The sequence below is a fragment of the Paenibacillus sp. FSL R10-2788 genome, assembly GCF_038003885.1.
Classification (GTDB): domain Bacteria; phylum Bacillota; class Bacilli; order Paenibacillales; family Paenibacillaceae; genus Paenibacillus_AQ; species Paenibacillus_AQ odorifer.
Genome location: NZ_JBBOQA010000001.1, coordinates 3,805,750 through 3,863,420, shown reverse-complemented (window position 1 = coordinate 3,863,420; position 57,671 = coordinate 3,805,750). Strand labels below are relative to the sequence as shown.

The 57,671-nt window shown below is 44.0% G+C and carries 55 protein-coding genes (2 of these 55 only partly in view); 46 read left to right on the top strand and 9 right to left on the bottom strand.

All coding sequences use genetic code 11. The features are described from left to right. On the top strand, nucleotides 1-968 hold the 3' portion of the coding sequence (locus tag NSQ50_RS17135; protein ID WP_179087753.1) for a putative amidoligase domain-containing protein. Its footprint begins 343 nt before the window's first position; only the last 968 of its 1,311 coding nucleotides appear in the window; its start codon lies off the left edge, out of view; the stop codon is at nucleotides 966-968. A gap of 14 nt (nucleotides 969-982) precedes the next feature. Here NSQ50_RS17135 and NSQ50_RS17130 read toward each other — a convergent pair whose 3' ends face one another. Continuing rightward, entirely contained in the window at nucleotides 983-1,780 is a 798-nt protein-coding gene (locus NSQ50_RS17130) for a GNAT family N-acetyltransferase (RefSeq protein ID WP_076223837.1), read from the bottom strand. Between the two features lie 207 nt (nucleotides 1,781-1,987). Between NSQ50_RS17130 and mutS the strand changes: the two genes are divergently transcribed. From mutS to hfq, 5 genes are read left to right on the top strand one after another with little or no spacing between them, the layout of a single operon-like run. Continuing rightward, on the top strand, nucleotides 1,988-4,717 hold the full coding sequence (gene mutS, locus NSQ50_RS17125; RefSeq protein ID WP_036687747.1) for a DNA mismatch repair protein MutS: 2,730 nt from the start codon (nucleotides 1,988-1,990) through the stop codon (nucleotides 4,715-4,717). A 42-nt stretch (nucleotides 4,718-4,759) separates the two neighbouring features. Beyond that, the gene (mutL, locus tag NSQ50_RS17120; protein WP_036687745.1) at nucleotides 4,760-6,745 is read left to right on the top strand and encodes a DNA mismatch repair endonuclease MutL; all 1,986 of its coding nucleotides are present in this window, start codon (nucleotides 4,760-4,762) and stop codon (nucleotides 6,743-6,745) included. 45 nt (nucleotides 6,746-6,790) lie between these two features. Beyond that, complete coding sequence (locus NSQ50_RS17115) at nucleotides 6,791-7,570, top strand: class I SAM-dependent methyltransferase (RefSeq protein ID WP_036687743.1); 780 nt, start codon at nucleotides 6,791-6,793, stop codon at nucleotides 7,568-7,570. After that, the gene (miaA, locus tag NSQ50_RS17110) at nucleotides 7,560-8,540 is read left to right on the top strand and encodes a tRNA (adenosine(37)-N6)-dimethylallyltransferase MiaA (RefSeq protein ID WP_063829841.1); all 981 of its coding nucleotides are present in this window, start codon (nucleotides 7,560-7,562) and stop codon (nucleotides 8,538-8,540) included. The genes NSQ50_RS17115 and miaA overlap by 11 nt, the downstream gene beginning before the upstream one ends. Nucleotides 8,541-8,559: 19 nt before the next feature. Next, the gene (hfq, locus tag NSQ50_RS17105) at nucleotides 8,560-8,799 is read left to right on the top strand and encodes an RNA chaperone Hfq (RefSeq protein WP_036687741.1); all 240 of its coding nucleotides are present in this window, start codon (nucleotides 8,560-8,562) and stop codon (nucleotides 8,797-8,799) included. 168 nt (nucleotides 8,800-8,967) lie between these two features. Here the strand turns inward: hfq and NSQ50_RS17100 are convergent, their stop codons facing one another. After that, entirely contained in the window at nucleotides 8,968-9,123 is a 156-nt protein-coding gene (locus NSQ50_RS17100; protein WP_248548744.1) for a hypothetical protein, read from the bottom strand. 1 nt (nucleotide 9,124) lies between these two features. Here NSQ50_RS17100 and NSQ50_RS17095 point away from each other — a divergent pair, with 1 nt between their 5' ends. The 12 genes from NSQ50_RS17095 to NSQ50_RS17040 all read left to right on the top strand — a co-directional run bounded on the left by NSQ50_RS17095 (nucleotide 9,125) and on the right by NSQ50_RS17040 (nucleotide 22,516). Beyond that, nucleotides 9,125-11,500, top strand: a complete 2,376-nt coding sequence (locus NSQ50_RS17095) for a transglycosylase domain-containing protein (RefSeq protein WP_339279319.1) — start codon at nucleotides 9,125-9,127, stop codon at nucleotides 11,498-11,500. Nucleotides 11,501-11,686: 186 nt separating this feature from the next. Next, entirely contained in the window at nucleotides 11,687-12,241 is a 555-nt protein-coding gene (locus tag NSQ50_RS17090) for a DUF402 domain-containing protein (protein ID WP_036687739.1), read from the top strand. Nucleotides 12,242-12,243: 2 nt separating this feature from the next. Continuing rightward, complete coding sequence (locus NSQ50_RS17085; protein ID WP_036687738.1) at nucleotides 12,244-12,900, top strand: YdcF family protein; 657 nt, start codon at nucleotides 12,244-12,246, stop codon at nucleotides 12,898-12,900. Between the two features lie 317 nt (nucleotides 12,901-13,217). Next, nucleotides 13,218-14,192, top strand: a complete 975-nt coding sequence (locus NSQ50_RS17080) for an AAA family ATPase (RefSeq protein WP_036687736.1) — start codon at nucleotides 13,218-13,220, stop codon at nucleotides 14,190-14,192. 254 nt (nucleotides 14,193-14,446) lie between these two features. Continuing rightward, a complete protein-coding gene (gene hflX / locus NSQ50_RS17075) occupies nucleotides 14,447-15,736 on the top strand; it encodes a GTPase HflX (protein WP_036687733.1) in 1,290 nt (429 codons plus the stop codon). 133 nt (nucleotides 15,737-15,869) lie between these two features. Further along, the gene (locus tag NSQ50_RS17070; RefSeq protein ID WP_036687732.1) at nucleotides 15,870-17,144 is read left to right on the top strand and encodes a methionine gamma-lyase family protein; all 1,275 of its coding nucleotides are present in this window, start codon (nucleotides 15,870-15,872) and stop codon (nucleotides 17,142-17,144) included. A 62-nt stretch (nucleotides 17,145-17,206) separates the two neighbouring features. Then, nucleotides 17,207-17,617 (top strand): MerR family transcriptional regulator, encoded by a 411-nt coding sequence (locus tag NSQ50_RS17065; RefSeq protein WP_019910684.1) that lies wholly within the window; start codon nucleotides 17,207-17,209, stop codon nucleotides 17,615-17,617. A 33-nt stretch (nucleotides 17,618-17,650) separates the two neighbouring features. Next, nucleotides 17,651-18,979 carry a type I glutamate--ammonia ligase gene (glnA, locus tag NSQ50_RS17060; RefSeq protein WP_036687730.1) on the top strand — a complete coding sequence of 443 codons (1,329 nt, stop codon included), beginning with the start codon at nucleotides 17,651-17,653 and terminating at the stop codon, nucleotides 18,977-18,979. Between the two features lie 911 nt (nucleotides 18,980-19,890). After that, nucleotides 19,891-20,580 carry a hypothetical protein gene (locus NSQ50_RS17055; RefSeq protein WP_052097089.1) on the top strand — a complete coding sequence of 230 codons (690 nt, stop codon included), beginning with the start codon at nucleotides 19,891-19,893 and terminating at the stop codon, nucleotides 20,578-20,580. Nucleotides 20,581-21,002: 422 nt separating this feature from the next. Beyond that, nucleotides 21,003-21,206, top strand: coding sequence for a DUF5316 domain-containing protein (locus NSQ50_RS17050; RefSeq protein ID WP_076098761.1), 204 nt, complete (start codon nucleotides 21,003-21,005; stop codon nucleotides 21,204-21,206). 35 nt (nucleotides 21,207-21,241) lie between these two features. After that, complete coding sequence (locus NSQ50_RS17045) at nucleotides 21,242-21,733, top strand: cupin domain-containing protein (protein WP_076223833.1); 492 nt, start codon at nucleotides 21,242-21,244, stop codon at nucleotides 21,731-21,733. Beyond that, nucleotides 21,734-22,516, top strand: coding sequence for an MBL fold metallo-hydrolase (locus NSQ50_RS17040; protein WP_076098762.1), 783 nt, complete (start codon nucleotides 21,734-21,736; stop codon nucleotides 22,514-22,516). It begins immediately after the preceding gene. Between the two features lie 49 nt (nucleotides 22,517-22,565). Here NSQ50_RS17040 and NSQ50_RS17035 read toward each other — a convergent pair whose 3' ends face one another. From NSQ50_RS17035 to lexA, 4 genes are all read right to left on the bottom strand, one after another. Beyond that, on the bottom strand, nucleotides 22,566-23,144 hold the full coding sequence (locus NSQ50_RS17035; RefSeq protein ID WP_076223831.1) for a hypothetical protein: 579 nt from the start codon (nucleotides 23,142-23,144) through the stop codon (nucleotides 22,566-22,568). Nucleotides 23,145-23,363: 219 nt separating this feature from the next. Then, nucleotides 23,364-23,744, bottom strand: coding sequence for a hypothetical protein (locus NSQ50_RS17030; protein WP_038571576.1), 381 nt, complete (start codon nucleotides 23,742-23,744; stop codon nucleotides 23,364-23,366). A gap of 152 nt (nucleotides 23,745-23,896) precedes the next feature. After that, entirely contained in the window at nucleotides 23,897-24,235 is a 339-nt protein-coding gene (locus NSQ50_RS17025; protein ID WP_036687722.1) for a L,D-transpeptidase, read from the bottom strand. 177 nt (nucleotides 24,236-24,412) lie between these two features. Further along, nucleotides 24,413-25,039, bottom strand: a complete 627-nt coding sequence (gene lexA / locus NSQ50_RS17020) for a transcriptional repressor LexA (RefSeq protein ID WP_036687720.1) — start codon at nucleotides 25,037-25,039, stop codon at nucleotides 24,413-24,415. Between the two features lie 251 nt (nucleotides 25,040-25,290). On the opposite strand from lexA, the gene NSQ50_RS17015 reads away from it, so the two are divergent. The 18 genes from NSQ50_RS17015 (at nucleotide 25,291) to NSQ50_RS16930 (ending at nucleotide 43,280) form a co-directional block, all read left to right on the top strand. Then, entirely contained in the window at nucleotides 25,291-25,704 is a 414-nt protein-coding gene (locus NSQ50_RS17015) for a LysM peptidoglycan-binding domain-containing protein (protein WP_036687719.1), read from the top strand. Nucleotides 25,705-25,813: 109 nt separating this feature from the next. After that, the gene (locus tag NSQ50_RS17010; RefSeq protein WP_036687717.1) at nucleotides 25,814-26,023 is read left to right on the top strand and encodes a DUF896 domain-containing protein; all 210 of its coding nucleotides are present in this window, start codon (nucleotides 25,814-25,816) and stop codon (nucleotides 26,021-26,023) included. 49 nt (nucleotides 26,024-26,072) lie between these two features. Next, nucleotides 26,073-26,594, top strand: coding sequence for a hypothetical protein (locus NSQ50_RS17005; protein WP_036687716.1), 522 nt, complete (start codon nucleotides 26,073-26,075; stop codon nucleotides 26,592-26,594). Nucleotides 26,595-26,628: 34 nt separating this feature from the next. Further along, the gene (locus NSQ50_RS17000) at nucleotides 26,629-27,414 is read left to right on the top strand and encodes an HAD family hydrolase (RefSeq protein ID WP_036687714.1); all 786 of its coding nucleotides are present in this window, start codon (nucleotides 26,629-26,631) and stop codon (nucleotides 27,412-27,414) included. A gap of 263 nt (nucleotides 27,415-27,677) precedes the next feature. After that, complete coding sequence (locus NSQ50_RS16995; RefSeq protein WP_081386914.1) at nucleotides 27,678-28,103, top strand: FixH family protein; 426 nt, start codon at nucleotides 27,678-27,680, stop codon at nucleotides 28,101-28,103. A 179-nt stretch (nucleotides 28,104-28,282) separates the two neighbouring features. Then, complete coding sequence (gene metH / locus NSQ50_RS16990; protein WP_370510530.1) at nucleotides 28,283-31,660, top strand: methionine synthase; 3,378 nt, start codon at nucleotides 28,283-28,285, stop codon at nucleotides 31,658-31,660. A gap of 143 nt (nucleotides 31,661-31,803) precedes the next feature. Beyond that, nucleotides 31,804-32,742 carry a ribonuclease Z gene (gene rnz / locus NSQ50_RS16985; protein WP_076103946.1) on the top strand — a complete coding sequence of 313 codons (939 nt, stop codon included), beginning with the start codon at nucleotides 31,804-31,806 and terminating at the stop codon, nucleotides 32,740-32,742. 293 nt (nucleotides 32,743-33,035) lie between these two features. Beyond that, nucleotides 33,036-33,824, top strand: a complete 789-nt coding sequence (locus NSQ50_RS16980) for a TIGR01457 family HAD-type hydrolase (protein WP_038571566.1) — start codon at nucleotides 33,036-33,038, stop codon at nucleotides 33,822-33,824. A gap of 45 nt (nucleotides 33,825-33,869) precedes the next feature. After that, entirely contained in the window at nucleotides 33,870-34,685 is an 816-nt protein-coding gene (locus NSQ50_RS16975; RefSeq protein WP_036687706.1) for an Fpg/Nei family DNA glycosylase, read from the top strand. After that, nucleotides 34,675-35,538: a deoxyribonuclease IV gene (locus NSQ50_RS16970; protein ID WP_076141990.1), complete on the top strand. Its 864-nt coding sequence runs from the start codon at nucleotides 34,675-34,677 to the stop codon at nucleotides 35,536-35,538. Before NSQ50_RS16975 ends, NSQ50_RS16970 begins: the two co-directional genes overlap by 11 nt. Further along, entirely contained in the window at nucleotides 35,535-35,879 is a 345-nt protein-coding gene (locus NSQ50_RS16965; RefSeq protein WP_036687703.1) for a cyclic-phosphate processing receiver domain-containing protein, read from the top strand. Before NSQ50_RS16970 ends, NSQ50_RS16965 begins: the two co-directional genes overlap by 4 nt. Further along, nucleotides 35,876-36,199 (top strand): thioredoxin family protein, encoded by a 324-nt coding sequence (locus NSQ50_RS16960; protein WP_076141991.1) that lies wholly within the window; start codon nucleotides 35,876-35,878, stop codon nucleotides 36,197-36,199. The genes NSQ50_RS16965 and NSQ50_RS16960 overlap by 4 nt, the downstream gene beginning before the upstream one ends. Next, complete coding sequence (locus tag NSQ50_RS16955) at nucleotides 36,196-36,981, top strand: ABC transporter ATP-binding protein (RefSeq protein ID WP_282579836.1); 786 nt, start codon at nucleotides 36,196-36,198, stop codon at nucleotides 36,979-36,981. Before NSQ50_RS16960 ends, NSQ50_RS16955 begins: the two co-directional genes overlap by 4 nt. Next, nucleotides 36,978-38,045 (top strand): SAM-dependent methyltransferase, encoded by a 1,068-nt coding sequence (locus tag NSQ50_RS16950; RefSeq protein ID WP_036687700.1) that lies wholly within the window; start codon nucleotides 36,978-36,980, stop codon nucleotides 38,043-38,045. Before NSQ50_RS16955 ends, NSQ50_RS16950 begins: the two co-directional genes overlap by 4 nt. Before the next feature lie 123 nt (nucleotides 38,046-38,168). Continuing rightward, nucleotides 38,169-39,662 carry a serine/threonine-protein kinase gene (locus NSQ50_RS16945; RefSeq protein ID WP_081386913.1) on the top strand — a complete coding sequence of 498 codons (1,494 nt, stop codon included), beginning with the start codon at nucleotides 38,169-38,171 and terminating at the stop codon, nucleotides 39,660-39,662. A 114-nt stretch (nucleotides 39,663-39,776) separates the two neighbouring features. Continuing rightward, nucleotides 39,777-41,330 carry an ABC-F family ATP-binding cassette domain-containing protein gene (locus NSQ50_RS16940; RefSeq protein WP_036687697.1) on the top strand — a complete coding sequence of 518 codons (1,554 nt, stop codon included), beginning with the start codon at nucleotides 39,777-39,779 and terminating at the stop codon, nucleotides 41,328-41,330. Between the two features lie 73 nt (nucleotides 41,331-41,403). Then, on the top strand, nucleotides 41,404-42,444 hold the full coding sequence (locus NSQ50_RS16935; protein WP_076223829.1) for a ThiF family adenylyltransferase: 1,041 nt from the start codon (nucleotides 41,404-41,406) through the stop codon (nucleotides 42,442-42,444). Between the two features lie 116 nt (nucleotides 42,445-42,560). Next, a complete protein-coding gene (locus tag NSQ50_RS16930) occupies nucleotides 42,561-43,280 on the top strand; it encodes a response regulator transcription factor (protein ID WP_076103939.1) in 720 nt (239 codons plus the stop codon). 45 nt (nucleotides 43,281-43,325) lie between these two features. Here NSQ50_RS16930 and NSQ50_RS16925 read toward each other — a convergent pair whose 3' ends face one another. Together NSQ50_RS16925 and NSQ50_RS16920 are read right to left on the bottom strand one after the other, a co-directional pair. Continuing rightward, nucleotides 43,326-43,826: a C40 family peptidase gene (locus NSQ50_RS16925; RefSeq protein WP_036687694.1), complete on the bottom strand. Its 501-nt coding sequence runs from the start codon at nucleotides 43,824-43,826 to the stop codon at nucleotides 43,326-43,328. A gap of 295 nt (nucleotides 43,827-44,121) precedes the next feature. After that, nucleotides 44,122-44,763, bottom strand: coding sequence for a thiamine diphosphokinase (locus NSQ50_RS16920; RefSeq protein WP_036687693.1), 642 nt, complete (start codon nucleotides 44,761-44,763; stop codon nucleotides 44,122-44,124). Nucleotides 44,764-44,928: 165 nt separating this feature from the next. Here NSQ50_RS16920 and NSQ50_RS16915 point away from each other — a divergent pair, with 165 nt between their 5' ends. Continuing rightward, nucleotides 44,929-45,393 (top strand): low molecular weight protein-tyrosine-phosphatase, encoded by a 465-nt coding sequence (locus tag NSQ50_RS16915; RefSeq protein ID WP_076144776.1) that lies wholly within the window; start codon nucleotides 44,929-44,931, stop codon nucleotides 45,391-45,393. Between the two features lie 138 nt (nucleotides 45,394-45,531). Here NSQ50_RS16915 and NSQ50_RS16910 read toward each other — a convergent pair whose 3' ends face one another. Then, entirely contained in the window at nucleotides 45,532-46,263 is a 732-nt protein-coding gene (locus NSQ50_RS16910; protein WP_036687691.1) for an alpha/beta hydrolase, read from the bottom strand. 265 nt (nucleotides 46,264-46,528) lie between these two features. Here NSQ50_RS16910 and pdhA point away from each other — a divergent pair, with 265 nt between their 5' ends. From pdhA to NSQ50_RS16865, 9 genes are all read left to right on the top strand, one after another. Next, nucleotides 46,529-47,596: a pyruvate dehydrogenase (acetyl-transferring) E1 component subunit alpha gene (pdhA, locus tag NSQ50_RS16905; RefSeq protein ID WP_036687689.1), complete on the top strand. Its 1,068-nt coding sequence runs from the start codon at nucleotides 46,529-46,531 to the stop codon at nucleotides 47,594-47,596. 15 nt (nucleotides 47,597-47,611) lie between these two features. Further along, the gene (locus NSQ50_RS16900) at nucleotides 47,612-48,589 is read left to right on the top strand and encodes an alpha-ketoacid dehydrogenase subunit beta (protein WP_036687687.1); all 978 of its coding nucleotides are present in this window, start codon (nucleotides 47,612-47,614) and stop codon (nucleotides 48,587-48,589) included. Nucleotides 48,590-48,695: 106 nt separating this feature from the next. Beyond that, entirely contained in the window at nucleotides 48,696-50,342 is a 1,647-nt protein-coding gene (locus NSQ50_RS16895; protein WP_036687686.1) for a 2-oxo acid dehydrogenase subunit E2, read from the top strand. Between the two features lie 2 nt (nucleotides 50,343-50,344). Beyond that, on the top strand, nucleotides 50,345-51,757 hold the full coding sequence (gene lpdA, locus NSQ50_RS16890; RefSeq protein ID WP_036687684.1) for a dihydrolipoyl dehydrogenase: 1,413 nt from the start codon (nucleotides 50,345-50,347) through the stop codon (nucleotides 51,755-51,757). A gap of 151 nt (nucleotides 51,758-51,908) precedes the next feature. Next, nucleotides 51,909-52,883: a S66 family peptidase gene (locus tag NSQ50_RS16885; protein ID WP_036687682.1), complete on the top strand. Its 975-nt coding sequence runs from the start codon at nucleotides 51,909-51,911 to the stop codon at nucleotides 52,881-52,883. 141 nt (nucleotides 52,884-53,024) lie between these two features. After that, nucleotides 53,025-54,005 (top strand): thymidylate synthase, encoded by a 981-nt coding sequence (locus tag NSQ50_RS16880; protein WP_036687680.1) that lies wholly within the window; start codon nucleotides 53,025-53,027, stop codon nucleotides 54,003-54,005. Nucleotides 54,006-54,089: 84 nt separating this feature from the next. Then, nucleotides 54,090-54,581, top strand: a complete 492-nt coding sequence (locus NSQ50_RS16875) for a dihydrofolate reductase (protein WP_036687679.1) — start codon at nucleotides 54,090-54,092, stop codon at nucleotides 54,579-54,581. Nucleotides 54,582-54,816: 235 nt separating this feature from the next. Beyond that, on the top strand, nucleotides 54,817-56,304 hold the full coding sequence (locus NSQ50_RS16870; RefSeq protein WP_036687677.1) for a glutamate synthase subunit beta: 1,488 nt from the start codon (nucleotides 54,817-54,819) through the stop codon (nucleotides 56,302-56,304). Nucleotides 56,305-56,697: 393 nt separating this feature from the next. Further along, nucleotides 56,698-57,671, top strand: partial view of a proline--tRNA ligase gene (locus NSQ50_RS16865; protein WP_076141994.1) — the 5' portion only. The gene runs 739 nt beyond the window's last position; only the first 974 of its 1,713 coding nucleotides appear in the window; its start codon is at nucleotides 56,698-56,700; its stop codon lies off the right edge, out of view.

Genomic DNA, 57,671 nt, shown 5'->3' with positions numbered 1-57,671 from the left:
TCCGCACGCTGTACAGCTTGGGGCTGGATAGCGGTGAGGTACTGCTGAGGGCAATGGGGAACCGGAGGTATGTGGTGGAGGGAGTCACTCCACTAGTAAAGACCTCCGGGCAACGATTGCCCGAGCCTTATCGTTCCGCAGCGTTAGCGCTGGAACGAAAGCAGGCTCTGGAGCAGCCGGGCCGCAGCGGCTTGCTGATGGGTATGGACCCGGAGTTCATCATCCTCCGGGAATCCACCGGCCGCGTCGTGCCTGCGTCGCGGTACCTGCCCACGGACGGCGTCGCTGGCTGCGACGCCGGACCTCCGGGAACGCGCGGCGCGTTCCCGGTCGCCGAGCTGCGCCCTCAGCCGCGCGGGGAACCGCGCGCACTGCTGGCGCAGCTGATGTCCGCCGCGGCGCTGGCGGACCGGCTCATCGCCGACCGCTCGCTGCGCTGGCGGGCGGGAGGCATGCCGCTGACGGGCTGGGCCCTCGGCGGCCATCTGCACTTCAGCGGCGTGACGCTGACGGCGCCGCTGCTGCGCGCGCTCGATAACTATCTCGCGCTGCCCATGCTTCTGCTCGAAGACGTCCGCGCAGGGGCGCGTCGTCCCCGATACGGCGTGCTCGGCGATTTCCGGACTCAGCCGCATGGCGGCTTCGAGTACCGGACCTTGCCGAGCTTCCTGGTATCCCCGGTCATCGCTAAAGGCGCGGTCTATCTGGCTCACCTAATCGTGAGCCATTATGAGGACCTGACGCAACGCCCGCTCGACCGGGAAGACCTGCATATCGCCTACTACAGCGGCGATAAACCTCCGCTGCGCGCCGCAATCCCCCCATTGCTGGCGCAGCTGCGTTCCCTAGGCGGCTACGAGATTGCCGCCCCCTATATCGAGCCTTTATTCGAATATATTGCCGCTGAACGGACGTGGGATGAATCACGGGATATACGTGAGTTATGGTGCAACAAAGTAAAAGTATGATTTTACTATTGGGTCTACATGTTAACGAGGGTCCATGAACCGATATCTTGAAAGCCAAGTCGTTTATAAATAACTCCGGCATGCGGGTTGTCATAAAAGAGGCATAATGACTTTCCTTCATGGAGCAGGTCTGCACATAGCTGTGCCATTACGTGCGAAGCAAGGCCTTGCTCTCTGAATGCTTGATGTGTGGCAACCCCTACAATCATCGCTGACATGGAATTTTCCGCTGAAGTTGAAGCGGTGACAATGACCTTATCTTCCCGTTCTATATAATACGTGCGGCCGGTGTTGCTTTCCAGCGTTTTACGCAGGCTGGTTCTTGAACCATTCCGGCTGCTTTCAAATTCTTCAATGGTATCCGTGAGTGCGCAAATCGCTTCTACATCCTGAACCGTAGCTTTTTTAATAGGCTCAGCTGAAGAGAAGGACTCACTTATTTTATTGTTCATTTCTTTTAATTCAGCAAAATACAGCTGTTTTACTTGTTTGAAATTAATTTCCCCGTCAAAAGCCTTCACCACCTCTGAGGCTCCGGAGATCATATGTATGTCATTATCCTTTCGGATAATCTCAGCGAACCCCTCGACATCAAAAGGGCCATCTGCATAAGGAAGGTAACTTCTATAGAAGCGCAGCAGAACGGCTTTTATCCGCCCGTCGGCTGGATCAATCTCTCCCCATAAATCCATGAAATCCTGTTCAAACCCAAAATTCTCCACATCGCCAATGATAAATAAATTAAGCGCCGGCTCTTTCCGCAGCAATGCCATCAGCAGCTCTTGATCATCCTTCGTTAGCTTTCGTATCATATTGTATTCTCCTTTGATTTTTATATGGGCTGACGCTCTGTGTTAAGATTTTACAATATTTAAAAGCAGAAGAATATACCTCCTGTAAGTGTTTGTCTGATAAGTATTCTAGTCTTTCGTTGTACTAATGTGAGGTTTCAGGGTAACTTTGTCCATCAATTTTCTGTTATAATGGGGGACAGCATTAAATAGGCATGGAGGTTGACCATGGCACAATATACGCCGATGATAGAGCAATATTTAAAGGTAAAGGAAGGGGCTAAGGATGCCTTCCTATTTTTTAGACTGGGCGATTTCTATGAAATGTTCTTTGAAGATGCCATTTTGGCTTCCAAGGAGCTTGAGATTACGTTGACAGGCCGCGAAGGCGGAGGTGAGGAGAAAATCCCTATGTGTGGAGTGCCTTACCACGCCGCCGAGGGGTATATTCAACGCCTGATAGAAAAAGGATATAAAGTCGCCATTTGTGAGCAGTTAGAGGATGCTTCAGTCACTAAAGGCATGGTGAAGCGGGATATTGTACGCGTCGTGACACCAGGAACCGTGATGGATGGAAAAATCATTGCTGACAAGAGCAATAACTACCTCGTTTGCGTCACCGAAAGTGACGGAATGATGGCATTAGCTGCCTGCGATTTAACAACTGGTGAGCTGTATGTTACTTCGGTATTATCTGGAGCCGAATGGCTGCGTGATGAGATTGGCATTTATGAACCGGCTGAGATCATCGGAGACGCTGCACTTTTGGAGATCCTGCGAAGCGAAACGCCGCTGTTAGCCAAACCTGTAGTTTACACCCCTTGGGAGAAACGCGAGGAGGAGCTGGCACGTCGTCAGTTCGGTGAAGCGGCATGGGTACGTCTAGAGAAGGAACGTGGACAATGTCTGGCGCTTCTGATCTCTTATCTGAATGAGACCCAGCGGCGTTCGTTAGGGCAGCTTAGTCAGATTTCTCCTTATGAACCAGGCAATTATATGATTCTAGATCCATTTACACGCCGGAATCTTGAACTAACCGAGACGGTTCGTGAACGCTCCAAAAAAGGATCCCTGCTTTGGCTGCTGGATCGAACGGAAACCTCGATGGGCGCCCGTCTGTTGCGTCGCAGAATTGATAAGCCGCTATTGCAGCGAGCTCCGATCGAACGGCGCCTAGAGGCTGTCGATTATTTGTACAATCAGTTTATCGTTCGCGAGGACCTGCGTTTAGCGCTTAAAGAAATTTATGATTTGGAGCGTTTGGTGGGTCGTATTGCTTTTGGCAGCGCCAATGGACGTGATATGAATGCTCTGAAATTATCGCTGGCGCAAATTCCTGCATTGAAGGAATTATGTATGACCTCCGGTTCAGCTACTTTACGAGAGATCGGTGCAAGTATGGATGAATGCGCTGAGCTGCGAGAGGATATTGACCGCGCAATCGTCGAGGATGCCCCGGTGTCTGTGCGCGACGGTGGAATTATCCGTTCCGGTTATCATGAACGTTTGGACGAGCTTAGGGAAGCTAGCAGTAACGGTAAACGGTGGATCGCTGAACTGGAAGCTAAGGAAAGACAGGCCACTGGCATTAAGTCACTGAAGATCGGCTATAACAAAATCTTCGGTTATTTCATAGAGATCACCAAATCCAATCTGGCTGCACTGCCGGAAGGACGATATGAACGTAAGCAGACGCTTGCCAACGCAGAGCGTTTTGTCACACCTGAGCTTAAAGAGAAGGAAGCACTCATCCTTGAAGCTCAGGATAAAATGACGGATTTGGAATACAGCCTCTTTACCGAGCTGCGTGATCGCATCAGTGGGCAAATTCCCCGCCTGCAAAATCTTGCAGAAAAGGTTGCCGAGATTGATGTGTATCAATGCTTGGCGGCAGTTAGTGCCGAACATCGTTTTGTGAAGCCAGTCCTTTCGGATGGTTATGATCTTCGGCTTGAAGGGGGCCGTCATCCTGTTGTGGAGGCGGTGCTTAAAGATTCCGCGTTTATTGCAAATGGAAGCACGCTGAGTAAGGAAGAAGGTAACATTCTTCTAATTACAGGTCCTAATATGGCGGGCAAAAGCACCTACATGCGTCAGGTGGCGCTGATCTGCATCATGGCTCAGATTGGATGTTTTGTTCCAGCAAACAGTGCTGAAGTTCCGCTTATAGACCGGATCTTTACTCGTATTGGAGCAGCTGATGATTTGATCGGTGGTCAAAGTACATTTATGGTGGAAATGGCTGACATCCAGGTTATGACAGAGAAAGCAACAGCTCGCAGCTTGATTATTATTGATGAGCTGGGAAGAGGTACCTCGACCAGTGAAGGTATGGCCATCGCTCAGGCGGTTATTGAATATGTACATGATGTTATTTCTTGCAAAGCTCTAGTTTCGACGCATTTTCATGAATTGGCTCATTTGGAAGGGAGTCTTAAAGGACTTCGGAATTACTCTATGGCTGTTCAAGAGAGCGGCGATAAAGTAAACTTCCTGCGCAAGCTAGTTCCTGGAGCGGCTGACAGCAGCTATGGGATCTATTGTGCACGTCTTGCGGGTCTTCCTGAAGGGATTATTGACCGAGCTTATGGTCTCTTACAGAGCATTGAGCAGGCAGCCCATCCTGGTGGTACTGAACTTCATTACGGGGGAAGCCTCGAAAGACAGGCGGCTGTAAGAGAAGTTGCTAGCACATCTTCCGTGGCGCAAGCCGTAAGTGTCATCACTGAGGCACCTGTAGAAAATGAGGTTGTTCAGTTGTCTATCTTTGGTGAGGAAGAACCACGCAAGAACCGCAAAGGTAGTGCACATCAAGTAGCGGTAACTGAAATCCATGAGAATCCCGCGCTAAAAGAGTTCATTTCTTCTGTGCGTGACGCTGATCTTATGAATATGACGCCGCTGCAGGCGATGAGTCTGTTGAACGAGCTGAAGATGAAGGTTAAGGATCTGCAATAAAGATTTTATAATAATTGATTGCCTAAATAAGAGGTGAATGAAATGGCCAAAATTCATATATTGGACGAGCATATTGCCAACCAGATTGCTGCGGGTGAAGTAGTAGAGCGGCCAGCTTCTGTTGTAAAGGAGCTTGTCGAGAATGCGATTGACGCTGGCAGTACAAGAATTGAGGTATCGGTAGAAGAGGGGGGCTTGCAGAGCATCCGCGTTAAAGATAATGGCTCTGGGATTGATCCTGAAGATTGTGAGACCGCCTTTTACCGGCATGCTACAAGTAAAATTCTGAATGGCCGTGATCTATTTCAAATCACAAGCTTAGGCTTCCGCGGAGAGGCACTTCCCAGTATTGCCGCGGTATCCAAGGTATCGCTTCTAACTGCAACTGCCGATGACGGCAAAGGGCGCCTAGTAGACATTGAGGGTGGCAATCTCATACGAAATGAGGACGCTCCTTCCGGCCGGGGAAGTGATCTTGCCGTTCGTGAATTATTTTTTAATACGCCGGCAAGGCTGAAATATATGAAGAGTATTCAGACGGAGCTGGGCCATATCTCAGATGCCATGTACCGCATGGCGCTCGCTCATCCGGGGATCTCTTTTACCTTGCATCATAATGGCAATCAGCTGCTGCATACGCTCGGAAATGGTGATCTGCTGCAGGTCATCGCAGCTGTTTACGGAACCAATGCCGCCAAAGCAATGCTGCCGATTACGGCAGAAGACTTGGATTACCGGATTTCCGGATATATTAGTCGTCCAGAATGGACTCGTTCCAATCGAAATGCAATCACTACTATTGTCGGTGGACGTTATATTCGCAGTAATGGTCTGAACGCAGCAATCATGCGCGCTTATCATACCTTGCTTCCGATTAACCGTTATCCGCTATTAGTTCTTGAACTGGATATGCACCCCTCTTTGGTAGATGTCAATGTACATCCAGCAAAACTGGAGGTTCGATTTAGTAAAGAGAATGAGCTTTACACCTTTGTTGAGCAGGAGATCCGCAAAATACTGCTGGGGCAAAGTCTGATTCCACGTCCAAGCAAGGAAACAATCGGACCCAAGGGCAGCAGCTCCTTTATTCAGGAGCAATTTGCCTTTTCCAAAGGGGCCGTTCCACCGTCATCTTCGACTGGTGATGTGAAGGATACAGCTCCCACGGGATCTGCCAACTTCTTAAGTGGACTACAGTCATCGAGCCTTGACCGTAATACCCGTGATTTTAGCAAGGAAGGTCAGGCGGATCATCAGGTGGCTCGCGAGGTGGCTCCAGCTTACGGGTCAGGCTATCCGTCTTCATCTTCGCAGGGGCGCCAAACTAGTGCGAATACTAGTTATTCCAATAGCTATCGCCCGCAAGAAACCTCAATGTCGCAGAAGCAGCTCCCTTCGGTTGAGAAGCTATGGGCTCCACCACAACAAGAAGAGCCTGGACTTCCGGCCTTTCCTGAGCTTAATTATATAGGTCAGCATCATGGGACGTATATTATTGCTCAGAATGATGGAGGGCTTTATTTAATCGATCAGCATGCGGCACATGAACGAATTAATTACGAATACTTCTATGAGAAATTTGGTCGGCCGGAGGATGCCTCACAGGAGCTGCTACTGCCGATTACGCTGGAGTTCACGCCTTCTGAAAGTCGCCAGCTTAGTGAACGTCTACATTGGTTTCAGCAGGCCGGGGTATACCTTGAGCACTTTGGCGGACAAACCTTTCTCGTTCGTTCCTTGCCCTATTGGTTTCCTGAAGGGGATGAGAAGGCGGTCGTTGAAGAAATGGCGGAGTGGGTCTTAAGTGAGCGTATGATTGATCTTGCGAAGCTAAGAGAAAAGTCATCGATTCTGTGTTCATGTAAAGCCTCGATTAAGGCCAACCATAAACTAACAGAACAGGAAGTGGAAGCTCTGTTATCCCGACTTGCAGAGTGCAAGCAACCGTATACTTGCCCACATGGACGGCCGATTGTGATCTCTTTTTCATCCTATGATTTAGAGAAATTGTTCAAGCGGGTTATGTAATTATACATTTTTTTGAAATTTGTTGAGAGCAAGACTGGAGGCACCATGATTATAACTACGGGGTATAGCCCGATAATGGAAATAGTAGAACGCGCGCAAAGCCTTGCGGAGAGAACGGGTTGTAGTTATGCTTCACGTGAGAAACTCTCAATTACAAGGATGGTTGAACATTACGGAGATGAGGATATTCTGATTCTATCTCAGGACGCTGTTCGACTACACCGCTTAGGAATGGAGCCTATGGAGTTTCATCCAAGCATGGGCTTCGTTCGCGCTAAACGAATCCTAAAGGGTGAGATCGAGCCGATGCTTGTTGCTGCTCGAATGCTTCCCGGAGATAGCGTATTGGATTGTACAGCCGGATTAGGAGCCGACTCCTTACTGTTTGCTGTGCATGGTGGTGAGTCCTCGGAGGTTACCGCTTTGGAGAGCTCATTACCGCTGTACGCACTGCTCAGTGAAGGGATGTCTCATTACACCTCTGGGCAAGTAAAGGTCAATGAGGCTTTACGCAGAGTTAATGTCGTGCATAGTGAACATTTGGATTATTTACGGTCTCAACCAGATCGAAGTGTGGATATTGTCTACTTCGATCCTATGTTTCGCGTGCCTCTGACGGGTTCTGCCTCGATTTCCCCGCTGCGGCAATTCGCTAACCGTGCAGCCTTATCGACAGAGAGTGTAGCAGAGGCGGTTAGGGTCGCCCGTAAGACTGTTCTTTTAAAAGAAAAGGCTTTGAGTGGCGAATTTGAACGCCTAGGGTTTACTGAGCTGCTCCGAAGCAACTCCAAAACATCGTACGGGGTGATACACATTGACAACTAAAGAAAGGCATAAGGTTCTAGTGCTGTTAGGACCAACTGCCGTAGGCAAAACCCGGTTAAGTCTGGAGCTGGCAGCAGCTTATAACGCTGAGATTATTTCCGGCGATTCGATGCAGGTTTATTGTGGTATGGATATTGGTACAGCTAAGATTACACCCGCTGAAATGAAGGGAATTCCCCATCACCTGATCGATATTCATGATCCGCAGGATGCGTATTCTGCCGCTGAATTTCAAGAGCAGGGCACTAGACTTATCGAGGAGATAAGCGCTAGAGGGAAGCTTCCCTTTATCGTAGGGGGGACTGGACTGTATATTGAGTCTTTATGTTACGGCTTTCAGTTCTCGGAAGCAGTGGCTGATGAAGCTTTCCGTAAAGAGCAGGATCAATTTGCGGAAGAATATGGAGCGCTTGCACTGCATGCCAGACTCGAGGCGGTTGATCCAGTCAGCGCAGCCAAACTTCATCCTAACGACCGTCGCAGAATTATCCGTGCACTGGAAATTCAACACCAGACAAACACTACACTTTCCGCTTCTCATGCTGCTCAAAAGAAGGAATCACCCTATGACTTATGTCTCATAGGTTTGACAATGGACCGGAAAATACTATATAAACGTATTGAGGACCGAATTGATAGCATGCTGGCGGATGGTCTCGTTGCTGAGGTGAAGGGACTGCTAGATAACGGTTACAGCAGAAGCCTTGTGTCCATGCAGGGATTGGGTTACAAGGAAATTGCCGCTTACCTGGCGGGAGAACTGACGCTGGAAGAAGCTGTGATACTGCTTAAACGCGATACTCGCCGATTCGCCAAAAGACAGTTGTCATGGTTTCGCCACATGAAGGAAATCGAGTGGATCGATGTCGAAGGTGAACAAAACTTTTCTGAGAATTTCTCAAAAATACGTGGTATAATAGCAGGAAAGTTTCTCTCAGGTCTTGAATATACTTCTGAACAATCTAATTGAACCATTGGGGGTACGTCATATGAACAAGTCCATTAACATCCAAGATACATTCTTGAACCAACTACGCAAAGAAAATATCCCTGCTACGGTATATCTGACCAACGGTTTTCAAATCCGGGGAATAATTAAAGCATTCGACAATTTTACAATCGTCATTGACAGTGATGGACGCCAGCAAATGGTGTATAAACACGCAATTTCCACGTTCACACCACAGCGTAGTGTATCACTGATGCAAGACAGCAGTAGTGAAGAATAATATTTATCAAAAATGAATTGAAACCTTTCTTGTTTATAAATCGTTTGAATAGAGTGTGAGAGAGCAACCTGTGAAGGTTGTTCTTTTCATTCATGGCAGACCATTTATGTTTATTTCCGAAAGGGAGTCAGGAGGCATTATGTCTAGAGACGATACATCCAGGACGAATCACAATAGAGATAGAGGATCGTCCAGTTCCAAATCAAAACCAAAATCAAAACCAAAAAAGAAAAAGAAATTTTTGACGAAGAAGCGTGTGCTGTGGAGCTTGTTCTTCGCTACGGCATTAGCCATTTTTTGTGCATTAGGTGGATATCTGTTCATTATGCTAAATGGTCAAAAGCTTCTGCTTGAGAACCAAGATAAGCTAACAGTGAATGAAACTACTAAGGTATATGACCGCAATGCTAATTTAATCGGCGAATTATCACTGGAGAAAAGTGATCCAGTAGAGTATGAAGAAATTCCACCGTTATTGGTTAATGCTTTTGTAGCCACAGAGGATAAACGTTTCTTCGAACATTCTGGTGTGGATTTATGGTCGATTGGCCGGGCAGCAGTAAAGGATATCGCCGCACGAAGTATGGTAGAGGGCGGTAGTACCATTACTCAACAGCTCGCCAAAAACATCTTCCTGACACGGGACAAGACGTTTTTCCGTAAAGCAACTGAAGTGTCTATTGCCGTAGCCCTTGAGAATCAGAAATCTAAAGAAGAGATCATTACGATGTATCTGAACCGGATTAACTTCGGGGGTACAATTTACGGAATTAAAGCAGCATCAGTAAGATATTTTGGTAAAAGTGATTTGAGTCAGCTTAAGGTCTGGGAAATCGCGACATTGGCGGCAATGCCAAAAGGCCCGTCTCGTTACAACCCGCTGCGTAACCCAGATCTTTCGAAGGAACGGCGCGCAGTAGTGCTTCAGCTTATGTATGAGCAAGGGTACATAACGGAGCAGGAAAGAGACGAAGCAAAAGCCGTAGATTATAACTATAAGCCGCCAGAAAAGAAACAGCGTTATCAAGCATTTATTGATTTTGCAGTAGATGAGGCGGAAGAAAAATTTGGATTGTCAGAAGATGATCTGAATATCGGCGGATACAAAATTTACACTACCATGGATAAGCATGCTCAAGAAACGGTTGAAGATGCTTTTGCAGATAGTGATAATTTTGAAAAGAGTGTAGATGAAGAGCTGGTACAAGGCTCAATGACGATTGTGAATCAGGAGAATGGCAGCATTGTCGCACTCCTTGGCGGACGGAATTATGAGAAAAAAGGCTACAGTCGTGTAACTGGCAGCCGTCGTTCTCCAGGTTCTGCTTTCAAACCAATTGTCTCTTATGCTCCAGCGCTGGAATCTGGGAAATTCACCATGAATTCAACGCTAAGCAATGAGAAGCAATGTTTCGCGAACTATTGTCCAACCAACCTGCACGGATATTCTAAGAGCATCAACATGAGTGATGCCATTCAGAAATCAGAGAATATTCCTGCTGTTTGGCTGCTCAATGAAATTGGTGTGAATACCGGATTTAAATTTGCCAAGAAACTAGGCATTGGATTGGAAGACGAGGATAAGAACCTCTCGCTGGCTCTTGGAGGCATGAGCAAAGGAACCAATACGCTGGAAATGGCGCAAGCCTACAGCGCTTTTGCAAATGGCGGCGAACTAAGAGAGGCTTATTCCATTAAATCCATCTCTGACAGCAGTGGTGAGACGGTCTACAAAGCGAATACAACGCCTGAGCGTGTGATGAGTAAGGAAACGGCTTATCAAATGACTGAGATGATGCAGAAGGTCGTGGAGAGCGGTACGGGTAGAAAAGCTAGGATTGACCGTCCTGTGGCCGGTAAGACCGGTACGACGCAAAGTGGATATTCTGGAATCAGCTCGAACCGTGATGTGTGGTTTGTAGGCTACACGCCGGAATGGACAGCAGCAGTCTGGATGGGTTATGACAAGCCAAGTAAAAAGCATCTGCTTAAGAACAGCAGTCCGCTTGCCGCTGCTTTCTGGGGTAAGGTCATGGAGGAAGCGCTGAAGGATGTTCCTAAGAAATCCTTCCCGCAGATCGATAACGAGATTGCCCCTGAGCCTACAGAAACACCAGAAACAGCTCAGACCGTTACTGGACTATCAGCAGCATATGATCCTTCTACGATGACTGTAAATCTCAATTGGGAGGCAGTTCCTATTTCCGGAGTTGAGTATCGTATTTATCGTAGAGAGACATCGGAAGCTGAGTTTGGCTCACTGTTAAATACAGTGACTACCAGCGCAGGGGATTTTAGTGCACTGCCTGGTTTGGTTTACGAGTATTATGTAACTTCTTATGACCCTGCGCTGAAAGTGGAGAGCGAACCATCAAATGTGGTTAGTGTATCCGTGCAGGATGAAATGCCGACCCCTGAACCAACCATAGATCCTAATCTTCCGACCCCGACCCCAGAGGAAGGTGGCAACAACGGAGAGAATGGAAATGGTGGCAATAACGGAGGCGGCAACGAGGGTGGCGGAAATGACGGAGGTACAGGGACGATCCCTGAAATCACCCCGCCACCGCCAACACCAGTGCCGACTCCAACTCCAGAACCCACTATCGGTGGAGAGGGTTCCGGCGATGAGAGCGGGAATGTGTCCACAAACCCTGATCCAGAGGCGGGGTTTGTGAACGGAGATTCTTCCGCTCAATAAACGAGTTTGAATTTCAAATAATAAGCTTTATCCATGGCAGCCCAGCTTCGCTTTATTTAAAAAGCGAAGCTAGGCTGCCGTTTTTGTTAGGTTTAGAAGAAAAATTTCTTGTATTTTGCGGGATGTTTTGAGTGTATCCTCTAAATGTGTTAAGCTGAATAGACCATACTGGAGAGGGTAATTTCTATGAAACGTAAATTCGGAGACCGGGCCAACTGGCGCCGGATTACGCGTCGCCATTTTGCCTGCCGCTATGTGGAGAGCCGGGAATTCAGCGGATATATTACGCTTTATACCATCTACGGGCTGAAAGAACCACTGTGGAAGAGCTATGGACGACATACATATCGTATTGCAGATAAAGGTTATTCCTGGCTGCAATATTTTCCGAAAGACAGTCACTATATTGTGACGGCTATGTTCGACGAAAAACAAAATATTGTTCAATGGTACATAGACACCTGTAAGGTGCAAGGCGTCACTGACCAAGGTGTGCCTTGGTTTGACGATTTGTATCTGGACGTGGTAGTACTTTGGAACGGCGAGGTGTTTTTGCTCGATGAGGATGAACTGGAGGAAGCACTGGAGAGGCAAGATATCTCAGAAAGCGATTATAAGCTAGCCTGGGAGACTGCCCATACTATTTTACGTGGCATCGATGCTCATGCTTTCCCTTATTTCTCTCTCTCTTTGAAACATCGTGCCGAATTATTTCATCATGGAGAATTCAGGAGGAAATAAAGATGGAATGGTACGTTTATGGAAGAGACTCTTCCCCGATTCGGATTGTTCCCAAAAAACGCCGGATTTGGTCTAAACGAACGTTGCTTATTGCTTTAATGCTTATTGTTGTAGTTGGATTGTTGTGGTGTGCGTACGCATTGAGGAATATCAATAAAGCCGCAACGACAGATCCTATGCTCAAAGCCGATACAGGGATCATTCTTGGCATGTCGATGTGGGGAGATGAACCTAGCCCGGGATTGAAGGAACGATTGGATTACGGGCTTAAGCTTTATCAAGAGGGGATGTTCTCGCATTTCATAGTTTCTGGAGGTTTGGATAAACCTGATCTTAAATATACCGAAGGTCAAGGCATGCGTAATTATTTAGTAGCTCATGGAGTTCCGGATAGCGCCATTTCTGTTGAAAATAAAGCTACCAGCACTTACGAGAATCTTCTGTATAGCAAAGCCATTATGACAAGTGAGGGATTGTCTTCAGCAATTATTATTACGCATACATATCATGGATGGCGTTCACACGAAATCGCGGACGAGCTCGGTTATGTGAATCCTGAACTGGGACTTACAGAATCCACTGTTCTGTCGATGACAAGGCATAAGTCGCGTGAAATTCTAGCCTATACGAAATGGAAAATCCAGCAGTTGTTCCTGTAATTGTTCCCGAATAACAGAATCTTCTAATAACGCCTCCTATTCCGGAAGAGACTTGATTAGAAAAGCCAGCCCTCAAATGGATTAAACTCTAACTGGGGGCTATTTGTTATTTGTATATCAATAATAATGGGAGTGTAAAATGATAAAAAAATAAGCGTTTGCTTATGGCTTTTATGTATTTCGGTCATTCTATCCTCGTGTACCATCGTAGAAGATGCGAGAGATAGCAGGGAATTCAATGTCAAAACCCCATTCTTTAAAACAAGTGCATGATGTCATTCAGTTATTGCATATAATGCTCTAACGAGGTGATTACAATGGGTGAAGAAAATTTAAGAAAGATAACCATTAATGATTCCAGAATGAATATAACTTTCAAAAATCAAGACCCAACAAATATTACGAATGAAACATTGGAGAGCGCGCTGGCTCAAAATAATCATTTAGAATCTACAAAAGAAATCCTGCAAGAGCTTCATGAGCTTATTGGTCTTGAAAAGGTGAAGGATCTTATATATGAAATTCATGCGCTTATCCAAGTGGAAAAAATGAGACAAGAACTGGGGTTAAATGTAGTTAATCAGGTTTATCATATGCTGTTTAAAGGCAACCCCGGGACTGGAAAGACAACTGTAGCAAGAATCGTTGCCAAGCTGTTAAAGAATATGGGCATATTAAGTAAAGGTCAATTAATCGAAGTAGAGAGAGCGGATTTAGTGGGGGAATACATAGGGCATACAGCTCAAAAGACCAGAGACCTTGTTAAGAAGGCTATGGGTGGCGTATTATTCATTGACGAGGCTTATAGCTTGGCTAGAGGCGGAGATAAAGATTTTGGGAAAGAGGCAATCGACTGTCTTGTAAAGGTTATGGAGGACAGGAATGATGATCTCATCATTATCTTAGCGGGTTATCCAAATGAAATGGAGATGTTCATGGAGGCTAATACCGGACTTCCCTCACGATTTCCAATTCAACTTGATTTTCAGGACTACACAACAGATGAACTGATATTGATTGCACATAAAATGGCAGCTGAAAGAGACTATATAATTACTCCGGAAACAAACGGGAAACTAAAAGAGTTAATCCTTAATGAGAAAATTATTGAAGAAAATTTTAGTAATGCGCGGTATGTACGCAATATCCTCGAGCAGGCAATTCGCCATCAAGCGGTTAGATTAATAAGCAGACATGTCAAAATATCCAAGCAATCTTTGATGGAGATCTTACCGAGAGACCTTGTTCTTCCGGTCGATGATTATCCAAAAGGGGAGAGTATAATCTCTTAAATAAATTGACACCGGCTAAGTTTATACGTGCTTAGTCGGTTTATCTTTTATAAAAGATTGAAGATTATCATAATGAAAATGCTGACAGCATGGGGAGCCGTTCCATTATCAGCCTATATTACCAATGAAACTTATGATAAAATGTTTTGAAGTGCTGTGAATGAACAGTTTCATCTGTATAACATCAGCAAGAAGTGAAAAACTGATTAAATGGTACACAAAGATTCTATTACCGTCATAAGGAGCATGAATAAATGGCAATAACTACGCATGATACAGAAACGGATATTCAAGATCGGGCGATATTGGTCACTCTCGTCACAGATAAAATTAAACGTACCGGTATTGACCCAGAGCTTTCTCTGCAGGAATTAGTACAGTTAGCAGAAACAGCAGGTGTTGAAGTCCTGGATGTGTTGCGTCAGAATAAGGAAACACCGGATTCAAAATGGTTTATCGGGAAAGGTAAGGTAGAAGAGCTCCGCATGGCCGCTGATGGTCTTGGAGCTAATACGGCTATTTTTGATCAGGAATTATCTGGAGCGCAGGTACGGAACCTTGAAGAGTCTTTGGATCTGAAGATTATTGATCGGACGCAGCTCATTTTGGATATTTTTGCTGGGCGGGCCAAAACGAGAGAGGGTATTATTCAAGTAGAGCTGGCACAGCTGTCCTATCTTTTGCCGCGGTTATCCGGTCAAGGCAAAAACTTATCCAGATTAGGCGGGGGGATAGGAACCAGAGGTCCAGGTGAAAGTAAGCTTGAGACCGATCGCCGGCATATTCGCAATCGGATTACGGAGTTGAAACGCCAGTTGGATGAGGTAGTTAAAACCCGTGAATTGCACCGTGAACGCCGTCGTAAGGCAGGGGCAGTGCAGGTTGCTCTAGTCGGCTACACAAATGCTGGTAAATCGACGCTGCTTAAGCAGCTTACGGATGCGGATGTTTATATTGAAAATCAATTGTTTGCTACGCTTGACCCTACTTCACGTGTGCTTCAGCTAACGGGTGGCAAAGAGGTAGTGCTTACGGATACTGTAGGCTTCATTCAGAATCTTCCGCATGATCTTGTGGCATCTTTCCGCGCAACGCTGGAGGAAGTCAATGAGGCCAATCTGGTGTTGCATGTAGTGGATGCCTCATCTCCAATGCGTGAGGAGCAGATGGAGATTGTGCAAACTATTTTGCAGGACTTAGGGGCAGCCAGCAAACCGCAAATAGTGCTTTTTAATAAAATCGATCTATGTGAGCCTGAGCAACTGGAAATGCTGCCAACCGGCACAGGGTTTTTGAAGATCAGTGCGTTTAACCCTGAGGATTTAACCCGGATTATCGAAATTATCTCTGATGAATTGGCCGGAGATACGCTGAATTTTCGAATTCCTGGAGACCGTGGCGATATTTCTTCCCTGCTTTACAGAGTAGGTGAGGTTCTGGAAACCACCTATGACGAGAACGATGTTATCTATAACGTCCGTCTTAATAAAGAGGATTATGATAAATGGGGTTACATGCTTGCTGATTTTGTGGACCAGCCGTAATCTTCTTTGTTCCCCTAAAGTGGAAATGCTTGTAGTATAGGTATAAAATAATAGCTAATGACAAAAAGCGTCAGGCAACTGTCGCTTTCTGTCATTATGATGGCAAGTAAATGTAAGGAGCGAATAAGAACTAATGGCAGTTTTTGCAGAAGATATTTTAGGAGCGGCAGAGTCCGCAGAAGTTGAAATTGAAGGTGCAGTCAAAGCCCTCGATCGAATTGTCGATAAGAATCAATGGAAGGTTATTGAAGCGTTTCAACGTCATCAGGTCAGTGATTATCATTTTGCGGGTTCAACGGGGTATGCTTACAACGACCGTGGACGCGAAGTGCTGGATCTTGTCTATGCTGACGTTTTTGGTGCGGAATCAGCTTTGGTGCGTCCGCATTTTGCTTCAGGAACACATACCATTTCAACAGCCCTCTTTGGTGTGCTGCGACCAGGAGACGAGCTTTTATACATCACAGGTCGTCCGTACGATACCTTACACAAGGTGATTGGCCAAGCAGGAGATGGGACAGGCTCACTCGCAGACTTCGGAATTACATATCGGGAGGTTGCCCTTACCGCAGAGGGTAAGATTGATTGGGAAGAGGTAACTCTCTCTATCAATGAGAAGACTAAAGTAATTGGAATTCAAAGATCGCGTGGTTATGATTGGCGTGCTTCCTTCACAGTAGCCGAAATAGGTGACATGACAGCGAGAGTGAAGTCATTGAAACCGGATGTTATTGTGTTCGTTGATAATTGCTATGGTGAGTTTACTGAAGAGCTTGAGCCTCCACAGGTTGGAGTGGATCTAGTAGCGGGTTCATTAATTAAAAATCCTGGTGGTGGAATTGCTGAGACGGGTGGATACATCTGTGGGCGCAGAGATCTAGTAGAGCTTACAGCGTACCGTCTTACAGCTCCTGGTATCGGCGGCGAAGTAGGTGCAATGTTAGGAACTACCCGCGGGTTATACCAAGGACTGTTCATGGCTCCGCATACAGTTGGACAAGCCCTTAAAGGCAGTATTTTTGCGGCAGCTGTATTTCAGCGCTGCGGGTTTGAGACGAAACCAGCGTGGAATGAACCTCGTACAGATTTGATTCAGGCGGTTTCCTTTGATGGACCGGATCACTTAATTGCCTTCGTGCAGGGAATTCAACGTGCTGCGGCGGTAGACAGCCATGTAGTTCCAGAACCATGGGATATGCCGGGATATGAACATCCTGTCATCATGGCGGCAGGTACGTTTATACAAGGTGGTAGCTTAGAGTTATCGGCAGATGCGCCTATCCGTGCGCCTTATATCGGCTATATGCAAGGGGGATTAACCTACTCCCATGTCAAATATGGCGTTTTGATGGCACTCCAAAGTATGCGTGATCGAAAATTACTGTCAGAAAATCTTACACACCATTGACACGCTGTATTAGGAAATGTACAATGAGATCAGAAAAAGATCATTGGAAGGTTGGATGAGTCATGGGTGATGAAATCCGCAGAAATATGGCATTATTTCCTATTGGAATTGTAATGAAGTTAACTGATTTATCTGCAAGACAAATTCGTTATTATGAACAGCACAGTCTAATCGTACCTGCACGTACATCTGGGAATCAACGTTTGTTCTCTTTTAATGATGTTGAGCGCCTATTAGAAATTAAGGCCTTGATTGAAAAGGGTGTTAACATTGCTGGCATCAAGCAAGTAATGAACCCAGTCTCTAAGGAATCCGAAGAAGCTACTGTGATTACCCCTGACACAGAGGTTAGACGTAGAGAGCTATCAGATTCGCAGCTTCACCGTTTGCTGAAGCAAGAACTAGTTTCCGGTAAAAGACCGGGACAGGTATCGCTTATTCAAGGTGAGTTATCCCGGTTTTTTAATAAATAATAATATACAGAGTTTTGAAAGGGAGAGGATCACGTGAGCTTTTCTAAAGAGGATATTTTACGCATTGCCAAGGAAGAGAATGTTCGTTTCATTCGTCTGCAATTTACAGATCTGTTAGGTACTATCAAGAATGTAGAGATTCCGGTTAGCCAATTGGAAAAAGCACTCGACAACAAAATGATGTTTGATGGTTCCTCCATTGAAGGTTATGTACGGATTGAAGAATCCGATATGTATCTCTTCCCAGATCTTGATACTTGGGTAATCTTCCCTTGGGTGACTGATAGCCGTGTTGCACGTCTGATTTGTGACGTGTATATGCCTGATGGTACTCCATTTGCTGGAGACCCACGTGGTATCCTGAAGCGTTGTCTGAAGGAAGCCGAAGAAATGGGCTTTACAGCGATGAATGTTGGACCTGAACCTGAATTCTTCTTGTTCAAAACAGACGAAAGAGGTAACCCAACTACAGAATTGAACGACCAAGGTGGTTATTTCGACTTAGCTCCTACGGACTTAGGAGAAAACTGCCGTCGTGAAATCGTATTGACCCTTGAAGAAATGGGCTTTGAAATCGAAGCATCCCACCATGAAGTGGCTTCCGGCCAGCATGAAATTGATTTCAAATATGCTGACGCGATCACTTCTGCTGACCAAATTCAAACCTTTAAGCTCGTTGTGAAGACGGTTGCCCGTCAACACGGCTTGCATGCAACTTTTATGCCTAAACCTTTGTTTGGTATTAACGGATCGGGTATGCACGCTCACCAATCCTTGTTTAATGGCAAAGAAAACATGTTCTACGATGAAAGTGACAAGCTAGGTCTGAGCAAAACTGCACGTTACTATATGGCTGGTATTTTGAAGCACGCTCGTGCTTTTGCAGCGATTACTAACCCAACAGTGAACTCTTACAAACGCCTTGTTCCTGGTTATGAAGCACCTTGTTACGTAGCTTGGTCTGCAAGTAACCGTAGCCCGATGATTCGTATCCCGGCTTCGAGAGGGCTTAGCACACGTGTTGAAGTTCGTAATCCGGACCCGGCAGCTAACCCATACCTCGCACTTGCTGTTATGTTGAAAGCAGGGCTAGACGGAATTAAGCGTAAGCTTGATCTTCCAGCCCCAATTGACCGTAACATCTATGTGATGTCTGAGGAAGAGCGTATTGAAGAAGGCATCCCGAGCTTGCCATCCGATTTGAAAGAAGCGCTAAGCGAAATGATCCGCAGCCATGTAATTACCGAAGCTCTCGGCGAACATGCGCTGGCTCACTTCTACGAGCTGAAAGAAATCGAATGGGATATCTATCGTACTCAGGTTCACGAGTGGGAAAGAAACCAATACATGACTTTGTACTAGAACCTTTAAACCCTTGACACCTTTGGTGTTGAGGGTTTTTTTGTTTGGGCAAAATAGTGGTTTTGTAACCATCAATGATATGTCTACGAAAAATGCCCGCGAAATGCCCACAAATAGCTGAGGTTAAGGTTATTCGAGGATGTTTTACAGGTGAATATCAAAATTGGCATATTGTTGATTAACAATTTTAACGTGTAAGAAGCTGTTCATTTATCATAAATAATGGGATATGATGGGATATAGAAGAATTAAATGCAGAGACGGAGGAGTGAATTTGGATATAGTTTGGTCAAACTTAATATTAACTTTGATAATTTTCGGGATATTAGTGGTTTTGATTTTTAAAGGTATAAGTTTATTAGTAAGAAGTTATAAATCAAAAAAATAACTCTTCAGACGAGTGTACATAGTCATGACAGACATTGCTTATATTCTCGCATCGCTCTGACTTTTAAAGGATTTATCAAAGAGTGTTGACACAAATCTGAGTTACAGATCATTAAGGATGGCGATTTACAGAACCCCCCCGTGGTTGGCTGTGAGTCGCTATTTTATTATTTTTGTATATTCTAAAAGTGTTAAAGTAAAAGTGATTGTAAATTTTTTTCACTTTAATTGATTTATCGTCTACCTTGCTCTTGCTCAGTCCAATTAACCTTATGAAACCGAGAAGAACTAAGATCTCATGGGTCACTTTATGGAATCTGGTGGCATTAATTAAGATAGTAGGTGCCCGAATCGTCCGGGAACAATTTGAATTTCGAGCACAACTCCATAGCTGTCAATAAGAGTGAGTCGATTGAATGAAATTTTTCAATCCGTAGCAATAAAAATGAAGAAAAGATTTTGAAGAATAAGAGGACACGTTAGTCATGTGGGTAATAACTATTATAGTAATAAGGAGGTGCGTAATGAAAAAAATATTATTAACTACAGCTACTAGTATTCTTCTGTCTGCCTCAATTCTCGGTGCATGTAGTAACAATAAAACAACAAACGAGGCAGAGCCTACAGCGTCAAGTGCAGCGCCTACGCCAGTTGTCGAAGCTACAACCACTCCCGAACCTTCTGCTACTCCTTCTATGGAGGCGCAGGAGTCCGCCAGTCCGGAGGCCACAGATCCTCTAGCATCCGATCGACCAAAGACCAAAGCATTTGGTGAACAGGAGGGAGGGGTCTCAGGGCAAGAAGGTACACTTGGGCAAGGTGATGGATATTCCCTGTATGTTTTTCAGGGTTTCACACTAGACTCACAGTCTGGTCGTTTATCATTAACTGAGGATCCAACCTATTATGCCGAAATTGAACACTTGCCTGCCGGTTACGATCTCACAGCTTTGAAGCAACAGGGACAAACCGAGCTTTCTGCAATTGGTAAAGCAAACGACCATAGCGGGGAACTAATTGAACATCCTCTAGGTTTTGCAGAATTATATCTGCAGGCTACCAGTGATAAGGGGATAGAAGATTATATGGTCTGGAAAAATCAGGCGGGGGAAGCTTTTCTTTTTCGGATACACAATCCTAAGGGTGATTCGTCGAATAACTTTGCACCTTGGGTGATGGTTTCACTGGCAACACTTGAACTTGAAAGGAATTAAGTGTAAACAGAACCGAAGGGGTTGTATGGAGTAGAAGAAGTGTGCCATAACCATAATCAAAAAATGGTTGTTGGCACACTTCTTCTTTTTGGTACCTTACTTCATTTGAACGCCAATTTCCATTTGCTGAGGTTGCAAATTTCGCGTATGAGCCCGGTGTAGGACCCAGCAGACCTTATATGAAGCTTTATCCCACATTTTGGATACTAAAGGACCCCATAGTCGCTATTGGCATTAAAAACACTCAATATGAGCCTCATTCTTAGGAATAACGTCACTGGAGTCCGAAACCATGCTCCAAAGGCTGAAAATAAGCAAATAGCGTCATCTGGGTCCGAAAGTCATGGCGCGTAGCAGAGGAATTTAATGTTAAAATATCTTATATATAGATAACTAATTCTTACCTGCGAAGGAGTAAGTTCATGCAAATTTTTATTTACATAGGCTTGGGATTTTTTATAATTTCAGGTATATGTGTTGGAGCCTTCACGACAGGTACACAACAAAGAGGTAACTTTTATTCGGAATCTAAACAAGACCGTAAAACTAAAAACAAAGTAGCGAATGGGTCCGCTTTAGGTGGTCTTATTTCATTAGCTATAGCTGGGATTCTTTATTTGTTGTAATTGAACGCAAAATTTAAGGAGGAGGAGTGTTGCAGATGGTGAAGATTTTTAATGAAAATACGGTCTCATTTACTCAAAAACAGTCCCCGATCCCAGAGTTTGCTTGGCATACGAGTGAAAGATTAGCTGAAATGGTGGGCTCCAAGCATTTAGTTTTTGATATCAGATCTTTAGATCCTGATAAATATTCTTATCCTTATCATTTTCATAGAAATGCTGAAGAGATATTTGTGATTTTAGCGGGAAAAGCGATGTTAAGAACGCCTGAGGGTATTACGGAGGTTACGGAAGGAAATGTAATATTTTTCGAAATGGGACCGGAAGGGGCGCACCAGCTTTATAATCATACGGATGCACCATGCAGGTATCTGGATCTCCGAACGAATCAGGGAATAGATGTTTGCGAATATCCAGACTCAGGCAAAATCAACATTTTGCCTTATCAAGAAATCTATCAAGCGGATGAACAGGCGGATTATTATAAGGGTGAAGAGCATGTAAGGGAAAAATGGAATGGGGGAGCGTAATTGATTAAAGATCGTTGGTTTACAGTAACGGAAATTGATCCGACCACCTATGCAATCAGTGAATATGGACATTGGGAAAAGGTGCATTCTTTTTTACTCTTGGGGCAAAAACAAGCCGCGTTAATTGATACGGGATTAGGTATTGATAATATAAAAAGAATAACGGATCAGTTAACGGATTTACCTATCGCTGTCATAACTACACATGTGCATGCAGATCATATTGGCAGTCACGGACAATTCGAGACAATCTATGTTCATAAAGAGGATGAGGATTGGCTGATTAACGGAATAAAAGGCTTGTCCCTTGCCCAGATTCGAAAGGATATGAGTCGAGACATCACCCTTCCTGTTCCTGAAACCTTTGATCCTAACACCTACATACCTTTTCAAGGGAAACCAACGGCTCTTTTACAAGAGGGGGATGTGCTCGACATAGGTGGGCGCGAAATAGAAATTTACCACACACCAGGTCATTCGCCAGGTCATATCAGCCTATTTGATCATGCCAACGGATATCTGTTTACAGGTGATTTATTATATGACGTTACGCCAATCTATGCTTTTTACCCTTCGACTAGTCCGGTTGATTTAGTGGCATCCTTAGAGAAGATTACAGAAATTCCAGGGGTTACCCAAGTATATGGCTCTCATAATACGCTGGGTTTAGATCCATCTATTTTACAAGAGGTCAAAAAGGCAGTTCGCGAGTTACGTGAGCAAAAGGTAGTGGCACATGGTACGGGTATTCACCAGTTTGATGGGTTTAGTGTGCAATTTTAGGTTCTTTCTATTTCGAAATCAAATGAGAGGTATGGCGATAACAACTTAATTATTCAGATACGATTGACCTGAAGAGTGCATGCAATTGTTGTACTTGGGAGTAAGCTTCCTTGTACTGGTTGTCGGATTGTCGAATAGGCAATAAACCCGGCAAGAAGGAAATACAATACACAGGCGTTTCTTTGCTGTTCATATATATTTTAAGCGTGAGTTCTTCTATCACATTAGCTTCTTCATCAGGTTCCTTAAGGACGTTAATATCTGCACTAGTTGCAGTTGTTTTGCTGTTTTGTTGTCTTTTGGAGACTTTTGAAAGGGTAAGTGCGTTAACCACAATCTCGGATCCCATTACATTATCGAAAGAGTATAGCTTTGCTACTGCTTTTTTGTTGTTCTTCGGATTTCTGGTGCCTATTGCTAATTTTTTATTAGGTTCGTTAAGTGCGATCAAGTGAGATTGATTGGGGGGAATGAATGTTTTGGTGAAAATGATGTTAAAGGATGCAGCCGCATTAACTAGCATAGAAATATCAGATGAAGTGGATAGCGTTTTCAATTTTATAATGGCGGCACTTAGAATTAAAACAACTCCTAAAATAGCAAATAAGTACACTAAGATAATCAGCATATAATCACCTCCCAGTTATCTCATTAGACTCAAATTGTTGCTTATTGAAAGATATGCCTGAATGATCCCCACTAGTATCTTTTAAAAGGGAAATTCGTGGAATTATAGGATCGGCTTCGGAATTAGCCCAAAAAAAGCACCCGGAGAAACCTGCCGATTCTGCAAATGGCGCAAAATTGGGGGTTGCTGCAAGGGTGCTTTTTAAGGTAAGTATGTAACCTATAGAAAATTGAAGGCAGTGATATGATCGGTATAAACAATCAGCTGTTTGTATTCGATCGGAGTCCCATAACTAGCATAAGGTCTTACAGTAACGTCATTGAGGACAACAAAGTTATAGCTGAAATTTTTATCAGGGTGTTCTGCTCCCAAATAAGATATGTATTCGTCTACTATTACATCATCCATCAAAGATTTTAAATCAAATACATCCTCTTTGTTGGAGACGGCTGGAGAGACGATTCCCTGAATGCTGCCAAAAGAGGTGAGCAAATTCACTTTTTTTCCACTAGCTTGTTCATCATTTAAAAGTAAACCGGACAGCTTACCCAGTGCATCGACTTTAAAATCGACGAGGGTTCTAATTTTTGAGTTATTCAAAACTAAACACATCCTTTTCAATTTGCAATCCTGTTAACAATATTCGACATATAATCACCAAACTCCTAGTATGCTAATGAAAAAATACTTACTTATGTAATGACCCCCATTCTGTATATGGTGATTTGGGGGCTGTGACGTCCTCAGCGAATTCAATTCCTTATCGTTACTCGTGTTCCTATAGGGACGATAGCTGCGAGTGTTAACACATCCTCGTTGTACATCCGGATACAGCCGTGGGATACCTCTTTCCCAATGGAGGAAGGATCATTCGTTCCATGAATCCCGTAGTGTGGTTTAGACAGTCCCATCCAAAAGGCACCAAAGGGACCGCCTGGATTGGGTTGTTTGTTAATAATCGTGAATTCTCCCACTGGGGATTGGGTTAACATCTTACCAATACCGACAGGGAAACCTCTAATCACAATATCATTGTCCAGAAGATATAACATTCGTTGGGTCAGATCTACAATAATTCGGTAATTTGGCATTATGCACAACACTCCTTTCTAATTAGGATATGAGCAGAACGCCTAAACGGTTATTCATAGAAAATGCCCATTTTAGCGAACGAGAACAAATGTTCGTTAGTGGTTGAGAAAGCAAAATACACAGAAAAAAGGCTGTTCCGCATTTGCGGAACAGCCTTTTATGGTAGGAGTGCATACTTAGTGGATATCTCGAAACAATCCGATGACTCTTCCGAGAATAGTTACGCGATTAAGGCGAAGAGGCTCATAAGCTGGATTCTCCGGCTGAAGCCGTATATGATCACGTTCCTTGTAAAAGGTCTTAACGGTTGCTTCATCTTCTTCAGTCATGGCTACAACGATATCTCCGTTGTCCGCTGTTTGTTGTTGGCGAACAATTACATAATCACCATTCATAATGCCAGCATCCACCATACTATCACCCATAACTGACAGCATAAATACTTTGTTGTCACCTACATAGTGAGTAGGAAGTGGGAAGTAGTCCTCGATATTCTCTGTAGCAGTGATAGGTACCCCGGCGGTAACTTTACCTACGACAGGAATCCGTGAGATGGTCTGGGCGAATTGGTGAACATTCTCTGAATCCTCTTGGCCTAGTAATTCTATTGCACGTGGCTTCGTTGGATCTCGACGAATAAGTCCCTTCTTCTCAAGCCGGTCCAAATGACCGTGAACTGTGGAGCTGGAAGCAAGGCCAACAGCTTCTCCAATTTCCCGGACGGAAGGTGGATAACCCTTGCTGCGGACTTCGCTTCGTATAAATTCCAGGATCGCCAGCTGGCGACTTGAAATCTTTGACATTGGAATCAACCCCATATAGTAATGTTTGGGAAAATTATAACATAGAACTACCGTTCGCACAAACATAAGTTCTAACTATTATAAATATTAATCTGCTAGAGTTAAAAAATGGTAGACAAATGATAATAAAATGAACCACTTGAGTCTCTCGAAAAAAAGAGAACAATTGTTCTGAAATAGTATTGAACAAAACACATGTTCGTGTTATTATGAATTCGAAAGTAAGAACAAGTGTTTGGAGGATGATAATTATGCTAAAATACAGTACATACCGCAGCATCTACGATAAGGCCCCAGTGGTTGAATCTTTAGGACATAATGACGTTGCCCGTAATTCCGCTAAGGTGAAAGAGATAACGGAACGTTTGCTAGGAGGGATGATTTCGTTGTTCCGTCAGGACTTCTTTATTAAGTTAATATTGATTATCGTGCTAGTATTTTCTGGCCTAACAGTAGTGGGAAATGTATTTGCAGGATCGACGACTATAATGAAGGAAGAGAAGCGGATTGTGGTTGAACGTGGAGATACACTATGGAGTATTGCCCTTAAGAATAAACCGGCTGATATGAAGACAGTTGTTTATATAGAAGGAATTAAACGTTCAAGTGGGATTAAGAGTAGTCAAATTAACGCTGGAGACATACTTACTTTACCTATTTATTAATTTTCTGAGAACATAATAGAATGACCAGTAGAGCTTGCAGGGAGTAGACCTTGACAAGCTCTTTTTCTCATGGCAGAGTTAGAATTAATTTATAGGGGGAGGGAAAGTATTGAATATTGATGAGTTGGTCGCGCGAATTAACGAATTGGCACGCAAACAGAAGAGCGTAGGCCTTAATCAAGAGGAAGTGGCGGAACGCGCCAAGCTTCGTGAAATTTACCTGGGGAATATCCGCAATAACTTCCGAGCACAATTAAATACTATTGAAGTAGTAGATAACGATGAGCATGAACAAGGTAACAAGGGGCTTAAACATTAGCTCGCTGTTCCTTTTCATAGATATTTCAGGATGACTAGGGGGAACGCACATGGCCCGTTCTTGGGAAAGAATGGTTCAACGCAACACACAGCAAATCAACAAGCAAAGAAAGAAACAAGGCAAGGATACGATTTATGCCTCTAAATCTCCTACCCAGAATGCCGAAGTCTTTAAAGGTCGCAACATTGCATTTCCGGTAGTGTTAGTGATACTTGGCACTATGTTTTGGGTAGTTGGTTCTATTGATCAGGCCAAAGGAAATGGCATGCTGGCTAATTGGTTGGGAGTAGTACTGTACTATTTGCTGGCAGCGCTATTGTTCTTCCGTCGTCCGTACTTGAAGGTGGAAAAAGCAAGACTGTCTACTATTAAATTCAATCGCGAACGCGGGCTTCCAGCTGCAGATATTGAGAAAATCACCCTTTCGCGTGGAGCTGTAGTCATTAAGCACAAAGGGAAACGTACGAAATGGATTTTCACAAGACTTATGAATCGCTATGATACTAATGCGATGAGTACACGATTAGAAGCATTTGCTAAAGCTCACAACATTGAAGTAGTTCACGAATAGAACTAGACCAGTTAAAGGGAGAGGGAGACCTGTAATGCCAATTTCTGCTGTACTATTTGACCTTGATGATACATTGCTGTGGGATGATCGGAGCGTCGAAGAAGCATTTCGTTCTGCTTGTGAAGCCGCCGGGGATACGATTGATCCACAAGAACTAGAAGTTGCAGTTCGTAAGGAAGCAAGTAGCTTGTATGAATCTTATGAGACGTTCCCATTTACAAAGATGATCGGAATTAATCCATATGAAGCACTCTGGGCTAACTTTACGGCAGGTGAACAGCCAGAATTCCGTCAATTGGAGCAGCTTGCACCGGTTTATCGTAAAGAGTCTTGGCGTCGCGGACTTGCAGCCTTAGGGGTGGAAGACGAAGCACTAGCTGAGACCTTGGCAACTAAATTCGCAGCAGAGCGCAGAAAACGTCCATACATCTATGAAGAAACAATGCATGTACTGGAGCAGTTACGGGGTCAAGTGAAGCTTTTGCTACTTACGAACGGTTGTCCTGCACTGCAACAAGAAAAACTAGATGGTGTGCCAGAGTTAATTCCTTTCTTTGATCATATTGTGATTTCCGGAAGCTTTGGTAAAGGCAAACCGGATAAGGAAATTTTCCTGCATGCTTTAGAGCTTCTTGATGTAACTCCTGAGCAAGCGGTTATGGTCGGCGATAAGCTTACAACGGATATCCGTGGGGGGCTGGCAGCAGGGTTGACCACGGTCTGGATTAATAGAAAAGGTAGAGCACCTAGTCTTGATATTCATCCGGATCATGAAATCAATCACCTTGAGGAGCTTCTTCCACTAGTTCAATCCTTGTAAGATATACAGAGCTATTAGCTCCAACATAAAGACTTTATAAAAGCAGCGAGTTTCTAAGATCCTAAGAAACTCGCTGCTTTTCTGTACATACATACTAACATAAGGATTTCATTAGATTTTTTAAGTAAATGATTTAAGTCACAAGTCTAATGCGGAATTGATGCAAAATACTGAAAAACCAATAATAATGTGTATAATAGATGGAGATGTATAACATGAATTGGTAGATTTTTATTATTCGATAATGATTGGGAGGGCTCCAAATGATGAGATCGAAGAAATTAGTCGCTGTATTATTAGGTGCAACACTTTTAGTACTAGGTGGATGTTCTTCAAATGGAACCAAGCATTCAGAAATACATAACATGAATATGAACATGTCTATGGAACCTATCAAAGTCGAACTACAATGGAGTCCTGAAGAAGTTGTTGTAAATCAAAAGGTAACCTTTGAAGCTGTGGTGACCCAAGATAACGAGGCAGTAGATGATGCAAAAGAGGTTCTGTTCGAAATTGTGAATAAAAATGATAAGGGACAGAAAATAGAGCTTAAGGGAAAGCTAACAGGTAAAGGAGTCTATCAAGCTGAAGGGACCCTTGAAAAGGAAGGACAATATAATGTCACTTCACATGTGACAGCCCGGACACAGCACTCTATGCCTAGCAAAGAGCTGTCTGTGAAACCATGATTCAAAGGTTCACAACGGTTGCTGAGCAATAACAGATAAAGCAGAGTGGAAAGGAAGGCTTTTCGAAATTCCTTTATTCTGCTAAACTTACTCTAATGTTTTACTGGGGGGACTATTAGTTGGCTAAATATACACTTGAGGAAAGCTTACAACAAAGGATTTTGATCCTTGATGGCGCAATGGGCACAATGATCCAACAGGTGCCTCTTACTGGAGAAGATTTTGGTGGCGATGAGCTGGATGGCTGTAATGAAATGCTGGTATTAACACGTCCAGAAGTCATTCAGACGATTCATGAGCAGTATCTCGAAGCAGGGGCTGATCTCATTGAGACTAACACATTTGGTGCAACCTCTGTTGTACTGGCTGAATATGATATTCCTCAGCGCGCACGTGAGATCAATCTAGCGGCAGCAGAGTTGGCTCGCAGAGCAGTAGACAAATATGACACACCTGACCGTCCGCGATACGTCGTGGGGGCTATGGGTCCAACAACAAAAACGCTCTCAGTAACTGGAGGCGTTACTTTCCAAGAGCTAGTTGATAGCTATGAGGAACAAGCAGTGGCATTGATCGACGGTAAAGTAGATGTTTTGCTGCTGGAGACCTCTCAAGATACACTTAACGTTAAAGCTGGAAGTATTGGTATTCGTAATGCTTTTGAAAAGACTGGCATCACATTACCGGTTATGATTTCAGGAACAATTGAACCAATGGGTACTACACTGGCGGGTCAGAATATTGAAGCATTTTATATCTCATTAGAACATCTGAAGCCTATCTCTATGGGCCTCAACTGTGCGACTGGTCCAGAGTTCATGCGGGATCATATTCGTTCGCTTTCGGAGATCTCCTCGGCAGCCGTGAGCTGTTATCCAAACGCAGGATTGCCGGATGAGAATGGACATTATCATGAATCTCCAGATTCTTTAGCTCGCAAGATTGCAGCCTTTGCTGAAAAAGGCTGGCTGAATATTGCGGGAGGCTGCTGTGGAACGACACCAGAGCATATCCGTGCGATGAAGGAAGCACTTTCCGAATATCCTCCACGCCCGCTGGCAGGTAATCATCCACCTGCACTTTCAGGTATTGAGCCTATCTATATTGAGAACGACAACCGTCCTTACATGGTTGGTGAACGTACGAATGTACTTGGCTCTCGTAAATTCAAACGTCTTATCGTCGAAGGTAAATATGAGGAAGCCTCAGAAATTGCCCGAGCTCAGGTAAAGAGTGGGGCACAGGTTATTGACGTGTGTGTACAAGACCCTGACCGCGATGAGATTGAAGATATTAAGCTTTTCTTAGAACTGGTTGTGAAAAAGGTTAAAGTACCTCTGATGATCGATACTACCGATCCTAAGGTTATTGATTTAGCTTTGCAGTACTGCCAAGGTAAGGCGATAATTAACTCTATTAACCTTGAAGATGGTGAAGAGAAATTCGAGCTGGTGACGCCGATCATTCATAAATATGGCGCAGCTATTGTTGTAGGTACCATCGATGAGACGGGACAAGCAATTAAGGCGACAGATAAACTGGAAGTGGCTAAACGCTCCTATGACTTGCTAGTGAACAAGTATGGTTTAGCAGGAGAAGATCTTATTTTTGACACGCTGGTGTTCCCTGTAGGAACCGGAGATGAACAATATATCGGTTCAGCAAAAGAAACGATTGACGGCATTCGTTTGATCAAGGAAGCACTTCCAGGTGTTCATACGATCTTGGGCATCAGCAACGTCTCCTTTGGATTGCCGGAAGCGGGACGTGAAGTGTTGAACTCAGTATTCCTTTATGAATGTACAAAAGCTGGATTAGATTATGCGATCGTAAATACAGAGAAAGTGGAGCGGTATGCTTCCATTCCTGCCGAAGAACGTCATCTTGCTGAGGAACTGATTTATAATACGAATGATGAGACGCTTTCTGCTTTTGTAGCTGCTTTCCGTGGTAAAAAAGTAGAGAAAAAAGAGAAGATTTCCAACCTGTCACTTGAAGAACGTTTAGCCTCCTATGTGGTTGAAGGTACGAAGGAAGGACTCATTCCTGATCTAAATGAAGCATTGACTAAATCTGGTCCGCTGGAGATCATCAATGGACCGCTGATGGCAGGGATGTCGGAAGTCGGCCGGTTATTTAACAATAATGAATTGATTGTTGCTGAAGTGCTGCAAAGCGCTGAAGTGATGAAGGCTTCTGTGAATCACCTAGAGCAGTTTATGCAGAAGGATGAGACAGCGGTTAAAGGAAAAATTATGCTGGCGACCGTAAAAGGGGACGTGCATGATATTGGTAAGAATCTAGTGGAGATCATCCTCTCCAACAATGGTTATCAGATCATTAATTTGGGTATAAAAGTACCACCAGAGACCATTATCGAAGCCTTCCGTCGAGAAAAAGCTGATGCGATAGGATTGTCCGGGCTGCTTGTAAAATCTGCTCAGCAGATGGTGCTCACCGCTCAGGATTTACGTACAGCTGGGATCGATGTCCCGATTATGGTTGGCGGCGCAGCTTTGACCCGTAAATTTACGAAGACCCGTATTCGTCCAGAATATGACGGCCTAGTATTGTATGCTAAGGACGCTATGGACGGGCTGGATATTGCCAATCGGCTTATGAACCCTGAAGAACGGGAGAAGATTGCCGAGGAAATTCGTGTGGAGGCAGAAGCAGCGGTTGCGGTTGCGCCTAAGCAAGAACTGCCGAAACTAACCAGAGCAGTGCGTTCCAAAATATCTCCAGATGCACCTGTTTTTGTTCCACCGGATTTAGAACGCCACGTACTGCGTAACTATCCATTGGGGCATATTATCCCCTATGTGAATATGCAAATGCTGCTGGGTCATCATTTGGGGTTACGGGGTTCTGTAGAAGCCCAATTAGCTGCTGGAGATCAGCGGACTGTTGAACTGAAGGGTACCGTAGACGATATTCTCCATCAAGCGATGCTAGAGGGTACCATTACTCCACATGCTATGTATCAATTCTTCCCTGCACAATCGCAAGGGAATGATATTATAGTGTATAATCCACAGAATACGTCCGAGATCCTGCATACCTTTACTTTCCCAAGACAAGGGGTAGAGCCTCATCTGTGCTTGGCGGACTTCTTGAAACCTGTTGACAGTGGTATTATGGACTATGTTGGATTCCTAGTTGTAACAGCAGGTCACGGTGTACGTGAATTGTCTACTCAGCTGAAAGAAAGCGGAGATTATCTGCGTTCACACGCCTTGCAGTCGGTTGCACTTGAAGTGGCAGAAGGACTGGCAGAACGTGTCCATCATATGATGCGCGATACTTGGGGTTTCCCAGATCCGGCGGATATGACGATGAAGCAAAGACATGGGGCAAGATACCAAGGGATCCGTGTTTCATTTGGTTATCCTGCATGCCCGGATTTAGAAGATCAAGGTCCACTGTTTAAGTTGTTATCTCCGGAGGATATCGGTGTTCACCTTACAGAAGGCTTTATGATGGAGCCCGAAGCTTCCGTTTCGGCTATGGTATTTGCCCATCCAGAAGCGCAGTATTTTAATGTAGAGAAGCTGTAATTCTTTCATTTATATACCTGGTCTGTAGGGGATTGTATCCCTTTCAGCGGAACCTCCCGTAACTGGGGGGTTTTTTGCTGGAAGAAGGTCGTTTAGAATTGAAAAGAGATGGTTGAGCCAATAAGTAGAAGGGAGGAAAAAGAATGGATTTATATTTTTTAGGTACTAATGCAGGTGTGCCAACGCTACAACGCAATGTAACGTCCGTTACATTAAGACTGCTGGAAGAACGTCGCAGTATTTGGATGTTTGATTGTGGGGAAGGTACACAACATCAGGTTCTTAGTTCGCCGATTCGGTTAGGAAAGCTGGAAAAGCTATTCATTACCCACTTGCATGGTGATCACCTATTTGGTCTTCCAGGTCTATTATCAAGTCGTGGCTATCAGGGAGGTACAGCGCCGTTAACGGTGTACGGACCCCCTGGATTAAAAGCATACCTAGAGATCTCCTTAGCTGTGAGCCAATCCCGAATTCCTTACAAGATTGAGATTGTAGAGCATACAGGAGGAATTATATTCGAGGATGATGGCTTTAAAGTTGAGGCGGCATTACTTGAGCATCGCATTGACAGCTATGGCTACCGGGTAACGGAAAAGGATAGTCCCGGAAGCCTCAATACGGAATTGCTTAAGAGTTATGGTTTAAAACCGGGACCGATTTATGGGAAATTAAAAAAAGGTGAAGATGTTGTTACGGATGAAGGTGTACGAATCTGTGCTGCTGATGTTGTCAGGGAACCTAAACGAGGACGTATTGTTACTATCCTTGGGGATACAAGACCTTGTTCGGGAGCCTTAGAACTCTCTCTTAATGCAGACCTTGTTGTTCATGAAGCAACCTTCGCCCATGATCTGGCTGACATGGCGTATCAATATCATCACAGTACAGCGCGTCAGGCTGCAGAGTTAGCAAAAGAAGCCAAAGCAGGTCAGCTGTTGCTGACTCATTTCAGTTCTCGTTACAGCTCGCATGAAGAGTTAATTCCTTTGCTTGAGGAAGCTGAACTCATATTCCCTGAGACATTATTAGCTGAGGAATTTAATGCATATCCGGTACCTCGCAGACTAAATGGGCAATAGGGGGAATGATTATTTTCCGGGAAAGCGCAGGAAATGACAGTGCTATGCTAAAAAATGCTGGATGGGACGCTTGTTCGATTTCATTCGACGAAGTGTGTTAGATTTAAAGTAATCACGGAGTAAAAGACGAACGAATGGCTGGACATATTGCCGAAAATCAGTAGGTGATATCTTCCACCTAAAGGGATTGAGTATGCTTGTAAATCCAAGCAGGGCAAAGGCTGCGAGTTTGTTAATACTATTATTTATTTATTATATTAATTAAATTTATTATGGAAACTGAGGGGTTAGTGATGGAACAAATTGAAGGATTATTGATTGATCTAGACGGTACATTGTACCATGGGCATAAAATGATTCCCGGTGCTGATCTGCTGATAAAAGCTCTTCGTGAAGCGGATATCCCTTTTTTATTTGTTACCAATAACTCATCGCGTACGGCAGCTAACGTTGCTGCCCACTTAAGTGGAATGGGAATTGAGGCGAAAGCTGAGGAGGTATGTACCTCTTCTATGGCAGCCGCACGTTACATAGCTGAGGAATCACCTGGGGCTACAGTGGCGATACTTGGAGAAGAGGGACTGCGTATGGCTTGCATTGAGGCAGGGCTCCAAATCGTCACAGAATCCCCTGATTATGTGGTGCAAGGTATCGATCGTTCTTTTAATTATGCTTCGCTAGCTCAAGCTTCGCGTTGGATTTTGAGCGGGGCAAAGTTTGTGCTCACCAATCCAGATTTAATGTTACCATCAGATGATGGGGTTATGCCGGGTGCGGGTACGATCGGTGCAGCAATTGAGGCTGCCAGTGGTGTGAAGCCAGTAGTGATCGGTAAGCCTGAATCGCATCTGATCAAATATGCGACAGATCTTCTGAAAATTCAACCTGAACATGCTGCTGTTGTTGGGGATAATATGCGTACGGATATCGCTGCCGGTGTTAATGCGGGCTGTCGTACAATCCTTGTTCTTACCGGTTTAACCACTACAGAGAATCTGGAGCACTATAAAAGTATCACAGGGATCACTCCCGATGAAATATGTGCCGATTTAGCTGAACTTAAAATGTTTCTCGGTGTATAATAGCTAGGGTCTTATTACTTCACCAACTTAGAGGGGACGATGAGTATGCCAGAATTGCCGGAAATGGAGAATTATAGACAGCTGCTTAGCCAGCGTATTATAAATGTTCCGATAACTAATGTAATTGTGAACAGAGAAAAAACAATTAACATGGAAACAGAAGCTTTCATTGATGCCTTGATCGGTGCGCGTGTTGTTTTTGTAGAGCGGCGCGCCAAGTACATTTTGTTTCATCTCCATGATGGACGAAGATTACTATTGCATTTAATGCTGGGTGGATTGCTTTTTTATGGTTCAGAAGAAGAGCGGCCGGATCGTAATACGCAAGTAGAAATCGCATTTGGTGATCAGATCCTTTATTTTATGGGCCTGCGGTTAGGGTTCTTACATTTAGTATCCGTGAAGGAAAGCGAAGCAACGATGGGTAAGCTTGGACCTGAGCTGCTGGATCGACGGATGACGCCGGAACGTTTTGCAGGAATATTAAAAGGGCGGCGTGGTGCGTTAAAAAGTCTGTTAGTGAATCAGCATGTAATGGCGGGTATTGGAAATTGTTATGCGGATGAGATTGCTTTTGACGCTGGGCTTCTGCCTTCAGTTTTAGTACAAAATTTATCACCTGAAGCCATTTCCCGTCTGTATCAAAGCATTCAAAAAGTATTAACTGATGCGACAGAGATCGGCGGATACATGGAAATGCCGTTTATGACAGGTGACATGGTTACGGGTTCCTATAATGATCAATGTAAAGTCTATGACCGTGAGGGCGAGCCTTGCCTACGCGATGGGGGAACGATTATCAAAACAGAGCTGTCTGGACGCAAAGTATTTTATTGTCCAGACTGTCAGCATGAAGCCTAAACCCAAAATAGGGGCTCATGTTAGCATTCGTGGTGGATATGGGAGAGCTGCCCGATTGGCTTGGGAGAGCGGTGCAACAAGTTTTCAATATTTTCCGAAAAATCCGCGCAGTCTGAAGCTAAAGACGGTTGATATTCGAGATACAAGGGATTGTGCACTCTTTTGCCAAGAAAAAGGAATCACCTCTATCGCCCACACCCCTTATGCAATCAATATGGCTGCGAATAGGGATGACGCAACCCCTCGAAAGGTGTATGTAGACTCCCTTCTTAATGATCTGGAAATTGCTGAAGCCTGCGGTTCCTTAGGTATTGTTGTTCATTTTGGACATTTTGCTGGAATGGAGCCGTTACAAGGCTATCAAAATATTATACAATGTATGAATGAGACGCTGCAGTCCTGGGAAGGTAACGCCAAGCTGCTAATTGAGAATCAAGCGGGCAACCATGGTACCGAAGGGATTACACTTGAAGAATTGGTGAAGGTTCGTGAGCTTAGCCAGTTTCCCGAGAAGATTGGATTTTGTCTGGATACCTGTCATGCTTTTGCAGCAGGAATTTGGAATCCTGAGCATACGGAAGACTTGCTTGAACGAGGAAACCAGCTTGGATTTTGGCCGCATCTTGTAGCTGTTCATCTTAATGATTCTAAGTTTCCCTTTGGTTCAAGACGGGACCGGCATGCTGGAATAGGAAAAGGTTTTATCGGCGAAAAGGGTCTTGAAAGCTTAATAACTTCTGATCGATTACGTAAAACATCTGTTGTTTTGGAAACTGAAAAGGGTCCAGATGGCAGTCATCGGAATGAAATAGCTACTGTTCGCAGTTGGTTTGAAGCGGGGGCTAGAAAGTGATTCATATCTATATGGACGATCTCCGTAAAGGTCCGCTTGGATTTGCTTTAGCCCGGACAACAGAAGAATGTCTTCTGATGCTGCGTGAGTGTGAGGTCGGTATTTTATCGTTAGATTATGATATGGGACCGGATGATTATTCAGGTGGGGAAGTGGCTAGACGGATTGTTCTGGAAGGACTGTACCCCTGTGAAATCTATCTACACACCTCCAGCGTTTTAGGGAGAAAAGAAATGTATGAAATCTTATACGCGGCTAAACCTGAGGGGATGCGCTTGTTTAATGGTCCCCTGAGTTCTGATAAGCTTCATGATATCGCTGGGGAGACGGGACTAAAATGAAGGAAATGAACGAAGCGGATTTACTGGAGATACTCACGAGACCGGGAGAACCGCTGGTAGTGTTTTTGCATACTCCGCTGTGTGGTACCTGTAAGGCAACAGAACGCATGTTGGAAGTGGCGGCACATCTGTTGCCTGCTGAACTCCAAATGGTTGCTGGAAATGTGAACATGTTGCCTAATCTGGTACAACAATACCGTATTACCAGTGTTCCTGCTCTACTAGTGGCTTCTGCTGACCGGATAGAGGATCCGCTTATTTATTATTCAATGGTTTCAGTTGAGCGGATTCTGGAATACATAAGGAGTATTATATCATGATCATTTCATTACAACATTTATCTCTGCGCAGAGAAGAAAGCCTAATCTTGGACGATGTGTCCTTAGAAGTTAAGGAAGGCGAAAACTGGGTCATTTTGGGACGGAATGGTTCTGGCAAAACAACAATTTTGGAGATTATGACAGGTTATTTATTCCCTAGCAAAGGAACTGTTGAGGTATTGGGGAATAAATATGGTCAATGTGATTTACGCGAGGTTCGTAAAGAAATTGGTTATATTGGTCCTTCCTTAATGGAGAAGATGTCTTTAAATGATCCGGTGTGGGAGGTTGTCGCTACAGGAGCTTACGCTTATTTGCGTTTCTACGAGAGCATTCCACACGAAGTGAAGGAGAAGGCAATCCGCTTGCTAGAGGATATGAATCTGGGCAATATGGCACTTCATCCTTTTGGAACCTTGTCACAGGGAGAGCGAAAAAAAGCAATGCTGGCAAGATGTCTTATGGCTGACCCCAAACTACTGATTATGGACGAGCCTTGTGCAGGTCTTGATCTGTACGAAAGAGAAAAAATGCTGGCTGAAGTAGATAAGCTGAGACAACGTAATGTCTCCGTTGTTTATGTAACTCATCATGTGGAAGAAATTGTCCCGCTTTTTACACATGTTGCTTTAATTCGCGACGGTAAGCTAGCTGGTTCCGGACCGAAAGAAGAAGTATTAACCAAAGAAATGATCTTGGCCACCTATGATATTCCTGTTGATGTAGAATGGGATAGCGGTCGTCCCTGGATTAAAATTAGACCTGGAGGCAAAACGATTTGAACGAATTAAGACATGATAACGAAGAGCAGACCACTGCTCCGGAAGAAATAGTGTACTCCCGATATATTTGTACAGCTAATCACGGCTTTGCGCCCTATGCTCAGGAAGAGCTTCGGCGCTTGTTCGGCGCAGTGAAGAGTACGCTGCTGTTGCCGGGAGAAATCTTTCTCGCCACCTTGCAGTCTGAACCCGAGGAAGTATCACGATTGCTCACACAGAATCTGCCCATTTTCCTTCGTCATATACAGCCTGTGCAGTTTCAGGATGAAGGAACCATGGAAGCACTACAGCGTTTGGCTGTGTATTTAAGCCGCCGCAGTGAGCTAGAGGGGGAGAAAGTATCCCTAAATGTTCGTAAAGGGGATCCTTCCTTCTGGCAGGAAAGTCCGGGCGAACTTCGTGAATGGCTGCAGGAGCAATTACAAAGCTTGGGTGCAGAATTTACAGTACAAGATCCGGCATGGGTCATTTCTGTCTACGCAGACGGGAATGCCTTATATGCAGGAGTGTCCAGACCAGAAGAGAATCTATCCGGCTGGAATGGCGGTGCAATCCGCTTCCGCAAAGAAGACGGACAAATCTCACGTGCTAAGTTCAAGCTGATGGAAGCGGAGAAGGAGTTCGCTATTCCTTTTTACAGCTTCCGTAATGCGCTTGATATTGGCGCCTCTCCAGGGGGCTGGACTTCTTTCTTGCTGGAGCGTGGAATGAAGGTAACAGCGGTTGACCCTGCTTTGATGCATGAATCGCTGCGTAATTACCCGGGTCTGAAGATCCTGCGCAAAAATGCCGGAGAAGTGAAATTCCGCGATAATGAATTTGATCTGCTTGTATGTGATATGAGCTGGAGTCCTAAGCTGATGGCAAAGCTTGTAACCGGGCTGCTGCACAGCCTGTCACCAGGCGGAACAGCGATTGTGACCGTAAAGCTGATGCATAAGAAACCTCTAGCGATGATCAAAGAGATCATTGCAATGTTTGAGGGCGAACGTATGCAGATTCAGCGGGCTAAGCAGCTGTTTCATAATCGTGACGAGATCACGCTTTATATGATTAAATACTAGGTAAGATCCTAATTTAAAAATCTTAAGGGAAAGCATCCCGTTATTAACGTTATCGTAATCTGCGGTAACAACGTTAATGGCGGAAGCTTTCTCTTTTTTTTATGTGAAAAAGGGGGAAGTTCAGTGAATTTTGCATCGAAGCTTGGGGTAGGGCAGATAATGGACGCCAGATACAGAATTATTGACCAGATTGGAACAGGTGGAATGAGTATTGTTTATCTTGCGGAGGATCTGCGTTTAAAGGGGAAACGTTGGGCTGTAAAAGAAAGTGTTAGCTCAGCAACGCTGCATTCGGACATTGAAGCGGAAGCGGAGATGCTAATGGGGCTGGATCACCCGCGGCTTCCACGTATTGTTGATTACTATCTTTCGGATAAAGAAGGGTATTCTTATTTAGTCATGGATTATATTGAAGGGATAACTTTAAGTCAGCTGATGAGGGATAATCCCGGACCTTTGCCTTGTGAATTCATCCTACAAATTGCTAAACAGCTTTTAGAAGTCCTGCAATATTTGCATGGTCATCATCCGCCCATTGTTTATCGTGATTTAAAGCCCTCCAATCTTATGTTAACTAAGCAAAAAGAATTAATGTTAATCGACTTCGGAATCGCTCGAAATTTTAGAAAAGGCATCGCTGAAGATACGGTGAAGCTTGGTACGGTAGGATTCGCGGCTCCTGAGCAGTATGGGAATGGGCAGAGTCAACCGGTTTCTGACTTATATGGTCTTGGTGCGTTGCTTTTATATATGGCTACCGGAGGATTATGCAGCCACTGGGAGTCAGGAATGGAAAATAAGTTGCGTGACCAAGTTCCCGCAGCTTTTATTCCGATAATTAGACGTTTATTACGGCCACATCCGGAGGAAAGATATCAGGAGGCAACAGCTGTTATTCAAGCACTGGTTCATGTGGAGGCTGATATGGATGAAGGTAATCATTCAGCAGTGTCTGTACCCCTAGCAGTTGATAAACGGAAAGCTAAAGTGATTGCCTTACTTGGAGTAGGGCCGGGGCTTGGAACAACACATACTTCATTTGCGATTAGCAGTTATCTGGCACAGATTGGTTCAACAGCTTGGGTTGATCTATCACCGGATTCATCGGTTTATGATCGCATGCACAATTTGCTTGATGTGCAGAGCGCTTCAGTTCCTGCTGAGAGCTCTGAGTCTGTATTTTCCTGGAGGAAGGTTCATTACTGGAAGCGACCTCACCATGGGGATGTAGCAGAGCTTATGAGAGGGGCTTATCAATTTGTGGTATTAGATCTGGGCACGGGTGGATTTGATGGAGCGCTGGAAGAAATCAAACATAGCGATATTCCCATTCTAATTGCTTCTGGCGCAGATTGGCGACTGGAGGAAACTTTATTATGGATTAGGAGGAAGGGGCTGCAGCCTGAACGGGATTGGAGAGTGGGTTTACCACTTGCTGAACAGCAATCTGTTGAACTGTTGCGAAATTCTTTAGGTATAGATAGGGTTTATAATTTACCGTGTCAGCAAGATCCATTTTTACAAAAAGGGAAGTTGGCAGATGTAATTGCTGAGCTATTAGGGGACATTAAGGGCGAACGAAACGATGGAAAACGCCGTGGTTTTTTCTTAAGATAGGCTATTGGGACTAACATTTAATTCAGTGTTCCGCTAAAGTGTGATAAAATATATATTTATACGTGATTTGATTTACGCATTATTTAAGTATAGACAGGAGCTTGCGGAGAATTTATGAGTTTACTTACAGTAGAAGACGTTTCCCACAATTTTGGGGATCGGACGTTGTTCAAGAACGTGTCTTTCCGGTTGTTACCAGGAGAACATGTTGGAATTGTTGGAGCAAATGGCGTTGGTAAATCGACGCTAATGAATATTTTGACAGGAAAGCTTTTGAAGGATAATGGTAAAGTAGAATGGACCCCTCGGGTGCGTTACGGTTATTTGGACCAACATACGATTCTTACACCAGGAAAAACGATTCGCGATGTTCTAAAGGACGCTTTTCTGCCACTGCTTGAGTTAGAGCAGGAAATGCTGAAGATCACAGAGCAGATGGGTGATGCTTCGCCTGAGGAACTAGAAGTACTACTGGAGCAGATGGGGGACATTCAGGAACAACTGGACATCGGAGATTTCTATCTGATTGATGTAAAAGTGGAGGAAATGGCAAATGGTTTAGGCCTGTCCGTGATTGGGCTTGATCGTGATGTAGCTTCTCTTAGCGGTGGTCAAAGAACCAAAGTACTGCTGGCAAAGCTTTTGCTTGAGAAACCCAATGTACTATTGCTTGATGAGCCTACCAACTATTTGGATGTTGAGCATATCGATTGGCTGACCAACTATTTGAAACAGTACCCATATGCATTTATATTGATTTCCCATGACACTGAGTTCATGAATAAAGTCGTTAATGTCGTTTATCACTTGGAGTTTGGTAAATTGACCCGTTACACGGCGAACTATGAGAAATTCCTTGATATGGCGGAGATGAACAAAAACCAGCATATCGATGCCTATGAGAAACAACAAGATTTTATCAAAAAACAAGAGGACTTCATCCAACGGAATAAAGCGCGTGCTTCAACCTCAGGCCGGGCAAAAAGCCGTGAGAAGCAGCTTGATCGTATGGACCGAATTGATCGTCCTGAAGAAGCTGCTAAGCCGACCTTTAAGTTTAAAGAGAGCCGGGCAAGCGGCAAAACCGTATTCGAAGGAATTGATTTCGAGATTGGTTATGATCGTCCGCTGCTGCCACAGCTAAATATGGTCATTGAACGTGGGGAGAAGATTGCTATTGTTGGCTGCAATGGTGTAGGTAAATCTACACTGCTGAAGACTATTCTGGGAGTGATCCCAACATACAGCGGCAAAACCTATCTTGGGGATTATCTGAACCCTGCATATTTCCAACAAGAAGTGAAAGCAGCTAGTCTTACGCCTATTGAGGATGTCTGGAATGAATTCTCCAGTTTAACTCAGAACGAAGTTCGTGGGCATCTGGCTCGCTGTGGTCTAAAAAATGAACATATTACACGTCCGCTTAGTATGCTGAGCGGTGGGGAGCAAGCGAAGGTGCGTCTTTGTAAGCTTTTGATGCGTGAAAGCAACTGGGTACTGTTCGATGAACCTACCAATCACCTTGACGTTATTGCTAAAGCAGAGCTGAAGCGCGCTTTGCAAGAATATAAAGGCACAGTCCTGCTTGTATCCCATGAACCTGATTTCTATGAAGATTGGGTTACGAAAATTTGGGATGTTGAGCAGTGGTCAGCTGTACAAGTATAGAATAATCATAAATCCGGAGAATAGCAGACATCCTGCTGTTCTCCGCTTTTTGGATATGGGGAGGAGATAATGTATGTTTCATAACGCCGGGCGAGAAGATCGATACTCACGACAGATACGTTTCGCGCCATTTGGTACTGAAGGACAGCAGGGGCTCGCAAAATCAAAAGTGCTTGTGGTTGGTGCGGGTGCGTTAGGTACAGGGATTGCAGAGACATTGGTCCGCTGTGGTGTTGGGCATGTCCTTATCGTTGATCGCGATTATGTAGAGTGGAGTAACCTGCAGCGGCAACAGCTGTATACCGAGATAGATGCACAGGAGCGAGCTCCGAAAGCCATAGCAGCCCAGAACAGACTGCAGCAGATTAATTCTGAGGTTGTCATAGAAGCGCATGTTATGGATGTGCGGAAGGAAGAACTGGAAGGACTCATCTCAGGGGTGGATCTGATTATGGATGGGACCGATAATTTCGATACACGTCTCATCATTAATGATATTGCCCAAAAGAATAATATCCCTTGGATTTATGGAGCTTGTGTAGGAAGCTATGGAATTACATATACGATTTTGCCTGGAGAAACGCCATGTCTTCATTGTCTTTTAGGTACAGTCCCACTAGGGGGAGATACCTGTGATACAGCGGGTATTCTTCCACAGGCCGTGCAATTGGTTACTGCAAATGCTACAGCTGAGGCGTTAAAGCTTCTCGGTAACCGTAAGGACCAATTAAGAAATAAACTGCTCACTTTCGATGTATGGCGTAATGAACATCAAGAAATTGGAGTGAAAAGTGCCAAAAAGGAGAATTGCCCTTCTTGTGGGACTCATCCGATCTACCCTTATCTAACAGCCTTGAATACGGAACGAAGTGATGTGCTTTGTGGTAGGGATACCGTACAAATCCGCCCTGCCCGGCCGCAGAGCCTTAACCTGCAGGAAACAGCCAGCCGCTTGTCTCGTTTAGGAGACGGTGAGGTAGAGAGCAATCCTTATCTAATTTCCTTTAAAGAAGGTCCTTACCGGATGGTGATCTTCGCAGATGGCCGGGCATTGATTCATGGGACGAAGGATATTGCCGCCGCCCGTAGCTTTTATCATCGATATTTCGGTTAAAAAGCAAGATAAACTGATCTTCAGACCATTTCCTAGGAATGGTCTCTTTGCTTTCCGGGGATTCTATATCTATTAATGGGATGCTGATGCATGTCTGATGGATACGGGGGATCTTTGTGAGTGAGCAACTGATATGGTATATGTCTGAGGGAAACGAAAGAGGAGTAGAAGAGCGAATCGCTATAGAAAAAGTGTTTAATGATATCGGTCTGCAAATAACAAAAAGCGAAGATCCCGAAGATCTTCGCTTATCCATTTCTGAAGTAGAACCGGTATTGCTGCTTGCTGATTTAGGCGAGGTGGGAACATGGGAAGGATGGAAAATCATTTCCGCAGTAAGAGATGAGGGAATGATTCTTCCGGTCATGGTGATTTCCGAAGAGCTATCGGGTAACGGAGCGGTTGCGGCCTTTTTAGCCGGGGGGAATGATTTTATGTCAAAACCACTACATACCGGTGAATTCAAATGTAGAATTCTAAATTTATTAACCCTCACGGGTCGGCGTCGAAATTTAAAACATCTGTTAAAGGTGGATGGTTTAATGCTCGATCCCAGCCGCAGGCTGGTCACCCGTGAAGGGATCGAGCTTAAGATGACGCATAAAGAATTCGATCTTTTATATTATCTCGCTGCGAATCGAGGGATTATATGTTCCCGCGAGGAAATACTCAAACAAGTATGGGGATATCAATTCCATGCAGATACCAATGTTGTAGATGTATACATCAGGCATATCCGCTTAAAGATTGATAAAGGGTACCGGAACAAGTTAATTCACACTGTTCGCGGAACAGGATATGTAATGAGGGTGCCCGAAGGCAGCACCACATCCTGAGACTTATTCTCTTTTATAGAAAAGACTCTACTATAGAGCTGTTGTTTACAGTACGCGGCGAGCCTTTAGATAAGTCTTTTTCCATGTACCAGAATTAAGATCAGAAACCGTAACACCTGGTTTACCGTAAGTGTGCAGAATTTTACCGTTTCCGGCGTAAACAGCTACGTGAGTTACATTTTTACCAGTTGCTCTGCTGCCGCTAGAGAAGAATACAAGATCGCCCACACGAAGGTTTGCTTTGGAAACAGAAGTTCCTACTTTTGATTGAGCTGCAGCTGTACGGGGTAATGATACATTATACTTTTTAAAGATATGTTTCATAAATGAAGAGCAATCAAAAACCTTAGTAGTAGAAGTAGATGCTCCGAATTTGTATGGAGTTCCCATATAGTTTTTCCCAAAATTGACAACGCTTTGTCCTTTGGACACCGTAGCGGCTTCGACTTTAGTTGCGCCTACGCCTGTTGCCATCATTGTTCCTAAGCCCATCGTAGTAACCATTCCTATGACAATCGCTTTTTTTATCCATTGTTGTTTATTCATGTTGTAAGTACCTCCAAAGTTAGTATATCAATCTGTCTTGCTGTGTCTTGTCTTGCTTGCCTGATTCGTAGTATAGCAGGTTATCTATGTCATAAAATTTGGTAGAGCAGCAATAAAGTGAGGCTGGGCCTAGGTTGTAAACGTTTTATTAAAAATTCATTAAAAGTTACAAAAAATTAATAACTTGATATTTTGGACAATAAAATAAGCCGTAAACCCCTTGATATATAAAGGATTTATCGGCTTTTTGATTTTAAAACAAAAGTTACAAGGATGTTTCTATATCACTATGTATTTAGTCTTTGCTCTGGATAATCAGCAATAATCCACTACGTATTCTAACTGTTCCAGTGGAGGAAATCAGTTTGTTGCTTACACCTAGAGATTGGCCTAGCTTTAAAGTGGCGTCATTCAAAGGATATTGAAATCCTTCTAATGTAATCCCTGTTACTTCAGGAGTTAATGGAAGCAAAGATACATAGGTGTAGCCCAAATCTTCAATGACTGTTTGGGATCCGGTAAGTGTCACATAGTTATTAGAATCCATGACGTAGCAATTGATTTGACGTTGCAGAGCCCTTGTCATCATTTGAATGCTGGCTAAGGAGTGGTCAATTCGAGTGCCTGTAACTCCTAATAGTAAAATAGAATCAGGTTGCTGATTCATCGCAATATCGAGCGCCATCTCACTGTCGGTTAAATCCTTGTTTACGGCATCACAAGTGATGGTTTTTTTACTTTTGGATTGAATATCCTGAAAAGCTTCAGGCGATACAGAATCAAAATCACCTACTGCAATATCTGGTATATATCCATGTGAGATTAGGAATAATGCACCCCGGTCCGCACCGATAATAAAATCTTCTTCATCTAATAGAGCGAAATAATCCGGAGATAGTTCTCCACCGGCAAAAATAACGACACGTTTGGATGGCATAACATCCATTCCTCCTCTAAAACTCTAGTTGGTTATCCTGTCCCAGTATAATGCAGATTGAAAAGTTGCACAATTGACCAAGACAACGCTAAAATGATAGTGTGCGATTTTTTATGTGCATAAATTCATATTTACTTATGTTTTAATAATTGGGAGGTGAATGAAATCGTAAACGTGCTATTTGTATGTCTGGGTAATATTTGTCGCTCACCAATGGCGGAGGCAGTTCTGCGCCATAAGATTGATGAACAAGAGCTTTCACATAAGATTCTGGTTGACAGTGCGGGAACTGGAGATTGGCATATTGGTAAGGAACCGCATGAAGGGACTAGACGTATACTTGATCAAAACATGATTAGTTATGCAAATATGGCAGCGCGTTTGGTCAGTAGCGAGGATTTTCAGAAGTTTGATTATATCGTTTGTATGGACAAGTCTAATGGAGAGAATGTTCGAAAGGTTCCTGGTGGGGAAGAGGCTAAGCTTTTGTTCTTCATGGATTTATTGCCTGAGGAAGAATTGAGAGAAGTGCCAGACCCTTATTTTACAGGGGATTTTGAGCAGGTATATGATTTAATCAATGCAGGCTGTGACGTTTTGCTTGAAATGGTGATAAGAGAAAAGCTGTAACCCGGTTGGGTTCCAGCCCTCTCTGATTAGTATTAAAGTAAATTAAGGAAATTCGCTGGATTAAACTGTAAGCGCAAACACGGCTGAAATCTACATACGTTCTTTAGATGTTCATTTTTTGCTTCTATCAATAAGGCATTATGTGTTTAAAAAATAGAGTAGAGATTCAGGGAGTTCCTTTTGCCAAAAGCCCCAGAGATGACGACCGTCTTTCTCACGGTAGGATACGGTAGCTCCACGTGCTTCAAGCAACGCTTTTGTTTCTCTGTTCATCTGAACAAAATCATAGGTCCCTGTATCAGTCTGGTAATCTGTTTCCTGCAGTCCAACGACCATATTAATGTTAAGCCAGGCGAGATCTTCTTCTTTTGCCAGCATGGCTTGTGATTCGGGATAGAATGCACCGGATAGGCTGATGATACGTGTGAAGATAGCTGGATAAGCAAGTGCGAGATGGAGGGAGACGCTGCCTCCAAGGGAATCGCCGGCTAAGATTCGTTCTTCGGGTGTACGGCGTACGGGATAATTTTTTTCAATGAAGGGAATAATCTCTTCGGAAAAGCAAGATAGGTACTGCTTGAATCGGCTGCCGAACGGAGCGTATTCTTGAGTCCGAACAGCGACGTTAACTTCTACACCGACGATAATGAAGGGCTCGACATCTTCTTCTATAATAAGTTGTCCAGCAAGTGTAGCAATGCGTCCAAAGTTGAAAAATTCTTCTCCGTCTTGGCAGTACACCACGGGGTAACTGAGAACTTCATTGTAGCCTGGGGGCAGATAGATACGTAATTTACGTTCCTCCTGCAGATGTTCACTCCAAAGCGTTTCTTTTACAATTGTGCGTTTCAGAAAAACAGAATCGCTCATCGTTGTCACGTCACCTTTCTTGTCGAATTTTGCAATACACACAGGGTTACGCTAAAATTATTAAATGTGTAACTGTGTTATTAATCATTTACTTGTTGGAAAAGTGTTAAACTGTTATATTAAATTATCTCACCTGTTATACATACAAAATTTAAAGAAATATAAATTTTATATGTATTTCTTTGACGAAAGTAACTAAACAGGTGTATAATAATATTATAACAGAGGCAGCTGATATTCAAATTTTTTTATTGAGGTGAAGATAATGAGTAAAGTTCCTTATGAAGTGTATACAGAGGACGTCGAGGCTCTATCGGTACTTTCCCCGGATGGAGAAATTATCAATAAGGATAAGATGCCAGATTTAACTGACGATCAACTGAAAGAAATTATGTATCGTATGGTATTTACCCGTACTTGGGATGATCGTGCAGTAAACCTTGGCCGTCAAGGTCGTCTTGGTTTCTACGCACCGGTATCCGGTCAAGAAGCTACCATGATTGGTAGTGAGTTCGCTTTGGAGAAAGAAGACTTCTTATGCCCAGGCTACCGTGATATTCCGCAGCTAGTATGGCACGGACTTCCATTGTACCAAGCTTTCTTATATTCCCGTGGTCACCAACATGGTGGAGCTATTCCTGATGGTGTTAATGTATTGATGCCACAAATTATCATTGGTGCGCAAATCCTGCACGCTACTGGTATTGCTATGGGCTTCAAATTGAAAAAACAAAAGAGTGTTGCAATTACTTACACTGGTGATGGCGGTTCTTCAGAAGGTGACTTCTACGAAGGCTTGAACTTTGCTGGTCGTTTTAAACTGCCTGTAATCTTCTTTGTTCAAAACAATGGTTACGCGATTACGACTCCGTTCGCTAAACAAACGGCTTCCAAATCGATCGCTCACAAAGCGGTTGCAGCTGGTATTCCAGGGATTAAGGTTGACGGTATGGACATCTTTGCAGTAATCAGTGCTGTACGCGATGCTGCTGAACGTGCACGCAACGGCGAAGGTGCTACATTGATCGAAGCTGTAACTTACCGTTTCCGTCCACACTCCCTTTCTGACGATGCAAGTAAATATCGTTCGAAAGAAGAAGAAGGACAATGGAGTGAAAAGGATCCAATCGCCCGTCTTGCCAAGTATTTGGAGAAGAAAGGTCTTTGGACTGAAGAAGATACACTGCGCGTGAAAGATGAAGCGAAAGCTACTGTTAACGAGCAGATCAAAAAAGCTGAACAAACCGAAAAAATGACAATACCTGGCTTGATCGACAGCATGTTCGAAGTAACACCTAAACATCTGGAAGAGCAAAAAGCCGATTTTGAATAAGGGGGATATCAGGCAATGGCACAAATGAATATGAAAGAAGCGATCCGCGACGCGATGCGCGTTGAACTGAATCGTGACCCTAACGTTCTTATCTTCGGAGAGGATGTTGGTAATGTAGGTGGCGTTTTCCGTGTAACAGAAGGTCTGCAAAAGGAATTTGGCGAAGATCGTATTTTTGATACACCACTAGCTGAGTCCGCTATCGGCGGTCTGGCATTTGGTCTTGGTGTACAAGGCTTCCGCCCAATTGCAGAAATTCAATTCGTAGGTTTTATCTTTGAAGCTCTGGATCAGATCGTTGTTCAAGCGGCACGTCTGCGCTGGCGTTCTGGCGGTAAATATAATGCTCCAGTAGTATTCCGTACTCCTTTTGGTGGCGGAGTTAAGGCTGCTGAGCTTCATACTGACTCACTCGAAGGTTTGATTGCACAAAGCCCAGGGATTAAAGTTGTAATTCCTTCAAACCCATATGATGCTAAGGGACTTTTAATCGCGTCTATCCGCGACAATGACCCTGTATTCTTCATGGAGCACTTGAACCTTTATCATGCATTCCGTGCTGAAGTGCCAGAAGGTGAATATACAGTTGAACTTGGTAAAGCGAACGTAGTACGTGAAGGTTCTGACGTTTCGATCATTACTTACGGGCTGATGGTACATACAGCTACCAAAGCAGCCGAGCAACTCGAAAAAGAAGGCGTTAATGTTGAAATTATCGACCTTCGTACTGTAAGTCCGATCGACATCGACACTATTGTAGCGTCTGTGAAGAAGACTAACCGTGCTATCGTGGTGCAAGAAGCACAAAAGAGTGCGGGTGTAGCTGCTGAAGTTATCGCACAAATCAATGAAAAAGCTCTACTGCACTTAGAAGCTCCTGTGCTTCGTATCGCAGGTCCTGACACTATATATCCATTTGCACAAATTGAAGATACATGGCTTCCAAACCCTGCGCGTATTATTGCAGGCGTGAAGAAAGTTTTGGAATTCTAAATATTTTTACGAGAAACAGTTGTCATCCATATGGATGACAACGTTGTTTCATCTTATAAAGTTTAAATCATAAGGTTAGTCCCAATTTCACGAGGAGGTTTTCAAAGTGGCAAAGTTTGAATACCGATTTCCTGAACTAGGTGAAGGTCTGCATGAAGGTGAAATCATCAAAATGCATATCAAAGCCGGTGACAAGGTAACGGATGATGATATCGTAATGGAAGTTCAAAATGACAAGGCGGTAGTTGAGGTGCCTTGCCCAGTAAACGGTACTGTATTGGAAGTTCTGACAAAAGACGGTCAAGTATGCCGTGTTGGTGAAGTAGTAGCTATTATCGAAGCAGAAGGTGACGTGCCTGATCAAGAGGGTGCTGCTACTGAAGCTCCTGCTGCCGAAGCACCAGCTGCACCAGCTGCTCCAGCATCTAACAAAGCATCGAATTTTGAATATCGCTTCCCTGAGCTGGGTGAAGGTCTGCATGAAGGTGAAATCATCAAAATGCATATCAAAGCCGGTGACAAGGTAACGGATGATGACATCATCATGGAAGTTCAAAATGACAAGGCGGTAGTTGAGGTTCCATGTCCAGTGAATGGTACTGTATTGGAAGTTCTGACTAAAGATGGCCAAGTTTGCCGCGTAGGCGAAGTTGTTGCTATTATCGCTGCTGAAGGCGACGTTCCTGAACAAGAAGGTCATGCATCTGCTGAAGCTGATGCAGCAAAAGGAAGTGCAAACACTACTTCTTCCCCTGCAGCAACAAGCCCTGCTGATGCTAAAGAAGGCGGATCTGCAGGTGTAACACCAGCTCCTGACCGCGATGTATTGGCTACACCAAGCGTTCGCAAATTTGCTCGTGAGCAAAAAGTGGATATTTCCAAAGTGAACGGAACTGGAAAAGGTGGCAAAATCATTCGTGAAGACGTAGAAGCCTTCTTGAAAGGTGGTTCTACACCTGCGGCTCCTGCAGCAGCAGCGGCGTCTGAAGCTCCTAAGGCTGCTAAGACCGAAGCTAAAGCAGCACCTGCAGCAGCTAGCGGTAACGTTAGTCTTGAAGAAGAACGTGTACCATTCAAGGGTATTCGTAAGGCGATCTCCAACGCAATGGTTAAATCGGCTTACACTGCTCCGCACGTAACCATCATGGATGAAGTAGATGTTACTGAACTGGTAGCATTCCGTACGCGTATGAAACCTATTGCTGAGAAAAAAGGCGTTAAGGTTACTTACCTTCCATTCATCGTTAAGGCTCTTGTTGCAGCTTCCCGTCAATTCCCAGCACTTAATGCTATGATTGATGAAGAAGCAGGCGAAATTGTCTACAAGAAATACTACAATATCGGTATCGCTACTGATACACCAAACGGTTTGATCGTTCCAGTTATCAAAGACGCTGACCGTAAGAGCATTTGGATGATCGCTAGCAGCATCACTGACTTGGCTGTTCGTGGCCGTGACGGTAAATTGTCTGCTAACGAAATGAAGGGCAGCACGATCTCCATCAGTAACATCGGTTCTGCTGGCGGTATGTTCTTTACTCCAATCATCAACTTCCCTGAAGTGGCTATCCTCGGAACTGGCCGTATCAGTGAAAAAGCAGTTGTGAAAAATGGTGAAATCGTAGTTGCTCCAGTAATGGCGTTGTCACTCAGCTTTGACCACCGTATTATCGATGGTGCGACTGCTCAAAACTTTATGAACTACATTAAATCGCTGCTCAATAATCCTGAGCTGCTGGTTATGGAGGTATAATTATGGTAGTAGGAGACGCTTCACTAGATATTGATACATTGGTCATTGGTGCAGGTCCTGGTGGGTATGTGGCGGCAATTCGTGCCGCCCAGCTCGGCCAAAAAGTCCTCATCGTGGATAAATCGGAACTCGGCGGTGTATGTTTGAACCGTGGATGTATTCCTTCTAAAGCCTTGATCGCTGCTGCACATCAATTTGAATCTGCACAGCATGGTGAAGTTTTCGGCGTTACAGCTGAGAATGTTAAAGTGGATTTTGCCAAAACTCAAGAGTTCAAGAACAGCGTAGTTAAAAAAATGACTAGCGGTGTGACTAGCTTGATGAAGGGCAACAAAATTGAAGTATTTAACGGCGAGTGCATGTTTATCAGCGACACAGAAGCACGTGTGTTCAATGATCATGAATCTCCACGTTACCGCTTTAAACACTGCATCATTGCTACAGGTTCCCGTCCAATTGAACTTAAACCTTTCCCATTCGGCGGACGTATTCTGTCTTCGACTGAAGCTCTGGAACTTCCAGAAATTCCGAAGAGCATGATCGTAATCGGTGGTGGATACATCGGTGCCGAGCTTGGTCAAATGTACTCTAAATTTGGCACTAAAGTAACAATCATCGAAGGTTTGGATACTGTACTTCCAGGCTTCGATAAAGATATGACTCGTCTTGTTGCGAAAAACATGGCTAAAACTGGCATCGAAATCGTAACTAACGCTAAAGCTGAAAGTGCTGTTCAGAACGACAAAGAAGTAACCGTGAAATACTCTGTTGGTGGCGAGTCCAAAGAAGTTACAGCAGATTACTTGCTTGTTACTGTAGGTCGTCGTCCTAACACTGACGGTGAACTTGGTCTGGACCTGATCGGTCTTGAGCTCGACGAGCGCGGATTGATCAAAGTTGATCACCAAGGACGCACAAGCATTCCTACCATCTTCGCTATCGGCGACGTTGTTCCAGGTCTTGCTTTGGCTCACAAAGCTTCTTACGAAGGTAAAATCGCTGCAGAAGCAATCGCAGGACTTACATCTGTTGTTGACTACAAAGTCATCCCAGCTGTTGTATTTACAGATCCTGAGTGCTCAAGCGTTGGTTTGACTGAGAAAGAAGCAAAAGACAAAGGCTACAAAGTGAAAAGCGGCAAATTCCCATTCGCAGGAAATGGTCGCGCAGTATCTTTGAACAGCCCAGAGGGCTTCATCAAAATTGTTGCTAACTCCGAGAACAATTTGGTACTGGGAGCTCAAATCGTTGGTATCGAAGCATCCAATTTGATCGCTGAACTTGGTTTGGCAATCGAAATGGGCGCAACGCTTGAAGATATCGCCTTGACTATTCATGCGCATCCAACCCTTGGCGAAATCGTCATGGAAGCTGCTGAATTGGTTGAAGGTCACCCAATTCATGTAATGAAATAATTTTTCTCCAAAATTGCTCTAGCAGGCAACAGAAAGGCGGACGCAAATGCGTTCCGCCTTTTTTTGTGTTTTCCACTTTTTTGAAAAGAGATATACTGGAAGGAAGAGTAATTACCTAATCTGTAATTCATGAATATAGGGAGGTTCAATGATGAGAGCTGATAAATTAAAGCCTGGAGATGAGCTGCGTATTATCTCTCCTTCCAGAAGTTTGTCATTAATCGATGCTCAGCAAAGAAAAATTGCCAAAGAGCAGCTTGAACGGTTAGGTTTTCGGATATCCATTTCAACAAATTCTTTTGAGACGGATGATTTTGTTTCCTCTTCTATTGATTCGAGAATTGAGGATTTGCACGAAGCCTTTTTAGACCCCAAAGTGAAAGGAATATTAACGACCATTGGAGGCTTCAATAGTAACCAGCTGCTGCGTTATATAGATTATTCAATCATTGCGGAGAATCCAAAGCGCTTATGTGGTTATTCGGATATTACTGCACTAAGTAATGCGATTTATGCTCAAACAGGATTAGTTACATACTCCGGGCCGCATTTTTCCACATTTGCGATGCTCCACGATAATGAATATACCATCGAATATTTCCGCAGGCTGATGATGGACAATAAAGAAATTCTCGTGCAGCCTTCCAGGCATTGGAGTGATGATGAGTGGTATCTGGATCAGGAAAACAGGATATTTATTAAAAATGAAGGTCCGTTCATTATCAATGATGGGGAAGCGAAAGGAACGATTATTGGTGGCAATTTATGCACTTTAAATCTTTTGCAGGGAACAGAGTATATGCCTAGTTTAAAAAATTCTATTTTGTTCATCGAGGATGATTATGAGTCAGCACCTGCAACCTTTGATCGAGATCTGCAATCCCTAATTCATCAGCCTGAGTTTGAAGAGGTCAAAGGGTTGGTGATCGGCAGATTCCAAAAAGAATCGCGTATGTCAAAGAAGCTGCTAACTACAATTATCCGCTCAAAAGAAGAATTATCTGATATTCCTGTGATCGCAGACGTGGACTTTGGACATACATCGCCGATGATTACCTTTCCTGTGGGTGGACAAGCAAACGTTCGTGCTTATGGGGCCAGAGTGGAGCTTAGGATAGCGGAGTAGAGATACACTTGCTGAACCAATCCTTTATAATTGAATATGTAACCCGATTATTAAATATATTTAAAAATTATCTTACCTTCTACAAAATTCGGATTTTTCAGATATAATATATGAGGTGTAATATTACGGAGGTGCAGTACATTGACGAATGAGTTAGAACAAACCTATTTGAATTTTTTACGATATATTTTAGATCATGGTGTAAAAAAAGAAGATCGTACAGGAACTGGTACAATTAGTGTTTTTGGTTATCAAATGCGATTTGATTTATCAAAAGGGTTCCCGCTGTTTACAACAAAACGTACACCGTTTCGCTTAATTGCAAGTGAGTTATTGTGGTTTATTAAAGGCGATACCAACATTCGTTATTTATTGAAAAATAATAATCATATTTGGGATGAATGGGCTTTTAAAAGATGGGTTGAATCAGACGAATATGTTGGCCCGGATATGACAGACTTCGGGAATCGTTGTTTAGTTGATGAAGATTTTAATCAAGTGTATCAAGCAGAGATGAAATCATTCTGTGATCGTGTCTTAGAAGATGATGAGTTTGCTGCGAAATATGGTGAGCTAGGGAATGTTTACGGTAAGCAATGGCGGAATTGGACATCTTCTACTGGTGAATCAATTGACCAATTACAAGACGTTATTCATCAGATCAAAACAAATCCTGATTCTCGGCGTTTAATCGTGAGCGCATGGAACCCGGAAGATGTTATAAATGCCGGAACAAAAGGAAGTAAAGCTGCGTTACCGCCCTGCCACGTTATGTTCCAGTTCTATGTTGCAAATGGTAAACTAAGCTGCCACTTGCTGCAACGCAGTGCTGACTCCTTTCTCGGGGCAAACTTCAATATTCCATCTTACTCATTACTTACGCATTTAATTGCATATGAATGTGGTCTAGAAGTAGGTGAGTTTGTATACAGCATTAGTGATGCGCATATCTATTCAAACCATGTTGAGCAAGTGAAAGAGCAATTATCAAGAGAATTAAGAGCATTGCCTACACTGGTTATTAATTCACAGAAGAAATCAATTTTTGATATTGAACTGGAAGATCTGGTCATTGAGGGGTACAATCCGCATCCTTCGATAAAAGCGCCGATCGCAGTATAGCGTAATTGTTATAAATTAAGATTCGCAAATATAATTTCTGGCAGCGTAGTTTTTTAATTTAGTATGAAGGAAGGAGGGAACTTCATGAGTATTAGCTTAATATGGGCAATGGGTGCCAATCATGTCATAGGAAAAGATAACGATATGCCTTGGCATTTACCTCTGGATTTTGCTTATTTCAAAGCAGAAACATTGGGCAAAAGAATGCTAATGGGCCGCAAAACATGGGATTCGCTCGGAGGCAAGCCCTTGAAGGGCAGAACGAGCCTAATTCTAACTAGGGATACTGATTATTCAGCTGAAGGTGCAGTGGTTCTACACACGCTTGAAGAGGCTCTCAGCGAGGGTAGAAAAGAAGATGAGCTGATGGTGATCGGTGGTGCAGAAATTTATCGCTTGATGCTGCCGTATGCTGACAAGCTAATGTTGACGCAGATCGATCAGGATTTTGAAGGAGATACCCGGTTTCCTGAGATTGACTGGAGGATGTGGAAAGAGGTCTCCAATATCAAGGGAATTCGTGATGAGAAGAATCCGTATGATTACCGTTTCCTTGTTTATGAACGTACGGAATAGCAATAAAACGTTTTCTCTGACATAACATGTGAAATAGTACAAATAATCAGTAGATTTATCCATTACTGTGCAAAAGTGATGAATGTTACTATAATTAAAATTAGAAATGATTATGTATAGGTATAGAATAGAATGTGCAGGTACTTCATTGCGTTGCTGACAACCATACGAAGCCGCAATATGCTACAATGTACTATACTTCAACACGAAGAGAACGGATGGGGGAAACGTAAACATGTCTACACCTACAGGTTTTATGGAGTATAAACGGCAGCTCCCAGGTGATCGGGATCCTGAGCAGCGGGTAAAGGACTGGGAAGAATTCCACCATCATTTATCCGAGGACGAGCTTCGGACACAGGGCGCACGCTGTATGGATTGCGGAACCCCCTATTGCCATACAGGTATTGATATGGCTGGCGGGACCTCAGGTTGTCCAGTACACAATTTAATTCCGGAGTGGAATAACTTGGTGTATCGTGGACTCTGGAAAGAAGCACTGGAACGTCTGCATAAGACAAACAACTTTCCTGAATTCACAGGCAGTATTTGTCCCGCCCCATGTGAAGGCTCTTGCACAGTGGGTCTGATCGGACAGCCGGTAACCATCAAAACAATTGAACTTGCGATCGTTGATAAGGGTTTTGAAGAGGGCTGGGTTGTACCTAATCCTCCTGAGAAACGGACTGGCAAAAAAATTGCAATTGTAGGCTCTGGACCTGCTGGACTTGCCGCGGCAGCACAGCTTAACAAGGCTGGACACACTGTAACTGTATTTGAGCGCAGTGACCGCATTGGCGGACTGCTGACATATGGAATACCTACTATGAAGCTTGATAAAAAAGTTGTACAACGTCGTGTGGATTTGCTGGCTGCTGAAGGAATTAACTTCGTGGTGAACACTGAGATCGGTAAAGACATTCCGGCTCAGCAGCTTGTTGATGAATATGATGCGGTTGTTCTGTGTGGTGGAGCTACTAAAGCACGCCGTTTCAACATTGAAGGCAGTGAGCTTAAGGGCGTTATGTATGCCATGGATTATTTAAATGGAACGATCAAGAGTTACTTGAATTCGAATCTGGAGGATGGTAACTATGTATCCGCTGAAGGTAAAGATGTAATCGTCTTGGGTGGAGGGGATACAGGTTCTGACTGTGTTGCCACAGCACTTCGTCATGGCTGCGGCAGTATCACTCAATTTGGTACACATGAAAAAGCGCCTCTGCAACGGGATCCGATTGCTAATCCTTGGCCGCAATTTCCGAATGTGTACAGCTTGGATTATGCGCAAGAAGAGGCGAAAGCTATTTTTGGTGATGATCCGCGTGAATTCTCAATCATGACCACTAAATTTGTTGGGGATGAAGAGGGGAACTTGAAGGAGCTTCATACCGTGCAGATCCGCCGGATCGTGGATGAGACAGGTCGTAAAATCTATCAGCCCGTTCCTGGAACAGAAGCTGTATATCCTGCTCAACTCGCTCTTATCGCTATTGGTTTCGATGGACCAGAGCAAGATATTGTTGAGGAGCTTAAACTGGAGACCGATCGTCGTACCAATGTGAAAGCACGTTACGGCAAGTTCAACACGAACGTGGATAAGGTGTTTGCTGCTGGGGATATGCGTCGTGGTCAAAGTTTGGTGGTCTGGGCCATCAACGAAGGTCGCGAAGCTGCACGTGAAGTGGATAAATATCTGATGGGCTCAAGCGTTCTTGTCTAGGCTTTAATTTAAGAAGCCGTTTCAAAAGCAGTTTACCTGCTGGAGAAGCGGCTTTTTTTTGGAGCCGACGCTTGACGGAAATATTATTTTCATATAGATTTAATACAATATTTAAATGACAAAAGCATTGACCAAGGACTTACGGTCCAAGAAGCGTTAGAACAGAGAGGGAACTCACCGGCTGAAAGGTTCCTCAAATACGTGTGGATGGTATCCTGCCTGGGTAGCTGCAGCGTACAACCGCTGCCGGAATCGGCCGTTATTCGATCGAGGATCGCCATGTAGACTATGTATGGGCTGGCGGTTAAATAAGGGTGGTATCACGACACATTCGTCCCTGACGAATGTGTCTTTTTGCGTTTAGAGCGTTCATTTTTTAGGGAGGGTACAAATATGCGTCAAAGTAATCTTTTATTAACAACTCTGCGTGAGGCACCTTCAGAGGCGGAGACAAGCAGTCATCAGCTACTGCTGCGTGCGGGATATATTCGCCAATTAGCAGCGGGTGTGTACACTTATTTACCGCTTGGAAGACGTGTTTTACGGAAAATAGAAGCGATTGTGCGGAATGAGATGGATTTCTCTGGGGCTCAGGAGGTATTGATGCCATCTATGCAGCCTGCGGAGCTCTGGAAAGAATCAGGCCGATATGAGGTATACGGTAAGGAGTTGATGACGCTTCGGGATCGTCATGAGCGGGAATTCATACTAGGTCCTACACATGAGGAAGTAGTAACCACACTCGTACGGAATGAGATCAGCTCTTATCGTAAACTTCCTATTACCGTATATCAGATTCAGACCAAGTTCCGTGATGAACGCCGACCACGTTTTGGACTGCTGAGAGGCAGAGAGTTTTTGATGAAGGATGCTTACTCTTTTGATACAAACATGGAAGGTCTCGATAAATCATATATCCAAATGTTCGAGGCTTATCACCGGATATTTGAGCGATCTGGATTGAAATTCCGTGCTGTCCATGCGGATTCCGGTGCGATTGGAGGCGAGGGCGGCAGTCATGAATTTATGGCGCTGGCTGAGATTGGGGAGGATACGATTGCTGCATGCTCCGTTTGTGATTATGCGGCCAATCTGGAACAGGCAGAGTCCGTGCGGCCTGCAAAAAATGAAGTTGTCATGCAAGTACCGGAGATAGAGAAGTTCCTCACTCCTGATTTGCGCACAATTGAGCAACTAGAGCAGGAGCTGGATATCCGGCCAGAGCAGATTATTAAAACATTAATCTATGAAGGTGACGGACAGATTTTTGCTGTTCTGGTCCGGGGAGATCATGAAGTCAATGAAATTAAGGTAAGTAAATATTTAGGAATGAATGAGATTAAGCTTGCTGACTATGAGGCAGTGAA

What these genes read in the sequence shown, in the direction of transcription:
- NSQ50_RS16935 (WP_076223829.1), top strand. Translation starts at nt 41,404, where the DNA reads ATGTTTCATAACGCCGGGCGAGAAGATCGATACTCACGACAGATACGT.
- NSQ50_RS16970 (WP_076141990.1), top strand. Translation starts at nt 34,675, where the DNA reads ATGAAGCCTAAACCCAAAATAGGGGCTCATGTTAGCATTCGTGGTGGA.
- hflX (WP_036687733.1), top strand. Translation starts at nt 14,447, where the DNA reads ATGGCAATAACTACGCATGATACAGAAACGGATATTCAAGATCGGGCG.
- NSQ50_RS16980 (WP_038571566.1), top strand. Translation starts at nt 33,036, where the DNA reads ATGGAACAAATTGAAGGATTATTGATTGATCTAGACGGTACATTGTAC.
- mutS (WP_036687747.1), top strand. Translation starts at nt 1,988, where the DNA reads ATGGCACAATATACGCCGATGATAGAGCAATATTTAAAGGTAAAGGAA.
- NSQ50_RS17025 (WP_036687722.1), bottom strand. Translation starts at nt 24,235, where the DNA reads ATGCCAAATTACCGAATTATTGTAGATCTGACCCAACGAATGTTATAT.
- NSQ50_RS16920 (WP_036687693.1), bottom strand. Translation starts at nt 44,763, where the DNA reads ATGCCATCCAAACGTGTCGTTATTTTTGCCGGTGGAGAACTATCTCCG.
- NSQ50_RS17000 (WP_036687714.1), top strand. Translation starts at nt 26,629, where the DNA reads ATGCCAATTTCTGCTGTACTATTTGACCTTGATGATACATTGCTGTGG.
- NSQ50_RS17015 (WP_036687719.1), top strand. Translation starts at nt 25,291, where the DNA reads ATGCTAAAATACAGTACATACCGCAGCATCTACGATAAGGCCCCAGTG.
- pdhA (WP_036687689.1), top strand. Translation starts at nt 46,529, where the DNA reads ATGAGTAAAGTTCCTTATGAAGTGTATACAGAGGACGTCGAGGCTCTA.
- NSQ50_RS16975 (WP_036687706.1), top strand. Translation starts at nt 33,870, where the DNA reads ATGCCAGAATTGCCGGAAATGGAGAATTATAGACAGCTGCTTAGCCAG.
- NSQ50_RS17095 (WP_339279319.1), top strand. Translation starts at nt 9,125, where the DNA reads ATGCTAAATGGTCAAAAGCTTCTGCTTGAGAACCAAGATAAGCTAACA.
- NSQ50_RS17065 (WP_019910684.1), top strand. Translation starts at nt 17,207, where the DNA reads ATGGGTGATGAAATCCGCAGAAATATGGCATTATTTCCTATTGGAATT.
- NSQ50_RS17085 (WP_036687738.1), top strand. Translation starts at nt 12,244, where the DNA reads ATGGAATGGTACGTTTATGGAAGAGACTCTTCCCCGATTCGGATTGTT.
- NSQ50_RS16900 (WP_036687687.1), top strand. Translation starts at nt 47,612, where the DNA reads ATGGCACAAATGAATATGAAAGAAGCGATCCGCGACGCGATGCGCGTT.
- mutL (WP_036687745.1), top strand. Translation starts at nt 4,760, where the DNA reads ATGGCCAAAATTCATATATTGGACGAGCATATTGCCAACCAGATTGCT.
- NSQ50_RS16960 (WP_076141991.1), top strand. Translation starts at nt 35,876, where the DNA reads ATGAAGGAAATGAACGAAGCGGATTTACTGGAGATACTCACGAGACCG.
- NSQ50_RS16885 (WP_036687682.1), top strand. Translation starts at nt 51,909, where the DNA reads ATGAGAGCTGATAAATTAAAGCCTGGAGATGAGCTGCGTATTATCTCT.
- NSQ50_RS17090 (WP_036687739.1), top strand. Translation starts at nt 11,687, where the DNA reads ATGAAACGTAAATTCGGAGACCGGGCCAACTGGCGCCGGATTACGCGT.
- NSQ50_RS16875 (WP_036687679.1), top strand. Translation starts at nt 54,090, where the DNA reads ATGAGTATTAGCTTAATATGGGCAATGGGTGCCAATCATGTCATAGGA.
- NSQ50_RS17045 (WP_076223833.1), top strand. Translation starts at nt 21,242, where the DNA reads ATGGTGAAGATTTTTAATGAAAATACGGTCTCATTTACTCAAAAACAG.
- lexA (WP_036687720.1), bottom strand. Translation starts at nt 25,039, where the DNA reads ATGTCAAAGATTTCAAGTCGCCAGCTGGCGATCCTGGAATTTATACGA.
- NSQ50_RS17050 (WP_076098761.1), top strand. Translation starts at nt 21,003, where the DNA reads ATGCAAATTTTTATTTACATAGGCTTGGGATTTTTTATAATTTCAGGT.
- NSQ50_RS16940 (WP_036687697.1), top strand. Translation starts at nt 39,777, where the DNA reads ATGAGTTTACTTACAGTAGAAGACGTTTCCCACAATTTTGGGGATCGG.
- metH (WP_370510530.1), top strand. Translation starts at nt 28,283, where the DNA reads ATGGGCACAATGATCCAACAGGTGCCTCTTACTGGAGAAGATTTTGGT.
- NSQ50_RS16870 (WP_036687677.1), top strand. Translation starts at nt 54,817, where the DNA reads ATGTCTACACCTACAGGTTTTATGGAGTATAAACGGCAGCTCCCAGGT.
- NSQ50_RS16910 (WP_036687691.1), bottom strand. Translation starts at nt 46,263, where the DNA reads ATGAGCGATTCTGTTTTTCTGAAACGCACAATTGTAAAAGAAACGCTT.
- NSQ50_RS16925 (WP_036687694.1), bottom strand. Translation starts at nt 43,826, where the DNA reads ATGAATAAACAACAATGGATAAAAAAAGCGATTGTCATAGGAATGGTT.
- NSQ50_RS17070 (WP_036687732.1), top strand. Translation starts at nt 15,870, where the DNA reads ATGGCAGTTTTTGCAGAAGATATTTTAGGAGCGGCAGAGTCCGCAGAA.
- lpdA (WP_036687684.1), top strand. Translation starts at nt 50,345, where the DNA reads ATGGTAGTAGGAGACGCTTCACTAGATATTGATACATTGGTCATTGGT.
- NSQ50_RS17130 (WP_076223837.1), bottom strand. Translation starts at nt 1,780, where the DNA reads ATGATACGAAAGCTAACGAAGGATGATCAAGAGCTGCTGATGGCATTG.
- NSQ50_RS17080 (WP_036687736.1), top strand. Translation starts at nt 13,218, where the DNA reads ATGGGTGAAGAAAATTTAAGAAAGATAACCATTAATGATTCCAGAATG.
- NSQ50_RS16995 (WP_081386914.1), top strand. Translation starts at nt 27,678, where the DNA reads ATGATGAGATCGAAGAAATTAGTCGCTGTATTATTAGGTGCAACACTT.
- NSQ50_RS16955 (WP_282579836.1), top strand. Translation starts at nt 36,196, where the DNA reads ATGATCATTTCATTACAACATTTATCTCTGCGCAGAGAAGAAAGCCTA.
- NSQ50_RS17035 (WP_076223831.1), bottom strand. Translation starts at nt 23,144, where the DNA reads ATGCTGATTATCTTAGTGTACTTATTTGCTATTTTAGGAGTTGTTTTA.
- NSQ50_RS17100 (WP_248548744.1), bottom strand. Translation starts at nt 9,123, where the DNA reads ATGAACAGATATCCACCTAATGCACAAAAAATGGCTAATGCCGTAGCG.
- hfq (WP_036687741.1), top strand. Translation starts at nt 8,560, where the DNA reads ATGAACAAGTCCATTAACATCCAAGATACATTCTTGAACCAACTACGC.
- NSQ50_RS17055 (WP_052097089.1), top strand. Translation starts at nt 19,891, where the DNA reads ATGAAAAAAATATTATTAACTACAGCTACTAGTATTCTTCTGTCTGCC.
- rnz (WP_076103946.1), top strand. Translation starts at nt 31,804, where the DNA reads ATGGATTTATATTTTTTAGGTACTAATGCAGGTGTGCCAACGCTACAA.
- NSQ50_RS17115 (WP_036687743.1), top strand. Translation starts at nt 6,791, where the DNA reads ATGATTATAACTACGGGGTATAGCCCGATAATGGAAATAGTAGAACGC.
- NSQ50_RS17005 (WP_036687716.1), top strand. Translation starts at nt 26,073, where the DNA reads ATGGCCCGTTCTTGGGAAAGAATGGTTCAACGCAACACACAGCAAATC.